Annotated in this window: 33 protein-coding genes and 1 pseudogene (1 of these 34 running past the window's edge); 21 read left to right on the plus strand and 13 right to left on the minus strand. The window is 73.6% G+C overall.

Annotated elements, in window-relative coordinates:
* A pseudogene (locus AB0J08_RS22000) lies at window positions 1–1174 on the minus strand (transposase) (it extends 67 nt beyond the left edge of the window).
* A 104-nt stretch (window positions 1175–1278) separates the two neighbouring features.
* Here AB0J08_RS22000 and tnpA point away from each other — a divergent pair.
* A complete protein-coding gene (tnpA, locus tag AB0J08_RS22005; RefSeq protein ID WP_360636687.1) occupies window positions 1279–1707 on the plus strand; it encodes an IS200/IS605 family transposase in 429 nt (142 codons plus the stop codon).
* A gap of 96 nt (window positions 1708–1803) precedes the next feature.
* On the opposite strand, the gene AB0J08_RS22010 is transcribed toward tnpA, so the two are convergent.
* Window positions 1804–3030 (minus strand): glycosyltransferase family 4 protein, encoded by a 1227-nt coding sequence (locus tag AB0J08_RS22010; protein ID WP_360636690.1) that lies wholly within the window; start codon window positions 3028–3030, stop codon window positions 1804–1806.
* A complete protein-coding gene (locus AB0J08_RS22015; RefSeq protein ID WP_360636693.1) occupies window positions 3015–4373 on the minus strand; it encodes a hypothetical protein in 1359 nt (452 codons plus the stop codon). Before AB0J08_RS22015 ends, AB0J08_RS22010 begins: the two co-directional genes overlap by 16 nt.
* Window positions 4374–4686: 313 nt before the next feature.
* On the opposite strand from AB0J08_RS22015, the gene AB0J08_RS22020 reads away from it, so the two are divergent.
* From AB0J08_RS22020 to AB0J08_RS22045, 6 genes are all read left to right on the plus strand, one after another.
* Window positions 4687–5481 (plus strand): ABC transporter ATP-binding protein, encoded by a 795-nt coding sequence (locus tag AB0J08_RS22020; RefSeq protein WP_360636696.1) that lies wholly within the window; start codon window positions 4687–4689, stop codon window positions 5479–5481.
* A complete protein-coding gene (locus tag AB0J08_RS22025; RefSeq protein ID WP_360636699.1) occupies window positions 5478–8036 on the plus strand; it encodes an FtsX-like permease family protein in 2559 nt (852 codons plus the stop codon). The genes AB0J08_RS22020 and AB0J08_RS22025 overlap by 4 nt, the downstream gene beginning before the upstream one ends.
* Before the next feature lie 317 nt (window positions 8037–8353).
* Entirely contained in the window at window positions 8354–8836 is a 483-nt protein-coding gene (locus tag AB0J08_RS22030; RefSeq protein WP_360636702.1) for a hypothetical protein, read from the plus strand.
* Window positions 8833–10467 (plus strand): multicopper oxidase domain-containing protein, encoded by a 1635-nt coding sequence (locus AB0J08_RS22035; RefSeq protein WP_360636705.1) that lies wholly within the window; start codon window positions 8833–8835, stop codon window positions 10465–10467. Before AB0J08_RS22030 ends, AB0J08_RS22035 begins: the two co-directional genes overlap by 4 nt.
* 249 nt (window positions 10468–10716) lie before the next feature.
* Window positions 10717–12078 carry a DUF2252 domain-containing protein gene (locus AB0J08_RS22040; protein ID WP_360636708.1) on the plus strand — a complete coding sequence of 454 codons (1362 nt, stop codon included), beginning with the start codon at window positions 10717–10719 and terminating at the stop codon, window positions 12076–12078.
* 127 nt (window positions 12079–12205) lie between these two features.
* Window positions 12206–13003 carry a helix-turn-helix transcriptional regulator gene (locus tag AB0J08_RS22045; protein ID WP_360636783.1) on the plus strand — a complete coding sequence of 266 codons (798 nt, stop codon included), beginning with the start codon at window positions 12206–12208 and terminating at the stop codon, window positions 13001–13003.
* Here the strand turns inward: AB0J08_RS22045 and AB0J08_RS22050 are convergent.
* Entirely contained in the window at window positions 12982–13488 is a 507-nt protein-coding gene (locus AB0J08_RS22050; RefSeq protein ID WP_360636711.1) for a hypothetical protein, read from the minus strand. The genes AB0J08_RS22045 and AB0J08_RS22050 overlap by 22 nt on opposite strands.
* 354 nt (window positions 13489–13842) lie before the next feature.
* Here AB0J08_RS22050 and AB0J08_RS22055 point away from each other — a divergent pair, with 354 nt between their 5' ends.
* Window positions 13843–15408 (plus strand): hypothetical protein, encoded by a 1566-nt coding sequence (locus tag AB0J08_RS22055; protein ID WP_360636714.1) that lies wholly within the window; start codon window positions 13843–13845, stop codon window positions 15406–15408.
* Between the two features lie 261 nt (window positions 15409–15669).
* Here AB0J08_RS22055 and AB0J08_RS22060 read toward each other — a convergent pair whose 3' ends face one another.
* Entirely contained in the window at window positions 15670–17160 is a 1491-nt protein-coding gene (locus tag AB0J08_RS22060) for a hypothetical protein (RefSeq protein WP_360636717.1), read from the minus strand.
* A gap of 324 nt (window positions 17161–17484) precedes the next feature.
* Between AB0J08_RS22060 and AB0J08_RS22065 the strand changes: the two genes are divergently transcribed.
* From AB0J08_RS22065 to AB0J08_RS22080, 4 genes are all read left to right on the plus strand, one after another.
* Complete coding sequence (locus tag AB0J08_RS22065; RefSeq protein ID WP_360636720.1) at window positions 17485–18792, plus strand: sensor histidine kinase; 1308 nt, start codon at window positions 17485–17487, stop codon at window positions 18790–18792.
* Entirely contained in the window at window positions 18789–19457 is a 669-nt protein-coding gene (locus tag AB0J08_RS22070) for a response regulator transcription factor (RefSeq protein WP_360636723.1), read from the plus strand. Before AB0J08_RS22065 ends, AB0J08_RS22070 begins: the two co-directional genes overlap by 4 nt.
* Window positions 19458–19574: 117 nt before the next feature.
* Window positions 19575–20489 carry a hypothetical protein gene (locus tag AB0J08_RS22075; protein ID WP_360636726.1) on the plus strand — a complete coding sequence of 305 codons (915 nt, stop codon included), beginning with the start codon at window positions 19575–19577 and terminating at the stop codon, window positions 20487–20489.
* A gap of 87 nt (window positions 20490–20576) precedes the next feature.
* On the plus strand, window positions 20577–20900 hold the full coding sequence (locus AB0J08_RS22080; RefSeq protein ID WP_360636729.1) for a hypothetical protein: 324 nt from the start codon (window positions 20577–20579) through the stop codon (window positions 20898–20900).
* 33 nt (window positions 20901–20933) lie between these two features.
* On the opposite strand, the gene AB0J08_RS22085 is transcribed toward AB0J08_RS22080, so the two are convergent.
* The 5 genes from AB0J08_RS22085 to AB0J08_RS22105 form a co-directional block, all read right to left on the minus strand.
* Window positions 20934–22445, minus strand: a complete 1512-nt coding sequence (locus AB0J08_RS22085) for a Clp protease N-terminal domain-containing protein (protein ID WP_360636786.1) — start codon at window positions 22443–22445, stop codon at window positions 20934–20936.
* On the minus strand, window positions 22363–23820 hold the full coding sequence (locus tag AB0J08_RS22090; protein WP_360636732.1) for a caspase family protein: 1458 nt from the start codon (window positions 23818–23820) through the stop codon (window positions 22363–22365). Before AB0J08_RS22090 ends, AB0J08_RS22085 begins: the two co-directional genes overlap by 83 nt.
* Before the next feature lies 1 nt (window position 23821).
* Window positions 23822–24205, minus strand: a complete 384-nt coding sequence (locus tag AB0J08_RS22095) for a hypothetical protein (RefSeq protein ID WP_360636735.1) — start codon at window positions 24203–24205, stop codon at window positions 23822–23824.
* Between the two features lie 203 nt (window positions 24206–24408).
* On the minus strand, window positions 24409–25323 hold the full coding sequence (locus AB0J08_RS22100; protein WP_360636738.1) for a diacylglycerol kinase: 915 nt from the start codon (window positions 25321–25323) through the stop codon (window positions 24409–24411).
* Between the two features lie 73 nt (window positions 25324–25396).
* A complete protein-coding gene (locus AB0J08_RS22105) occupies window positions 25397–27019 on the minus strand; it encodes an FAD-binding oxidoreductase (protein WP_360636741.1) in 1623 nt (540 codons plus the stop codon).
* 20 nt (window positions 27020–27039) lie between these two features.
* On the opposite strand from AB0J08_RS22105, the gene AB0J08_RS22110 reads away from it, so the two are divergent.
* Window positions 27040–27648 carry a helix-turn-helix domain-containing protein gene (locus AB0J08_RS22110; RefSeq protein ID WP_360636744.1) on the plus strand — a complete coding sequence of 203 codons (609 nt, stop codon included), beginning with the start codon at window positions 27040–27042 and terminating at the stop codon, window positions 27646–27648.
* 117 nt (window positions 27649–27765) lie between these two features.
* Window positions 27766–29322: a glycerol-3-phosphate dehydrogenase/oxidase gene (locus AB0J08_RS22115; RefSeq protein ID WP_360636747.1), complete on the plus strand. Its 1557-nt coding sequence runs from the start codon at window positions 27766–27768 to the stop codon at window positions 29320–29322.
* Window positions 29323–29357: 35 nt separating this feature from the next.
* Here AB0J08_RS22115 and AB0J08_RS22120 read toward each other — a convergent pair whose 3' ends face one another.
* Both AB0J08_RS22120 and AB0J08_RS22125 read right to left on the minus strand, forming a co-directional pair.
* Window positions 29358–29651, minus strand: a complete 294-nt coding sequence (locus AB0J08_RS22120; protein ID WP_360636750.1) for a hypothetical protein — start codon at window positions 29649–29651, stop codon at window positions 29358–29360.
* A 178-nt stretch (window positions 29652–29829) separates the two neighbouring features.
* The gene (locus tag AB0J08_RS22125) at window positions 29830–30609 is read right to left on the minus strand and encodes an SDR family oxidoreductase (protein WP_360636753.1); all 780 of its coding nucleotides are present in this window, start codon (window positions 30607–30609) and stop codon (window positions 29830–29832) included.
* A 122-nt stretch (window positions 30610–30731) separates the two neighbouring features.
* Here AB0J08_RS22125 and AB0J08_RS22130 point away from each other — a divergent pair, with 122 nt between their 5' ends.
* Together AB0J08_RS22130 and AB0J08_RS22135 are read left to right on the plus strand one after the other, a co-directional pair.
* A complete protein-coding gene (locus tag AB0J08_RS22130; RefSeq protein WP_360636756.1) occupies window positions 30732–31643 on the plus strand; it encodes a LysR family transcriptional regulator in 912 nt (303 codons plus the stop codon).
* A gap of 147 nt (window positions 31644–31790) precedes the next feature.
* Entirely contained in the window at window positions 31791–32366 is a 576-nt protein-coding gene (locus AB0J08_RS22135; protein ID WP_329490340.1) for a TerD family protein, read from the plus strand.
* A 77-nt stretch (window positions 32367–32443) separates the two neighbouring features.
* On the opposite strand, the gene AB0J08_RS22140 is transcribed toward AB0J08_RS22135, so the two are convergent.
* Window positions 32444–33724: an FAD-dependent monooxygenase gene (locus tag AB0J08_RS22140; RefSeq protein WP_360636759.1), complete on the minus strand. Its 1281-nt coding sequence runs from the start codon at window positions 33722–33724 to the stop codon at window positions 32444–32446.
* Window positions 33725–34050: 326 nt separating this feature from the next.
* On the opposite strand from AB0J08_RS22140, the gene AB0J08_RS22145 reads away from it, so the two are divergent.
* The 5 genes from AB0J08_RS22145 to AB0J08_RS22165 all read left to right on the plus strand — a co-directional run bounded on the left by AB0J08_RS22145 (window position 34051) and on the right by AB0J08_RS22165 (window position 42240).
* Window positions 34051–36099: an NADPH-dependent 2,4-dienoyl-CoA reductase gene (locus tag AB0J08_RS22145; RefSeq protein ID WP_360636762.1), complete on the plus strand. Its 2049-nt coding sequence runs from the start codon at window positions 34051–34053 to the stop codon at window positions 36097–36099.
* Between the two features lie 38 nt (window positions 36100–36137).
* Entirely contained in the window at window positions 36138–36749 is a 612-nt protein-coding gene (locus tag AB0J08_RS22150) for a PadR family transcriptional regulator (protein WP_360636765.1), read from the plus strand.
* Window positions 36750–36859: 110 nt separating this feature from the next.
* Window positions 36860–37609, plus strand: coding sequence for a hypothetical protein (locus tag AB0J08_RS22155; protein ID WP_360636768.1), 750 nt, complete (start codon window positions 36860–36862; stop codon window positions 37607–37609).
* A 646-nt stretch (window positions 37610–38255) separates the two neighbouring features.
* A complete protein-coding gene (locus tag AB0J08_RS22160; protein ID WP_360636771.1) occupies window positions 38256–39956 on the plus strand; it encodes a ricin-type beta-trefoil lectin domain protein in 1701 nt (566 codons plus the stop codon).
* A gap of 760 nt (window positions 39957–40716) precedes the next feature.
* Complete coding sequence (locus AB0J08_RS22165) at window positions 40717–42240, plus strand: hypothetical protein (RefSeq protein WP_360636774.1); 1524 nt, start codon at window positions 40717–40719, stop codon at window positions 42238–42240.
* The last annotated feature ends 1587 nt before the right edge of the window (window positions 42241–43827 follow it).

The raw sequence follows: 43827 nt of genomic DNA on the forward strand, positions 1-43827 counted from the left end.
AGCGCGTGGCCCATCCGGTACAGGTGCAGGATGTTCCGGGCGGCGTTCAGGTCGGCGTTGCCCGACCATCCGCATCCGGTGTTCTTGCAGACGAACGTGGCCTGGTTCTCCCGGCTGCCGGGGGTGATGAAGCCGCACGCGGAGCAGCGCAGGGAGGTGTTCGGGGCCGGGACCTTGTGGAGGGTGCCGCCGTTTCGGGCGGTTTTGTACGTCAGCATCGTGATGGTTCGGCCCCATGCCTCTTGGAGGTTGGCGCGGTTCAGGCCGGACTTCTGTGCGACGTTGGTTCCCGGTTCTTCGGTGGTGCCCTTGGCGGATTTGACCATGTTCGTGATGTGCAGGTCCTCCACCACGATCGTCCCGTACTGGCGGGCGAGGGCGGTGGTGGTCTGGTGCTGCCAGTCGTTGGCCCGGCGCGTGGCTCTTGCGCGGAGCTGTTTGATCTGGTCGTAGGTGTGGTGCAGGCGGCGGGAGGTCTTCTCGCCGGGCTTTCGGTGGGTCTTGCGGTGGGCGGCGCGCTGCTCCAGACGGAGCAGTTTGGCTTTCTCGTCGGGGTTCAGCCACTTGTCGCGGTCCGAGATCCCGTCGGGGAGCTTGTTGGGGCGGCCGTGGTCCTGGTGGTTGCCGTCGGACAGGGCCATGGGCAGGACCACGCCCACGTCGATGCCGGCTTCCGGTCCGTGGTGGGGCTCGGGGGTCGCTTCGAGGGTCTGGACACGGAAGGCGATGTGCCAGCCGAGGGCGTCCTTGGTCAGGCGCGCGCCGGTGATCCGGTTGTCGGTGTTCGCGTGCTTGCTGACGGGGAGGTCCTTGGTCCACCGGAACCGGACGCGGCCGATCTTGGGGATGTTGGCCATGCCCCAGCGGCGGTGCACGCGGACGATGTTCAGGTCACGGCCCTGTGGGATGTCCACGGACATGACGGATCGGATGCGGGCCTTGAGTTCGGCTCGTCGGCCCGAGCGTCCCAGCAGTTCCTCCACGCCTGGATGTACGTTTTGAGGACCGCCTGCGCGGCCTGTGCCGGGAGAACGCCCAGCCAGTCGATCTCCTTGCGGGCCTGCCGGATCGCCGCATCGGCGGCGGCCAGTGACCGGCGCTCCTTCGAGAGCATCGTCCACCAGTCGTGCAGCAGGTTCCACACGGTGCGAGCCGCGTGGGCCTGATCGTCGATGAGCCGGATCTGTGCGGGCGCCAGCGCCAGTCGGGCACGATGCCCGAACTGCCGCTTCTCGTAGGCGGATTGCTCGCTCACGTGATCACTCCATCATTCGGCTTATGTCACCACGATGGAACCCTAATCCCGACGTACGCACGGGACGCCACGTCGTCCACAACCTGCACGTCCACTTGGTTTTCGTCACCAAGTACCGGCGAAACGCGTTCACCAACCCGATGCTGACTCGCTGCGAGGAGATCATGCGGGAGGTCTGCCAGGACTTTGAGGCCGAGCTGAAGCAGTTCAACGGCGAGGAGGACCACGTCCACCTGTTGGTGCACTATCCGCCGAAGGTGCAGCTCTCCAAGCTGGTCAACAGCCTCAAGGGCGTCAGCTCCCGCTACCTGCGCCAGGAGTACAGCACCCACGTTCGCCGATACCTGTGGGGCGGACACTTCTGGTCCGGCTCCTACTTCGCCGGAAGCTGCGCAGGCGCACCCCTGACCGCCGTCCGCCAGTACATCGAGAACCAGCAACGCCCCGCCTGACCGTCACCACGGAGGCGCAGAGTACTCCGGCGCTCTGCGCCTCCGGGCCAAGGATGGCCTTCACCCCCGGCGTAAACGCCGGAGCACTGGCCAAGATCAGAGGTAGACCTCCGGGGCGCCCGCGGCCTCGGTGTCCGCTCCCACGGCCTCGGCGCGCACCCGCTCGGGGTCGAGCAGCTCCGCGAGGCGGCGGGCGGAGGCCTCCCAGGACCACTCCTCCCGGACCCAGCGGCGCCCCGCCGCCCCCATCCGGGCGCGGTCGGCCGCCGGGGCGCCGAGGACGCGCACGACCGCCGCCGCGACGGCGGCCGGGCTGCGGCCGTCGACGACCGCGCCGGTGACCCCGTCGAGGACGGCGTCGGGCGCGCCGCCGGAGCGGCCCGCGACCACCGGCAGCCCGGCGGCCGCGGCCTCCAGGAAGACGATGCCCAGGCCCTCCGCCTCCAGACCGGCCCGCCGGGTGCGGCACGGCATGGCGAAGACGTCCGCCGCCGCGTAGTACGCGGGGGTCGCCGCGTGCTCCCGGCCGCCGGTGAAGACCACCGAGCCGGGCTCGGTGTGCCGCCGGGCGAGCGCGCGCAGCCGCCGTTCGTCCGGGCCCCGGCCGACCAGCACCAGGACGGCCCCGGGCGTGGTCCGGCGGATCAGCGGGAGGGCCCGGATCAGGGCGTCCTGGCCCTTGCGGGGGACGAGCCGGGCCACGCAGAGGATCACCGGGCCGGTGGTCGCCCCCGCCTCGTCCGTCGCGGTCGTCCCGTGCGTCGCGTGCGTCGCGGTCGTTCCGTCCGCCGTGGCCGGGCGGAACCGGTCCGTGTCCACGCCCGGGACGAGCCGCTCCAGCCGGGCCCGGGGCCCGAGCACGGGGGCTATCCGCGACCGGGTGTACTCGCCGAGGTAGGTGACCACGTCGACGCTGTCACCGATCCGCCGCAGCAGCCGGCGGGCCCCCGGCGTCCGGGCCCACCAGATCTCGTGGCCGTGCGTGGTGGCGACCGTCCGGGCGATCCCGGGCGCCTGCCGCCGCAGCCCGGGCGCCATCGCGGCGAGCGGGGCGGCGGCGCCGAACCAGACCCGGTCGCAGCCGTGCGCACGGGCGATCTCGGCGGCCCGCCGGGTGACCCGGCCGGTGGGCAGCAGCAGCCGGGCGCGGGCGCGGACCACCGGGAAGGGGAGGGTCGCGTCGTGAGCGGCCGCGCCGGGCTCGTCCGAGGTGAGGACGACCACCTCGTCGGCGGGCAGGCGGGTGGCCATGGCGTGGACGAAGGTTTCGATGCCGCCCTGCCGGGGCGGGAAGTCGTTGGTGACGATCAGTGTGCTGGCCATGGGGTCGGTGCAACCTCGGTTCGGGGATCGGTACGTGGGGTGGTGCTGCGGGTGGCGGTACGTGGATCGGTGCGTGGATCGGGGCGTGGATCGGTGCGGGCGTCGGCGCGCGGGCTGGCGCCGGGGCCGGGGTGGGGCCGCAGCCGGGCCCAGAGGGCGAGCACCAGCGGCAGCGCGAGGTAGCCGAACCGGCCGGCCGGTGCGAGCAGGAAGGCCAGGCAGAGGCCGAGCGCCAGCCGGTCGGCGGCACCCACGACATCCCGGGGCGGGCGCAGCGCCAGCGAGGCGGTGACGGCCAGCCCGCCGAGCAGCAGCAGCGCCACGGCGGCGTACCAGCCGGCCGGGCCGAGGTCCGCGAGCAGCCGGCCGGGCAGCGGGCTGCCGGCCGGAGTGGGCAGTGTGCCGCGCCCGGTGGGGAACGCGAACACCTGGTGGAACATCGGGCCGGGCGAGCGCAGTGCCCCCGGCAGGACGAGGACGGCGGTGCCCGCCACCGCGACCGCGGTACCGCGCAGCGCCGCCCGTCGGCCCGCGGTGGCGGCCAGCAGGGCCGCGACGACCGCGACCGCGGGCCAGGCCGTCCACTTGAGCGCGCAGGCCGCGGCGAGCGCCGCCCCGGCGGCGCCGGGGCGGCCCCGGGCGGCCAGGGCGAGGGCCAGGCAGCAGAGGCCGGTCATCGGCAGGTCCACCCCGCTCACACAGAGCGGCAGCGCGACCAGCGGCGAGGCGGTGAGCGCCGCGAGTCCCGTCCGGTGCGGGCGGCGGGCGGCGAGCAGACAGCCCAGGAACACGGCGGCGCACCAGAGCCGGGCGTCGCCGAGCAGCCGGGCCGGCCACTCCCGCGCCCCCAGGACCGCGCGGGGCAGCCCGAACAGCGCCATGCCCGGCAGGTACGGCGTGTACTCGGGCACGGTGCGCGGCTCCGCGAGGTAGGGCGTGCCGTGCCGGAGCAGCAACTCGCCGGACCGCTCGATCACGGCGACCTCGCTCTGCCCCTGACCGGTCAGCACCAGCCAGAGCAGCGGCGCCGCGAGGGCCCCGACGAGCGCCACCGCCACGGACCAGGAGCACGCCCGTCGCCACGGCAGCGTGAGCACGGCGACGGCCGCCGCCAGATAGCCCGTTGCGGCGATCGTGCCCCAACTGCGGTGCGGCCCGAGCCCGGAGACGAGCGGGAACGCCGCCGCCCACCCGGCGGCGAACAGCCAGCCGGCGCACCACGGCGCCCGGCGGTCGAACCACCTTCTTCTGCACGGGAGTTGGCGGTCGCGCGGTCCTTTGCCGCCCTGCCGGTCCTGCCGGTCCTGGTCGCGGTGGCCGCGACGGCCTCGGTGATTCAGCACCCCTTCATTCCAGCCGTGGAGCTGGGCGGGGTCATGACGGCCAGGTCGACACCTGGGGTCGGGTTTCCCCTACCATCGCCGCCCGCGCCCCTCGACCTCCGCTCCCGTCCCCGCGCCGGGTACCCGGGGGACGGCCGGTACGCGCGGGGGCGGCCGGGACCGGGAGCGACGGCGCGCCTGGGGCGGGTCGCAGGAGCGGGGTGGGGATAACCCCCCGGTCCGTCCGCCAGCGGCCTCCATGGTTCGCGGCACTCGCCGTTCCTAGGCTGGAACACGTCGACGACCAGCGACGATCCCCTAAGGAAGGCCCACCATGGCACGCCGTCAGCACGCCCGGACCGAGCCGTACGGGCGCCCCGCCGCCCACGCCGCGATCGAACTGCGGGCGGTCCGGCGCACCTACGGCCGTGGCGGCGAGACCGTACACGCCCTGCGGGGCATCGACCTGTCGCTCGACCGGGGCAGTTTCACCGCGGTCATGGGCCCGTCCGGCTCCGGCAAGAGCACCTTCCTGCAGTGCGCGGCGGGCCTGGACCGCCCGGACTCCGGCGAGGTCCACCTGGGCGGCGAGGAGATCACCCGGCTGAGCGAGAACCGGCTCACCAAGCTGCGCCGCAGCCGGATCGGCTTCATCTTCCAGTCCTTCAACCTGCTGCCCTCACTCACGGTGCAGCAGAACGTGCTGCTCCCGCAGCGCCTCGCCGGTGAGCGCCAGGACCGGTCCCGGGCCAGGGAGTTGCTGGCCCAGGTCGGCCTCGGCGAGCACGGCGGCCGGCGGCCCGGCCAGCTCTCCGGCGGGCAGCAGCAGCGCGTGGCGATCGCCCGCGCACTGATCACCAACCCGGACGTGGTCTTCGCCGACGAGCCGACCGGCGCGCTGGACACCCGCACCGCCCACGAGGTGCTCGGCCTGCTGCGCCGCGCCGTGGACACCATGGGCGCGACCGTGGTCATGGTCACCCACGACCCGGTGGCGGCCTCGTTCTCGGACCGCGCCGTCTTCCTGGCCGACGGCGCGCTCGCCGGCGAGCTGTACCACCCGGACCCGAAGGCCGTCGCCGACCGCATGGTCACGCTGGCGGCGCGCCCGGTCGGAGCGGCGGCATGAGCAACGGACTCGCGCGCGCCTCGGTGCGCTTCAGGCCGGCCTCCTTCGTCGGCACCTTCCTCGCCCTGCTGCTCGGCGCGGCCGTGGTCATGGCCTGCGGCACACTGCTGCAGACCGGCATCACGGCGAGCGTGCCGCCGACCCGGTACGCCGGCACCCCGGTGGTGGTCGCGGCCGACGCGACCGTCAAGATCACCGTCAAGACCGGCGAGGAGGTCGACACCCAGTCGCTGCCCGTCCCCGAGCGGGCCCGGGTCGACGCGGCGCTGGCCGGGCGGATCGCCGCCCAGCCCGGTGTCGCGGCCGCCCGTGCGGACACTGCCTTCCCGATCCCGGCCGGCGGCGCCGCCGGACTGCCCGGGCTGACCGGCCGGGGCATCGCCGCGCTGGGCATCGCCGGGGCGGGCGAGAAGCTGGTCGAGGGCCGCGCGCCCGGCACCGGCGAGGTCGTCCTGGACGTGGACACCGCGCACGCCGCCCACCTCGCGCCCGGCGCCACCGTCGCGCTGACCGCGCCCGGCGGCGCCGGAAGCTACCGGATCTCCGGCCTCGCGGCCACGCCGGGGGCGGCTCCGCGGCAGCCGGCCGCCACCGCCTGGTTCGCCGACCCCGTCGCCGACCGGATCTCCGGTCACCCGGGCCGGGTCGACGCGATCGCCGTGGTCCCCCGAGACGGCGTCGACGCCAAGGCCCTCGCCGCACAGGTCCGGCAGGCCGTCGGCGGCGAGGCCCAGGTGCTCACCGGCAGCGCCCGCGGCGGCGTCGAGCAGCCCGTGCTCGCCGAGAGCCGGACCATGCTCACAGCGCTCGGCGGTTCCTTCGGCGGCATCGCCACGATGACCGCGGTCTTCGTGGTGATGAGCACCGTCGCCCTGGCCACCGGCCAGCGCGCCCGGGAGTTCGCCCTGCTGCGCGCCATCGGCGCCACCCCGCGCCAGATCCGCCGCACCATCGCCACCGAGGCGATGCTGGTGGCGCCCCTGGCCGGTGCCCTCGGGATCCTTCCCGGACTTGCCCTGGCCCGCTGGTGGTTCGGCGAGCTGACGGACCGCGGCGCCGTCCCCGAGGCCCTGTCGCTGGACGTCGGGCCGATCCCGATGCTCGCCGCCGTCGGTACCTGCACGCTGGCCGCGCTGACCGCCGGCTTCTTCGCCTCCCGCCGCCCGTCCCGGTTGCGGCCCAGCCAGGCCCTCGGCGAGTCCGCGGTCGAGGCCGGCCGGCCCGGCGTGGTGCGGACCGCCTTCGGGCTGCTCTTCGCGGCCGGCGGCGTCTCGCTGGCCGCCGTCGCCGCCGGCCTCGACGGCTCGAACGCCGCCAACACCGCGCTCGGCGTGGTGATGTGCTTCCTGATGGCCGTCGCCCTGCTCGGCCCCTGGGTCGCCGGGATCGCCGCCCGGGTGCTCGGTGCCCCGCTGCGGGCCGGCGCCGGCGCCCCCGGCTCGCTGGCCGCCGACAACACCCGGGCCAACGCCCGCCGGCTGGCCTCCGCGATCACGCCGATCGTCATGGTCACCGCCTTCTGCGGCACCCTGCTCTTCATGCAGAGCACCATCACCCACGTCACCGGCGAACAGGTGCGGACCGGCATCACCGCCGACCACGTGGTCGGTTCGGCCGGCCCCGGCCTGCCCGCCGGCAGCGTCCAGCGCGCCGCCGAGGTGCCGGGGGTGGACGCCGCCGTCGGCGTGCTGCGCACCGGCACGCTCTACCGCGACGGCAGCATGCTCGCCACCGCCAACACGTTGGGCGTCAGCGGCGACCCGGCGAAGCTGCCCGCGGTGCTCGACCTCGGGGTGAAGAGCGGTTCGCTCGCCGACCTCGCCCGCTCCGCCGACACCGTCGCCCTGGACGCCGGCCTCGCCGAGGCCCTCGGCGTCGAGGTCGGCGACCGCGCCCCGCTCTGGCTCGGCGACGGCACCCCGGTCAAGCCGACGGTGGTCGCCACCTACGAGCGCGGCCTCGGCCTCGGTCAGGTGCTGCTGCCCCGGGCGGCCGTCGCGGAGCACGTCTCCGTCGGCTACGACAGCCAGGTGCTGGTCGCGGACGCCCCCGGCGCCGACCGGACCGCCGTCGCCGCCGGGCTGACCGGCCTGGCCGGCCCCGGCGCGGCCACCGTCACCGACCGGGCCGGCTTCGTGGCCCAGACCGACAAGGCCCGGGAGATCGGCGCCTGGGCGAATACCGTGATGGCCGGCGTGCTGGGCGGTTTCGCCGCGGTCACCGCCGCCAACACCCTGGCGATGACGGTGCTGGACCGCCGTCGCGAGGTGGCGCTGCTGCGCCTGGCCGGGACGACCCGCCGGCAGGTGCGCGGCATGATGCGCTGGGAGGCGCTGCTGGTCGCCGCGACCGGACTGGCGGTCGGCGCGGTGATCGCCTGGATCACCCTGATGCCGATCACCCGCGGCATCACCGGTTCCGCGCCCTACGTCCCGGCCGGCCTCGCCCTGCCGCTGGCCGCCGGGGCCGTGCTGCTCTGCCTCGGCTCGACCGGCCTGCCGGCCCGCCTGCTGCTCCGGGCCCACCCGGTGGCGGCCGGCGGCGGGCGGCAGTAGCGGGCGGAGGGGGCAGGCCGCCGGGCTGCGGAGGTCCCCTGTCCCCGGTGGGACGGAGGGGAGGTTCGCCGGCTGAACGGGCGGTGCGCGAAGGTGGCGCACCGCCCGTTCGGGTGATCGTCCCCGCTCCGGCGGGCGCAACGGAGTGGTGATCGACTCCAACCCGGTTCGGTGCCGCTGATCGTGATGTCCGATCAGTTACGCTCTCGGCCCCGCCGTCCGGGGCCGAGCCGCCTCCGGAGGCGTTTCCCGTTCCCCCGCCCTCAGGCGCCCTGCACCCGTTCCCGCCTCACGGCCGAGCAGAGAGAAGCCCTCCCATGAGCAGTCCTCCCGTGGCCCCCGCGCCCCGTCGGCCGCTGATCCTGCTGCGGGCGAGCGCCACCGCGCTGGCCGCCCTGGCCCTCCTGCAGACCCTGCTGGCCGGCAGCTACCTCAACGGCCACTACGACTCGCTCGCGCTGCACGGGACCACCGCGACGGCCATGGCCGCCGCGGCGCTCTGCCAGCTCGCGGCCGGGGCGCTGGTCCGCCTAGCCGCCCCGGCCCGGCGCGGACCGCGCCGGCCGCTCGGGCTCTCCGCGCTGCTGACGGCCGGGGTGATCCTGCAGATCGCCGCCGGCTACCAGCGCGCGCTCGGTCTGCACGTGCTGCTCGGCGTGTTGCTGGTCAGCGGCATCCTGTTCGGCCTGGTCGGTGCCTGGCGGCTGCCGCTGCAGGCCCGCGCGGGCACCCCTGCGGTCGGCCCCGACGGCGCCGGCCGACTTCCCCGGTCGGGTGGGGCCGTGGAGGTCGTCCAGTGAACCGCCGCCGGTTCCTCGGGATCGGCGCGGCCGTGGTCGGCACCGGCGCGATGGGGGCCTTCGCCGTCCCCTCGGCCGCGCGGCTGCTGGCCGAGGGCCGTCCCGGCCGGGTGCTGGGCAGCGCCGTGGAGCTGCCCGCGCCGTTCCAGGTGCCGCTCCCACTGCCGCCCGTCCTGCAACCGGTCCGCAGCGACGGCACCACCGACCACTACGAGATCACCCAGCAGATCGCACGGCTGGAGATCCTGCCCGGCCTGCGGACCGAGGCCTGGACGTACGGGGGCAGCTACCCGGGTCCGACCCTGGCCGTGCGCGCCGGCCGGCAGATCGTGGTGCGCCACCGCAACGAGCTGCCGGTGCCCTCGGTGGTCCACCTGCACGGCGGCCACACCCCGGCCGACAGCGACGGCTACCCGATCGACCTGCTCCTGCCGGTCGGGGCCGGCGCGGGGGGCGCGCAGGGGACGGCCGGGACGGCTGGGATGGTCGGGATGGCTGGGATGGTCGGGATGGCTGGGATGGCTGGGATGCCCGGGATGGCTCACCACGCGGACCTGCCCGCCGGCCGGACCACCGACGGCGAGCGCACCTACACCTATCCAGGCCGGCAGCGCGCTGCCACCCTCTGGTACCACGACCACCGGATGGGCTTCACCGGCCCCGCCCTCTGGCGCGGTCTGGCCGGATTCCACCTGGTCCACGACGACGAGGAGGACGCGCTGCCGCTGCCGCGCGGCGAACGCGAGATCCCGCTGATGCTCGCCGACCGCTCCTTCGCCGAGGACGGCTCCTTCGCCTACCCGGCCGTCGACCCCACGCTGGCCGTCCCGGGCGTCACCGACGACTACATGAACGGCGTCCTCGGCGATGTCGTCCTGGTCAACGGCGCCCCCTGGCCCCGGCTCACGGTGGACCGCGCCCGCTACCGGCTGCGCCTGCTGAACAGCTCCAACGCCCGCCTCTACCGCCTCGAACTCGACCCGCAGCCCGCGGGTGGCGACGCGCTGGTACAGATCGGCGGCGACGGCGGCCTGCTGGAGGCCCCGGTGGCGCACGACTCGCTGGAGATCGCCCCGGCCGAGCGCTTCGACCTGGTGGTCGACTTCTCCCGCTTCCCGCCGGGGACGTCCGTCCGCCTGATGAACCGGTTCGGCAGCGACCGGACCACCGAGGTGATGCTGTTCGACGTCTCGTCCCGTACCGTCACCGACGACTCGGCCGTCCCCGAGCGGCTCTGCACCCTCGAACGGCTCGACCCGGCCGCCGCCGTCACCACCCGGACCTTCGGCTTCCGCCGCAGCCGCGACGACGGCTGGACGATCAACAACCAGCCCTACGAGCCGGGCCGTTCGCTGGCCCGCACCGCCCTCGGCAGCACCGAGATCTGGCGTTTCTTCACCGACGTCCACCACCCCGTCCACCTTCACCTGGACCCCTTCCAGGTGCTCTCGCGCAGCGGTGCCGAGCCCGGCCGCTACGACGCCGGCTGGAAGGACACCGTCGACCTGCGGCCGGCGGAGTCGGTGGAGCTCCTGGTCCGCTTCACGGACTACCCGGGGGCGTACATGCTGCACTGCCACAACCTGGAGCACGAGGACATGGCGATGATGGCGGACTTCGTCGTCGAGTAGGGCGCGCGTTCGCGGGCGTCGCCGCGGGGCTCCGGCCGGTGTCGCCTCTTCCGCCCCTTCGCCACCTCCACCCCACTCCTCCCCGAGTTCCGCGCGGTCACCCGAACGGCCGGGCGGTGACCCGAACGGCCGGGCGCCGGCCGGGCGTGCCCACGCCCGGCCGGCGCCTCGACATGCCGGGCCGTCGAGGTTGACCTAGCGTCGCGAGGGGGTGTTCCGGCCCCGTCGTCCGACCCGAGGAGCGAGCGCATGACCAGTCCCGCCGAACGCCGCCGGCGCGGCCGGGCCGCTCGCGACCGGGTCTCGCGCTCCGCCCACGGCCGCTGGATCCCCGCCGCCGACCGACCCGACCCGGTCGCGGTGCTGGAACGGCAGGGGAGGGACCGGGTCGCCGAGCTGCTGCCGATCCGCTACGGCCGGATGGCCGAGTCCGCCTTCGCCTTCCTGCGCGGCGCGGCCGCCGTGATGGCCGCCGACCTCGCGGCCGTCCCCGACACCGGCATCGTCGTCCAACTCTGCGGCGACGCACACCTGGTGAACTTCGGCATGTACGCCTCGCCGGAGCGCGCGCTGCTCTTCGGCCTCAACGACTTCGACGAGACCTACCCCGGCCCGTTCGAGTGGGATGTCAAACGGCTCGCCGCGAGCGTCGCCGTCGCGGCCCGCGACAAGGGCAACGACGACGCGCACGCCCGCCGGGCCGCACTCGCGGCGGGGCAGGGCTACGCCACCGCGATGCGGCGCCTGGCGACGATGAGCGAACTCGACGTCTGGTACGCCCGGATCGACACGGAGGACCTGCTGCCGCTGATCGGCAAGGTCAAGCGCCGCAAGCGGGTCGAAGCCGGGATGGCACACGCCCGGCGCCGCACCAGCATGCAGGCCTTCGACAAGCTCACCGAGGAGCAGGACGGCCGGCGCCGCATCATCAGCGAGCCGCCGCTGATCCAGCCGTTGTCGAAGAACGAACTCGGCAGCGTCGGACAGATCTTCAGCGACTACCGGGCCACTCTCAGCGAGGACCGCCGCGTCCTCCTCGACCGCTTCCACTTCGTCGACGCGGCGCGGAAGGTGGTCGGCGTCGGCAGCGTCGGGACCCGCTGCTACATCCTCCTGCTGGAGGGGCGCGACGCCCGCGACCCGCTCTTCCTGCAGATCAAGGAGGCTACCCGGTCCGTCCTGGAGGACCACCTGCCCGCGGGGACCCGTACCGACGCCGAGGTGTCCGCCACCCACGGCGGCCGCCGGGTCGTCGTCGGCCAGCACCTGATGCAGGCCGCCAGCGACATCTTCCTCGGCTGGACCACCGGCCCGGCCGGCCGCCACTACTACGGTCGCCAACTGCGCGACATGAAGGGCTCCGTGGAGGTCGCCGACATGACCACCTCCGGCCTGCGCGCCTACGCGGACCTCTGCGGCCGGGCCCTGGCCCGCGCTCACGCCCGCTCCGGAGACCGGCTCGCCATCGCGGGCTACCTGGGCTCGAACGACACCTTTCCGGAGGCGATCGCGGACTTCGCCCTCCGCTACGCCGACCGGACGGAGATCGACCACGCGGCCCTGCTGACCGCCATCGACGACCGGGTGATCACGGCGAAGCGGGGCATCTGAGCCCGGTCTGCCCGGTCTGCCCGGGCCGGAGCGACATCCGGGCCCGGAGCCCTCGCCGGTCCGGGAACCGGCGATGATTCCCACGAGGGAATGGCGGATTGTCCGCCGCACCGGCTACAACTGCCGGGTGGACTTTCCCCGGACGCTCCGTGAGCGTCGCACCCGGAGCCGGATCAGCCAACTCGACCTCGCCACCCGCGCGGGGACCACCCAGCGCCACCTCAGCTTCATCGAGTCGGGCCGCTCCGCGCCCGGCCGGGGCATGGTCGTGCGGCTGGCCGAGTCCCTCGACCTCCCCCTGAGGGAACGCAACGAGCTGCTGCTGGCCGCCGGTTACGCCCCCGCCTACCCCGAGAGCCCGCTCGACGGCCCCGACCTGGCCCCGGTGCGCGCCGCCATCGACCACATTCTGGCCGGCCATCTGCCCTACCCCGCCGTGGTGGTGGACCGGCAGGGTGACGTGGTCGCCGCCAACGACGCGCTCGGCCTGATCACCGAGGGCGCCGCTCCCGAACTGGTCGGCCCCGGAACGAACGCCTACCGCCTCGCCCTGCACCCCGACGGCATGGCCCCGCGCATCCTCAACTTCCCCGTCTGGGCCCGCCACATCGTCGAGCGGACCGGCCACCTGCGCGAGCTGCACGCCGAACTGCTCGGCTACGTGCCCGCGTCGGACACCCCCGGCGCCGACCACCTGGGCTTCGCCGTCCCGCTCCACCTGCGCAGTTCGCGCGGCGACCTGCACCTGATGACCACGGTGACCACCTTCGCCACCGCGGTCGACATCACGCTCGCCGAGCTGAAGCTGGAGGCCTTCCTTCCGGCCGACGAGCCGACGGCCCAGGCCCTGCGGGCGGCGCACCGGGAACGGACCCAGGGTTCGGACGTCGGAGACCCGGGCGCTCAGGGGCCGGGGAACATGTAGTCGGCCGTCACCCGGTCCTCGGCGTCCAGGACGAGGAACTCGACGCCGCTCCCGAGCGCCTCCCCGCCGCCGGTGGGGACCATCTCCCAGGTGAACCTGAGGACGTCGCCGAGCCGGACGGCCGTGTCCCGGGCCCGGAAGGTGTGCTCTCCGGCGGCGACGAACTCCTGGTAGCTCCGCGCCACCCGGGCCTCCACGGCGTTGTGGCCGCGCGCCTCCAGGGTGGGGGAGTGGAAGCCCAACTCCGCCGCCCTGTCCCGGATCTCCTCCGGCGGCTGGAGGACGTGCAGGCCGTCCGGTGCCCACACCGCCTCGATGAGCCGGCGGCGCAGCGCCGGGTCCGGCTCGATCCAGACGGCGATGTAGCGGTCGGCGATCTGCTGTGCGGTGGTGGTGCCGGTCATGGCGCTCTCCTGCGGGGTGGTGGTGGTGGTGGTGGTGCCGGCGGCGCTCCGGCCGTCGGCGGTCCGTCGTCCGGGGCCCATCCTGTGCGGCCCACCGGAGCCGGACAATTCCCGCCGGGGAATGGCCGGGTGTCCGCGCGCGGTGGGCCGTCTCCCGGTCGGCGGGGGTGCGGCCCCCGTCGGTCGACGGGTTACCGGAGGTCGAGGCCCCGTCGAAGGTCGGGGGTCGGCGGCGGTCGTTCGCTTCAACTGGACCTGATGGCAGGTCAATTGGCGTCCTTTTGGCGCCCTTGGCGCTGACTCGCGGGGCATGTTCATGACTTCGACAAGATGATTCCTCGTCAGTAACATGGCGGCGCGGCCGTGCGAGCCGCCTCCCCGCGTCCACTGATCACGGGCGGTCGTGTCCTCGTCCGCCGCTCCGAAAGAGTCCCGTTGAAGAGTTCCCTCAGCATGGCGGTCCGCCCTGCCCTCGTTTCGCTGGTGCTGCTCGGTGTCGCTGCGTGCGGGCCGACCTCGGGCGCCCAGCAGGCCTCCCCGGTGGCCGACGCGACCGGCGGTGCCCCGGTCGCCGCCTCCACCTCTACCCCCGTCGCCGGCCACGTCCCGGTGGCCGCGACCTCGCCCGGCTCCCCGCAGGCCCGGGCGGCCACCGCGGCGGCTGCCCCGACCCCCTCCGGGCCTCCGCCAGGCACCGCCCTGCCGGTCACGGCCGCCCAGCCGGGCGCGCAGCAGGCGGCCGTCGGCGCGCCCGGGAAGGACGGCACGGCCGTCTCCCCGGCCGCCAAGAACCTCCAGCTCACCGCGTACGACCCGGCCGCCGGCACGGCGGTGCTGGCGGCTGCGGCCGCCCCGTCTGCCGCCCCGTCTGCCGCTCCGACGGCAGCCCCGACGACGGCCCCGCCGGTGGCTCCGTCGACGGCGCCGTCGGTCGAGCCGTCGGCCGTCGCCGAGGCCGTCCGGCCCGGCCAGCTCATCGCCAGCCCGCCGACGGCCGCCGCGCCGCAGGGCGCGCTGGTGGCGGTCACGGCCGTCCGCTCGGCGAGCGGTGGTTCGGTCACCCTCGCGACCCGGCCGGCCACGCTGACCGAGCTGCTCGGTGGCGCCGAGGCGGACGGCAAGGTCGCCGTCGACCCGCAGGCGATCAAGGTGACGCCGCTGGTCAAGGACCTCAAGGCGACCGTCGCCCGGGAGAACGGCACCACCACGGCCGACGCCTCCGGCACGCTGGAGGTCGACGTCAACGCGCCGATCCCGCTCCCCGACGGCCTCAGCGCCGCCGCCTCCGGCTCCCTCCAGCTGCACCCCGCCGTGCACTTCGCGTACCACGGTGCCGGCGTGACCGGCCCGCGCACCGCCTCGATCGGCTTCGACCTCGGCGCCCACGCGCGGTGGAAGGTCACCGGCGACCTCGCCCGCAGCACCGGCGCCGCGCCGATCCGAGTGCCCTTCGCCAAGCTCCAGGCCAGCCCGGTCATCACGGTGGCCGGCCTGCCGGTCGTGGTGAACCTCGGGCTCACCTGCTACCTGGAGATCAGCGCCGACGGCCAGGTCCACCTGGAGGCCGAACAGGAGGCCACCGGCACCTGGGCGGTGCACGCCGACTACACCGGCGGCCGCGGCTGGACCTCGTCCACCGACGCCGCCGACACCAAGGTCTCCCCGGTCCACGTCCGGCTCAGCGGCAAGGCCGGCGCCCGCGCCGCCCTGGGCGCCGAGGTGAGCGTCGGCCTCTACGACACCGTCGGCGTCGAGGCCACCGTGGCCCCCTACCTGCGCGCCCAGGTCGACGGCTCCCTCACCGTCGACGTCCCGGGCGGCGCCCCCCAGGTACAGGGCGGCTGGGCCCTGTTGGGCGGCGTCGACCTGAACGGCGCACTCACCGCCCACCTGAAGATCTTCGGTACCCCGGTCCTGGAGGGCAAGCTCCCCCTCCCGTCCTTCCACCGCGAGTGGCCCCTGCTGACGGGCACGTTGCCCTCGCCCACCCCGAAGGCCTGATCACCCCATATCCGAGAACGCCCTGCCCCGGTCCGGTGACCGGGGCAGGGCGTTCTCGCGTCGGCGTCAGGTGCGGGTGGCAACGGCGGTCGAACACGCGCCGGTGGTGGGCGGCCGGCCTGGTCCGGGGTCGCCGCGTGGTCAGGAGCCGCCGCGTGGTCGGGAGTCCCCCGCTCCCGACCGCTCGCGCAGGCGTCGGCGAACTCCCGGGGCGGGATGTCGATCGCACCGCGTGCGTCGGTGGCGCCCCGGAACGGCTGATCAGGGGGGGCCGTCCGGGTGGTGGACGCTGAGGTCGCCGAAGGCCGGCAGGACGCCGGCCAGGTCGCCGGGTGCGTCTCGCAGAACGGCGTCCAGGAAGGCGAGGGAGGCCGCGGCGACGACGCGCGGGCTCACAGTGCGGCCCAGGGAGCCGACTATCGAGGGCACCGGCGGCAGGTACAGGGGGCCGTCCATGAACGTGAGGTGTGCGGCGCCGGGGATGGTGAGCCGGTAGCTCGTCGCGGTGCCGGCCGCGAGCGCCTCGGTGAGGCGGGGTAGGTAACGCGGATCGGTTGCCGGGGTGACGGCCTGGGTGAGCGCGAGCGTCGGCTGGTCGAGGGCGGGCGAGGTGGGGCCGTGGGGGTAGCCGTCCAGATCGATGACGGCGTCGAACCGGTGATCCTGCCGGGCTGCCTGCAGGGCGGCCGCACCCCCCATGGAGTGGCCGGTCACCGCGACCCGGCCGGTGTCCAGGCGTCCGCCCAGCGGGTCGGCGCTCCCACCCCGGTCCAGACCGTCCAGCTGGGTGAGGACGAAGCCCAGGTCGGCGGCTCGAACCGCCGTCCAGCCGGCCGCCAGCTCGTCGTCCTCGACCGGGTCGCCGGTGGAGGCGGTCTCGGTGGTGATCGTTCGGCCGTCGGTGAGGACGACGGCGGCGGAGTCGTACGGGTGGTCGAGGGCGGCGACCACGTAGCCGTGGCTGGCCACTTCTTCCGCCCAGGCGGTGTTCTGGGTCCGCACTCCGCCCGATCCGGGCGAGAACAGCACGACGGGGAACCGCCCCCCTTCGCCGGCCACCGGGGCGTTGAAGACCGAACGGGTGCGGGCGCGCGGAACGGCGTCGACCAGGAAACCCGGCAGGCCGACTCCGCGGGCGAGGGCTTCGGCGACGGTGCGCGCCTCCTGCTCCGTGCGTCCGAGGTACTGGGCCCGCTGCGCGCCCGCGGGGCTCCTCGGCGCGGGGTACCAGAGCTGGACCACGACGGTGCGCCGGTCGTCCGGGTCGGCGGTGAAGGTCTCGGGACGGCGCGGGTCGGTCCACTGCACCACGCGGGTGCCGACCGCGAACTCGCCCGTCGGTTCGGGGAACACGGGTACGGGAAAGGCCCAGGCGGCCACCGGGCCCGTGGCGATCAAGCCGACGCAGGCCACTGATCCCGGCAACGCCAGCCACCAGCGGGCCCGCCACGCCGGCCGGCCGGTACGGCGTCGCAGCACGGGAGCGAAGGCGAACGGCGATGCGAAGGCAGCGCCTGCCAGGACCGGCAGCATCTGCCAGCGGAGCCCCGCCACGCCCAGCGCGATCGCGGACAGCAGGAGGACCGCTCCCGCCGCGATCGTGACGCGCGGGCGGGCGGCGGGGGGAAGCCAGCGCGCCACCACCAGTGCGACGGCAGCCGGCACGGCAAGGATTTCCGGTGGGGACATCTGCAGTCCCGCGATGATCTCGGTCACCCGGCCATACTCGGCGCCGGGTGCGCGCTGCCACATCGACCCCGGGGCGCCGTCGCTTACGACCGGGGTCGCAATCCGTGGCAGGTCCCCGTGCAACCGGAGCAGCACCGAGCACGCCGGATCAGCGGCCGCCCTGCGACCACGGGAGGTAGTGGGACTCCTCCTGCGGTCGTATCCCGGCACGGTGCCGTCAGACGGTGGACTGATGTGCTGCGCCGGGCCCGCGGCCTACCGTGACAGGGCTGCGGTACGTGCCGGGCAGCGCGAGGCGTACGTCCTCCGTAATCGACGCGGATCCGGCGGTACGCGGTGGCAGCCCCGGTCGGGGCCGCCATGACGTCGAACCGACAGGGAGGTGCGATGGCCGAGTCGGCCGCGGAACCCGGCCGGGCCCACCGGGTGCGCGACCGGGACCAGGCGCGCGACCGGCCCGAGGCGCGGTGGGCGAGGACAGCCCCACGGCTGACGAGGTACGCCGACCTGGCTTCCGGCGGAGCGGCGCGACTGGTGACAGCCGTCGCGCGCCTGGGCTCCCGACTGCCGCCCATGGTGGGGGACTCGCTGCTGCCGACGCTTCTCCTCATCAACGTCGTGACCACACGCGCGCCGCAGGAGCTGCCGGTGGCCGTGGCCCTCACCGCCGCCCTCGCGCTGCCCCTGGTGTGGCGGCGCCGGGCCCCGCTCACGGTGTTCGGCGCCGTGGCGGCCGCGGCCTTCGTCCAGTGGCTGACGGACGTCCAACTACCGGCGGACATCGCCCTGCTGGTGGCTCTCTACACGGTGGCCGCGAACTCGGGGCGGCGCGGCACGTTCGTCGCCGGTGCCGTCGTGGAGGCAGGGGTCCTGCTGGCCTGCCTGCGCTGGGCTCCGGAAGGCGCGTTCCCGACGCCCTTCGTCGCCGTCACCGCGATGGCCGTCGCCGCCGCCGTCCTCGGTGTGAACGTGCGGACCACGCGCGCCTACCTCGCGGCCCTGGAGGAACGGGCCGCACGCCTGGCGGAGGAACAGGAGCAGCAGGCGCGACTGGCCGCTGCCGAGGAGAGGACGCGCATCACCCGGGAGATGCACGACATCGTCACGCACAACCTGTCCGTCATGGTCGCGCTCACCGACGCCGCCGTCTACGCGCAGCACCGGTCGCCCGACAAGGCCACCACCGCGATGCTCCAGGTCTCCGAGACAGGCCGACAGGCCCTGACCGACATGCGGCGCTCGCTCGGCATCCTACGGACCGACGAACCGGACGCGGAGCGCCACCCGTTGCCCGGCATCGCACAACTGGAGACCCTCGCCGACCAGATGTCCGCCGCCGGGCTGCCGACCCGCCTGGAGGTCCACGGCGACCGCACCCACATCCCCGCCAGCGCACAACTCACCGTCTACCGCCTGGTACAGGAAGCCTTGACCAACGCCCTCAAGCACACTCCCACCGGCACTCACGCGAAGGTCCGGATACGGTGCTCGGCCGACACCGTCACCGTGGACGTCACCGACAGCGGTCCCTGCCCGCCGCCGCCCGCCGCCACCTCCTCCGGCCACGGCATCCCCGGCATGCGCGAACGCTCGGCCGCCTACGGGGGGACGTTGCGGGCCGGACCGCTTCCGGGGGGCGGCTGGGGAGTCCGTACCCGCCTCCTCCTCGACAGCAGCGGAGCGGCGTCCGCATGACGATCCGCATCCTGATCGCCGACGACGAAGCGCTGCTCCGGATGGCCTTCGGCACGGTCCTGGAGGCCCAGCCGGACATGGCACCGGTCGGCGAAGCCGCCGACGGCGCACAGGCCGTACGCCTCGCCCGGGAGCTGCGCCCCGATGTCGTCCTCATGGACGTCCGGATGCCCGGGACGGACGGGATCGAGGCGACCCGACAGATCGTCGCGCTCTGCCCGCAGAGCAGAGTGCTCATCCTCACCACCTTCGACCTGGACGACTACGCCTTCGCCGGGCTCAACGCCGGAGCCTCGGGCTTCCTGCTGAAGAACACCAGACCCGAGGAGCTCCTCACCGCGATACGCAGCGTCGCCGCGGGCGACGCGGTGGTCTCCCCGCGGATCACCCGACGTCTGCTGGAGCACTTCCGCCCGCACATCCCCGGCGGCAGCGGCGCCGGCACCGAGCACGGCGAGCGGCTGAGCCGGCTCAGCGCCCGTGAACGCGAGGTCCTCGTCCAGGTGGGCCACGGTCTGTCCAACACCGAGATCGCGGCCGCCCTGTACCTCGCGGAGGCGACCGTGAAGTCCCATCTGGGGCGAATCCTGCACAAGCTCGAACTCCGTGACCGGATCCAGGCCGTGGTCTTCGCCTACGAAAGCCGCCTCGTCCACCCGGCCTGACCCCGCCGATCCGGCTGGTCCGGTTGTTCTGCTCTCCGCACACGCAAGGTGTTCGGAGGCCCCCGGCAGTGCGCCGCGGGCGGCCGGGGTGTCAGTGGTCCGTGTCAGAGTGACGGCATGTTGGCGATCACGGCACACACGGAGTCCGGCGCGCGGCACCCTCGGGTGACCGCCGAGGCGCTGGCCGAGCTGATCCACGGCATCGGCGGGCCGGACAACCACTTCCTCATCGTCGAGCGGATGCCGGAGGTCCCGGACTTCTACATCCAGGTGTGGCACGAGACCGGGGGCGAGTACACGTTGGAGCACCGCGTCGGCTCCGCCGACCGGCACTTCCAGGTGCTGCTCGACAGACCCGAGCCGGTGATCGCGGCGATGACCGGCTGGGCCCGCCTCCAGGACGGCTGGGACGACGGGCTGGACTGGACGCGGCTTGCCCTGGCCGGGGAGCCCGTCCCACCGCTGGTTCTGGACGAGGACGACCGCGTGCAACTGGAGGGGCGACTCCGGCAGACCCTCGTCGGCGGCTACCCGTCGCGGGCGGAACTCGCCGAACTCGCGGAGGACTACCTCGTCTCCGGTGATCGCCGGCCGGTCTCACCCGCGCAGGCACGGGAGCTGGCCGACCGGATGTGGCGCGAGCGGGTCGAGGAGCAGGCCGCCTGGGAGGGCGAGACGGACCCGGACCGGCTCACCCGTGCGTTCGCCACACTGGAGGCGGCCGGGATAACGGCCCGTGAGAACTTCACCTGCTGCCGCTCCTGCGGTGAGTCCGAGATCGGCGGTGCGGGCTCGTCGGAGGCCCGCGGCTTCGTCTACTTCCACACGCAGTCCACCGATGCGGCCGCCGCCGGCCACGGGCTGACGCTGCTCTACGGTGGGTTCGACGGCTCGGCGGACACGACGGCCGCCATCGGCCGGGAGGTGGTGGCGGCGCTGGCGGAAGTCGGTCTGCCGGCAGCCTGGGACGGAGATCCGGCCCAGGCCGTCGAGGTGCGGCCGCTGGACTGGCGCCGGCGGCTCGTCGGGTGACGCCAACCGCTGCCCGGCCCGGCCGGATGACGGCGGCGGCGGGCCGGCTGCGTGGACATCCGGGCGCGGTACCGGGAGGATCGGCCCATGACTGCTGACGGACCGTTGACCGAGGAAGACCTCAGCGCGATGGAACGACGGGCCGCCGCGGCGGCACCGGGCCCGTGGGCCGCCTGGCTGGAGGGGCGGCACGGCCTCGGCGGCGACAGCTTCATCCGGATCCGTCCCGAGGCGGACCAGGACGAGGAGATCTACGTCAGTCGGTTCGTCGAAGGCGCGCAGCTGGCCGGGCGGGACCCGAGGCTCGACGCGGACATCGACTTCATCGCGGCCGCACGCCAGGACGTGCCCCGCCTGATCGCCGAGGTCAGGCGCCTGCGGGCGGCGGCGGACCGGTCACGCGGCTGGTGAACTCCCGGGGCGGTGAGTGCACGGCAGGTCCCGTCAGCTCATCGCCCAGACCGAGGGGTCGTGGGGCACGGTCGGGCGCGGCACGGTGGTGCCGGTCCCGGGGCGGGACGGCCGGTCGTGGGCCTCGTCCGGCGGGGTGGGCGGAAGGCCGGAGTGGACCGCGAGGGCGTTCACCACGTCGGCTTCGTCGACCCGGCGGCCCGGGGCTCCAGCCCCGCCCGTCTGTAGACGGCGTTCGGCGAGCGCCGCGATCAACTGCGCCACCTCCCCATCGTGGCGGGCCGCCAGTTCGACGTCCTGGCCGGCAAGCGCGGAAGCCCGGTCCTCCTGCCGTTCGGCGATCCGCTTCTCGTACTCGTCGACGACGGGATCGGGCTGCCGGTCCGCATCACGGGCGCCGGCCTGGGCACTCGCCTCGTCGAGCAGGTCGATGGCGGCGCCCGGCATCGCCTGGCCGGGTAGGTTGTCCCGCGCGAGTGCGGCGGCGGTGGAGAGCGCCGCGTCGACGATGGTCACGCCGTGGTGCTTCTCCAGCCGGGGCCGGACGACGCGCAGGATCTCCAGGACGTCCTCCACCGGGGGTTCGCCGATCTCCAGCGGCTGGAGCAGCTTGTCGAGGCCCGGATCCGGTGTCCGGCGGCGGTACTCGGCGGTGGTGCAGGCGGCGATGACGTGGACGCCCGGCTGGCCGAGGACGGACCGGAGGAAGGCGAGTGCTTCGCCTCGGCCCTCCTGGGTGTGCAGGACGGTGAGTGCGTTGTCGAGGAAGAGAACGAGGTCGTCGCTGTGCTTGATCTCGGTGAGCAGGCCGGTCATGAGTTCCGCGAAGCGTCCGTGGTTCTGCGGGTTGGTGAAGACGGAGCCGAGGTCGAGAGAGTGGACGGCCCGGCGGGCGAACGCCGCCGGGACGGTTTCGGCGGCGATGGCGTGGACCAGGCCCGTGACGATGCTGGTCTTGCCGACGCCCGGCTCGCCGACGAGCAGGGGGACGTTCCGCTGCCGCCGGGCGAGGATGTGGGTGAGTCGCTCGATCTCCCGTGTCCGTCCGACTACGGGGTCGAGTGCACCGGTGGCCGCCGCCTGGCTGAGGTTCCGGGCGAACCGGTTCAGTCGCGGGGTGGGGGGAGGAGCCGGCTTCGGGGCGGGTGCGAGGCCGACCAGGATACTGATGACCTCCTGACGTACCCGGTCGAGGGGGGTTCCGAGCCTCGTCGCCACGATCTGGGCGGCGACGCCTTCGCCCTCGCGGATCACGCCGAGCAGGATGTGCTCGGGGCCGATGTCGTCGTGACCGAGTCGCAGGGATTCCTGGAATGACAGGTCCAGGACTTTCCTCACCCGGGGGGTCAGGGGAATGTGACCGGACGGGGCGACCTGACCCAGGCCGATGACCTCCACGACCTGCTGGTGAACGGCTTCGAGAGAGATCCCGAGGTTCCTCAGGGCCTGGGCGGCGGCACTCTCACGCTCGTGGATCAGACCCAGGAGGAGGTGCTCGGTGCCGACGTAGTTGTGGTTGAGCCTCCGGGCATTTTCCTGAGCCAGGACGACGACCCGCCGCGCGCGGTCGGTGAACTTTTCGAACACGCTGGTCAATCCCTTTCCTGGTCCCTGCCGAACGCCGCGAGGTCCGTCCGTGCCCGTTCCGTGTGGGGGTGCTCGTCCCCCAGGACTCGCTCCCGCTCCGCCACCAGTTGCCGCAGCAGCGCCGCCGCCTCGTCGCCGCCTCGTCGCCGCCCCCGCTGAGCGCGAGGTTGCGGGCGAGCAGGTGGCGGGTGCGCAGGGTGTGCGCGTCCTCGGTGCCCAGGAGGCGGCTGCGGTCGGCGAGCAGGATGCGCAGCATGCCGACAGCCTCCTCCCGGTGGCCGGCTTCGCCGAGGTTGACGGCGAGGAACTGCCGGGTGCGCAGGGTGTCCTGGTGGTCGGGGCCGAGCAAGCGGGCGTGGTCGGCGAGGAGCTGCCGCAGGAGGCGCGCGGCTTCGGCCGGGTCCCCGGCGGCGCCGAGACTGTGTGCCTGGGACTGTCGGCCGAGCAGGGTGTCGGCGTCCTCGGGGCCGAGGATCCGGGTCGACTCCTCGACGATGCCGTGCAGCGTCTCCGCGGCCTCCTTCCAGTGGCCGTCCTTGCCCCGCTCCACCGCTGCGACGCGCCGTTCGCGCAGTTCGGGGCCGGCGGTCGCGGCGAAGGCCCGGTTGATGCCGAGGGCGATCAGGCTGGCGGTCCGGGTACCCCGGTTGAGCGGGGTCGGCAGGCCCTCGGCCGCCATGGTGGTGGCGAGCCGCTGGTAGAGGTCGTCGACGGTGAGGAGTTCGGGGCCGCCGACGACGCCTTCGCGGAGCAGGCGGATCAGCCGTCCCGAGAAGGCGGTGTGGTCCTCCCCGGGCAGCGAGAGCGCGACCTGGTCGCGATGGGCGGAGGTGAGGACGTAGGTGCCTGCCACTTCGAGCCGGCTGAGTTCGGTGACGTCGGCGGCCATCGAGTCGGTGACGACGCGGCCGGAGAAGCAGCAGTCCAGGACGATGAGCTTGGCGGTGGCGGGGCTGTCGAGCACGGCGCCGCGCAGCTTGTCGTACTCCAGGGCGCTGAACTCGGGTGCCACGAACTCGCTGTCCGGGAGGCCGAGATAGAGGTCGTGGCGGCGTCCGGCGACCAGGCCGTGCCCGGTGTAGTAGACCAGCAGGAGGTCCTCCGCCTCCTGGACGGCGGTGCGCAGCCGTTGGCCGACCGTCCGCAGGTCGCCGTCGTCCAGCAGGACGGTGCAGTGGTCCTCGGGGACGAGTCCGTGCGTCGGGTCGGTGAGGACCGCCGCGAGGTCGGTGATCGTCCGGGGGACGGCGGGGAGGTCGAGCAGGTGGGGATCGCGGTAGGTGCCGGCACCGATGAGGACGATCCGGGAGCGCTGCGGGTCCGGAAGGCGCACGTCACTCCTGCTCGGGGGCGGCGCTGTCCGGTACCGGGCCGTGCTCCAGCACCTGGCGCAGGACGGCCTCCAGCTCGGCGGCGCTCACCCGTTTCGCGTCGAGTTCCACGGACTCGCCGTCCGGGCGCCGGATCTTGAGCCGGACGTCGCTGCGCCGGGGGTGGGCGAACCAGGTGCGCAGCGAGGCGGCCAGCACCGAGAGGGCGCCGCCGGCTCCGACCGCGACCGTCAGGACGTCCAGGGCCGTGCCGAGTTCACCGGGCTTTGGCGCCGCGCCGGTGAGGCCCACGGTGCCGGAGAGCTCGGGCTCGCCCCGGAGCCAGTCGGTCAGCGATTCCGCGTCCGCGGCGGGCTGCCCGCCGGCCACCGAGAAGTGCAGGTCCACCGCTTGTCCCCCGAAATTCACCTGGAAACGACAGGAGTTGAGGTCAGGAGTCTACTGAAGGCGGTGCGTACGACGCCCGGCGAATGCGGGAGACGGGTGCGGCGCCTACGCTGAGAACTTTGCAAAGTCCGGGGTGGTGACGGCGGCCGACCCGGTCGCACAGGAAGTCGGGCCGGCCGACCTCCTGTGCAGGGGCGCGTGCCTCAGGCCGGGGTGAGCAGGTGCAGGGCGCCCGGGACGGCCGCGACCTCGATCGGCAGGGCGGCCATGAACTCGCCGTCGGCGTAGGCGGTGATGCCGGGGGAGTCGATCCGCAGCGAGGGCGTGCGGTGGGTGGTGACCTCCGGGCGGTCGACGTGGGTGCCCTTGAAGAGGGTGGGGAAGAACCGGGCGATGCGGTGGCGGGGCATGGCGTCGACGAGGGTCACGTCGAGCAGGCCGTCGGCGGGGTCGGCGCCGGGGCAGATGAGCATGCCGCCGCCGTAGCTGGTGGTGTTGCCGACGGCCGCGAGGGTGAGGTCGCGGGCGATGACGGTGCCGTCGGCGAGGGTGATCCGGAACGGGAGCGGGCGGAGGTTGGCGAACTCGACCAGGATGGCGAGGTTGTAGCGCATCCGGCCGCGTGGCCAGCGGAGCCGGTTGGTGCGGTCGCTGACGAGGGAGTCGAAGCCGCTGGCGAGAACGGAGCCGAACCAGCGCTGCGTCCCGTCGGCCGCGGTGACCCGGCCCAGGTCCACCGTCCGGGTGTGGCCGGCGGCGACGACCTCGGCGGCGGCCTCCGGTTCGCCGCGCGGCAGCCCGTACGCGCGGGCGTGGTCGTTGCCGGTGCCCGCCGGGACGACGCCGAGCGGGACACCCGTTCCGGCGGCCGCCTGGAGGCCGAGGTTGATCATGCCGTCCCCGCCGACCACCACCAGTGCGTCGCAGGACCCGGAGGCGACGGCCGCGCCGGCCAGGGCGAGCGACTCCGCCGCCGACGAGCCGCCCCGTTCGTCGACCTCGACTCCCAGGGCGCGCAGGCGGGCGGTCGCGCGGCGGGCCGCCGGCTCGGCGTGACCGGCGGCCGCGGCCGGGTTGGTGAGGACGACGACCCGGGCGATGGTTCTCCGCTCACTCACGCGCCCACCTCGCTCCGCTCGGCGGTGGTACTCGCCCACGCGCGGCACTCGCCGGTTCGCCCACTCCGCTCGCTCAAGGGATCAGCTTGCCGGGGTTGAGGATGCCTGCCGGGTCCAGTTCGGCCTTGACCGCGCGCAGGATGCGGACGCCCAGCTCGCCGATCTCCTCGGCCATCCAGGGCCGGTGGTCGGCGCCGACGGCGTGGTGGTGGGTGATGGTGCCGCCGTTGGCCACGATGGCGGCACCCGCGGCGCGCTTGGCGACGGCCCACCGGGCGAGCGGCTCCTCGCCGAGGGCGGCGACGACGGTGAAGTACAGCGAGGCGCCGGTCGGGTAGACGTGCGAGATGTGGCAGAGCACGAGGGCGCCGGGCAGGGCGGTGGTCAGCGCGGAGGTGACCGCGAAGCGGAGGTCGGCGAGCCGGCGCCAGTCGGTCGCCGTCTCCAGGGTCTCGCAGAGCGCCCCCGCGCTCAGCAGGGAGTCCCGCAGGTAGGGTGCGTTGAACCGGCCGTGCTCCCAGGCCCGAGCCGGCGCCTCGCCCAGGGACGTGCCGCCGGCCGCCAGCAGGACGGCCCGGGTCAGCTGGTGGCGGGTGGCGACCTGCTCGGCGGAGCCCTCGAAGACGGTGACCGCCAGGCAGCCGGTGACGGCGGGTTCGCCGCCGATCTTCTCCGTCGTCGCGAGGTTGACCATGGTCTCGGCCTCGTCGGAGAGCCGGATCACCGTCGGTCCGGTGTCCTGCTGCTCCACCGCGCGCAGGGCGGCCGCACCGGTGGGGAAGTCGGGGAAGGACCACGCCTCGTAGGCCTTCACGGCGGGCACCGGGTGGATGCGGACCCGGACGGCGGTGATCACGCCCAGCGTGCCCTCCGAGCCGAGGAAGAGTTCGCGCAGGTCGGGACCGGCGGCGGAGGCGGGCGCACGGCCGAGGTCCAGGGCACCCACCGGGGTGACGACGCGCAGGCCGCGCACCATCTCGTCGAAGCGCCCGTACCCGGCGGAGTCCTGGCCGGAGGAGCGGGTGGCCGCGAAACCGCCGATGGTGGCGAAGCGGAAGCTCTGCGGGTAGTGGCCGAGTTCGAAGCCGTGCCCGGCCAACAGGGCCTCGGCCGCCGGGCCGGTGAGGCCCGCTCCCAGGACGGCCTCGCCGGAGGTGGCGTCCAGGTCGAGCAGCCGGTCGAAGCGGCGCAGGTCGAGCGAGACGACGGCGGTGAAGCCGCCGCGCTCCGGGTCCAGCCCGCCGACCACGCTGGTGCCGCCGCCGAACGGGACCACGGCGATGCGGCGTTCGGCGCAGAGGGTGAGCAGCGCGGCGATCTCGTCCTCGCTGCCCGGCAGCACGACGGCGTCCGGCGCGTCCTGCGGTTCGCGGCTGCGGCGGCGCAGCAGGTCCGGGGTGGACTTGCCGCCGGCCCGGGGGAGGCGGTCCGCGGGGGCGGCGCTGACGTACGCCTCGCCGACCACGGCGGCCAGCGCCTTCAGGTCCGCCCCGGTCAGCTGCGAGGGTCGCAGGGCGACCTCCTCGGCGGCGGGCCCGGGGGCCGCGTCGCCGGTGACGCCGAGGGCGGCGGCCAGCAGGGCCTTGATGTCGGCGGACAGCTCCTTGGCGAGGGCCGGGTCGCCCCAGGCGTCCCACTTCATCGGGGGGAGCGGCAGCGCGGCGTGGGCCGGTCCCGCTTGCGTCTCAGGTGCCATGCGTTACAGTTTCACACATCATGTCAAGTAGTAACGCTGGCCCGGTCGACCCCGAGACGACCCCCGAGCCTCGCAGCACCGATGACGCCATCCTCGACGCCGCCGCCGAGCTGATCGTGCAACTCGGCGTGCGCCGAACGCAGTTGTCCGAGATCGCCCGGCGCGCGGGGGTCAGTCGGCCCACCGTCTACCGGCGCTGGCCGGACGTCCGGGCGGTGATCGGGGCGCTGCTCACCCGCGAGATCCTCGCGACCCAGGCCACCGTCCGGCTCACGGGCGAGGACCGCGCCGCCTTCGTCGAGGGCGTCGTCGAGGTCGCCGTCCGGCTGCGCGATCACCCGGTGCTCGGTGCACTGCTGCGCTCGGCCGACTCGGACGCGCTCTTCGAGTACGTGGTCGAGCGGCTCGGCACCAGCCAGCTCGGCCTGCTGGAGGCGCTGCGCGCGGGCATCGAGCAGGGCCAGGCGCACGGCTCGGTCCGGGCCGGCGAGCCCCTCGAACTGGCCGCCATGGTGCTGCTGATCGCCCAGTCCACCGTCCAGTCGCACCGCATGGTGGCGCACCTGCTGCCCGAGGCGGCCTGGCGGCGCGAACTGGCCAGGGCACTGGACGGGTACCTCGCGCCGTGAGTGCTCGTGTCGTGAGCGCTCACGGCGTGACAGCAGACGCCGTGACGGCAGACGCCGTGACCGACGGACACCTCGCGCCCTGACCATGCACGCCGTGACGAACGGATACCTCGCGCCATGACGATCAACGCCGGGCCTTTCGCCGGAACCACCCGACTCACCTCCCGGCGGCGGGAGGTGGAGCTGGACGCGCTCGCCGCCGCCCCGGCCGTCGATCTGCTGGTCGTCGGCGGCGGGGTGACCGGCGCCGGGGTCGCGCTGGACGCGGCCGCGCGCGGGCTCCGCGTGGTCCTCGTCGAGGCCCGCGACCTGGCCTTCGGCACCAGCCGGTGGAGTTCGAAGCTGGTCCACGGCGGTCTGCGTTACCTCGCCTCCGGGCGGATCGGCGTGGCCCGGGAGAGCGCCGTCGAGCGCGGCGTGCTGATGACCCGCACTGCCCCGCACCTGGTCCGCCCGCTGCCCCAACTCGTCCCGTTGCTGCCGGGGTTGCTGCGCCCCGGGCAGGCGTCGCTGGTCCGGGCCGGCTTCGTCGCGGGGGACGCGCTGCGACTGAGCGCCCGCACGCCGAGCGCGGTGCTGCCCCGGATGCGCCGCGTCGACGCCGCCCGGGCTCGCCAACTGGTGCCCGGTGTACGGGCGGCAGGGCTGGCGGGCGCGCTGGTCGCGCACGACGGCCAACTGGTGGACGACGCACGGCTGGTGGTGGCCCTGGCCCGGACGGCCGCGCAGTACGGCGCCACCGTGCTCACCCGTGTCCGGGCGGAGGAGGTCACCGGCACCTCGGCCCGGCTGGTCGACGGCCTCACCGGGCAGTCCCTGCACCTCACCGCCGGCGCGGTGGTGAACGCCACCGGTGTCTGGGCGGGCGAGGTGGACCCGTCCATCCGGCTGCGGCCCAGCCGGGGCACCCACCTGCTGGTCGACGCGGCCGCGCTCGGCCACCCGGTCGCCGCACTCACCGTGCCGGTACCGGGCTCCACCAGCCGGTTCGTCTTCGCGCTGCCGCAGCAGCTCGGCCGGGTGGCGATCGGCCTGACCGACGAGGACGCGCCCGGGCCGGTCCCGGACGAACCGCAGCCGACCGAGGCCGAGCTCGACTTCCTCCTCGACACCGTCAACGCCGCCCTGACCACCGCGCTGACCAGGGCGGACGTGCGCGGCGCGTACGCCGGGCTGCGGCCGCTGATCGACACCGGCGGCGGCAGTACGGCCGACCTCTCCCGGCAGCACGCGGTGCTGGAGTCCCCGTCCGGGGTGATCACGGTCGTCGGCGGCAAGCTCACCACCTACCGGCGGATGGCCGAGGACGCGGTGGACACCGCCGTCCGGCTGCGCGGTCTGCCGGCCCGCGCCTGCTGGACGGCCCGCCTGCCGCTGGTCGGCGCGCCGGGGCACCGGGACAGCCGGCCGGCACCGGAGGGCGGCGTGCCCGCCTCGCTGCTCGCCCGGCACGGCGGCGCGGCACGCGAGGTCCTGGCGGCGGGCGGCGCCGAGCCGATCGCCGAGGGCATCGACGTGACCCGCGCCGAGATCGCCTACGCCGTGACGCACGAGGGCGCCCTGGACGCCTCCGACGTGCTCGACCGCCGGACCCGGATCGGCCTGGTGGCGGCGGACGCCGCCCGCGCCCGAGCCGCGGTCGAGGAGATCGTCGCGCAGAGCCGGGCGCGGTAGCGGGAGGCGCGGGGCGTGTGTCGTCGCCCCGGACGTCAGCGGTCGACGCGCTCCGGCACCGGGCGGACCGTGCCGCCCAGGTCCACCGTGCAGGCGAGCGGGTGTTCCGCCGAGCCGGTCCGTTCCAGTCGGACCGAAAGCGGCAGCGCAGGCTCCTCGGGGATCCGGGCGGCCAGGACGAGCGGGTAGACGCCGTGGCCGTGCACGCGGTGGAAGGCGCACTCCCGGCCGTCCACCAGCAGCTCGGTCTCGGTGATCCAGCCCGAGCGGACGTTCACCGTGACGGACCGGTCGGCCCGGTCGAGGTGGAAGCTGTACCGGCGTCGCATGACACCTCCCGCGCGCGGGCCTTCGCCCGCACGGCCAGTCTAGGTCCGGTCCCGCAGTGCCCGCCGGGACGGACCCCGGGCGGGCCGGCGGCTTCCGGCCCGGCACGCTTCCGGCCCGGCACGCTTCCGGGCCGGCCCGGGCCGGGCCGAGCCGCCCCGGAGCGGCGGGACGGCCCGGTCACACCAGGCGGCCGCCGCCGTCCACGTGCAGGACCGTCCCCGTGACGAACGGGCTGGCCATCGAGAAGAGGACGGCGCGAACCAGATCGTCCGTGCTGCCGACCCGGCGGGCGGGGTTGCGCTCGGCGACCGCGCGCAGGAACGGCTCCTTGTCGGTGCCCATCCGGTCCCAGGAGCCGCTGTCCACGATGCCGGGGGAGACGGCGTTGACCCGGACCGGGGCGATCTCGACGGCGAGGGCCTGGACGAGGAAGGCGAGCGCGCCGTTGGTGGCGGCCATCACCGTGCGGGCGGGGGCCGGGCGCCAGGCGGCGACTCCGGAGAAGAAGGTGAACGAGGCGCCGTCGGGTCCTTCGGTCGCGGCCTGACCGGCCAGATGCTTCGCGAGCAGCAACGGCCCCACCACCTTGGCCGCGAACGCGCGCTGGACATCGGCGAGTTCGAGTTCGGCGAGCGGACCGTTGGCGGGCATCGCGGCGGTGGAGACCAGATGGTCGAAGCGACCGGTGGCGGTGGCGAGGGCGGCGATCGACGCCTCGTCCGCGAGATCCACCGGGACGACCCGGGCCGGGCCGGACAGTTCGCCGGCCGTCCACTCCAGCTTGCGCGGGTCGGGGCCGGCCAGGATCAGCTCGGCGCCGGCGGCGGAGGCGGCGAGGGCGAGCGCGCGGCCGGTGTTCGAGCCGGCGCCGACGACCACGATGCGGCGGCCTTCGAGGGCGGTGGAGGTGAGTGCGGAGGTGGAGGCGGGCATCGGCATGGGCATCTGGGCGGTCATTCTGGGGCTCCTCGGGGGGCGGGTGGGTGGTGGGGGAGACGGGTGTCTACGCCGATCACCCTGCCCCGAGCAGCGGTGATGCGTCCAAGGCTTGTCTTTTGGGTCAGCCATAAACTCTGTGCATGGCCACTCTCCGACAGCTCGAATACCTGGTGACCGTCGTCGACACCGGGTCGTTCACCCGGGCCGCCGAGCTGCTGCACGTCACCCAGCCCGCGCTCTCGCACCAGGTGCGGGCGCTGGAGCGGGCCGTCGGCGGCCCGTTGCTGGAGCGGCTCCCGCGCGCGGTCCGACTGACGCCGATGGGCCGGGCGGTGCTTCCGCACGCCCGTGCCGCGCTCGCCGATGCCGAGCGCCTGCGCACCGCGGCCCGTCTCACGGCCGGTCTGGACTTCGGCGAGCTCGAACTCGCCACGGTCCACTCGATCAGCCTCGGCATCCTGCCGCCGGTGCTGCGGGCCTGGCGCCGGCTCCACCCGCAGGTACGGATCCGGCTGCGCGAGTACCCACACAACGACGAGTTGCGCGCGGCGATGGCGGCCGGACAGGCGGACGTCGCGGTCGGCACGCCGCCGCCGGACTGGGAGGGGCCGACCCGGGAGCTGGGTGTCGAGGAGTTCGTGCTGGCACTGCCCGCCGAGTCGGACGAGGTGAGTGACCGCCACATCGTGCGGCTGGCCGACCTGTCCGGGCGGGACTGGGTGCACTACGCGCCCGGTAACGGCCTTGCCGACCTGCTCGACGGGGCCTGTGCGGAGGCCGGGTTCCGGCCGCGGGTCGCGGTGCGGACGGAGCAGACGGCGGCCGCGCCGCTGCTGGCCGCGGCCGGGCTGGGGCCGGCCCTGGTGCCCGCCAACATCGTCCCGCCGGGCTTCGACGGCCTCGTCCGCCGCCCCGAGCCGCCCGTGCGGCGCCCGCTCGTGGCGTACACCCGGACCAGGCCGGATCCGCTGACGGCGGCCTTCGTCGACCTGCTGGCGCGGCAGGCCTGCCTGCTACCGCCGCACGTCGCCGAGCTGCTGGCGGGGCGGTGAGGGTCGGCGGGCAGCGGTCACCGACACCGCAGCCCGGTGGCGCGCAATGGCCTGGCGCACGCCGGGGGCGCATCGGGACGGATGGATTCTCGTGATCTCTACAGTGTTGTAGATTCTTCGGGAGGGAGAGCAACCGAGGAGGGCATCGTGGGAGTTTCGCTGGCCAAGGGTGGCAATGTCTCGCTGACCAAGGAGGCGCCGGGCCTGACCGCCGTCATCGTCGGTCTCGGCTGGGACGTGCGGACCACCACCGGGGCCGACTACGACCTGGACGCGAGCGCGCTGCTCTGCAACGCGCTCGGCAAGGTGGTCTCGGACCAGCACTTCGTCTTCTTCAACAACCTGCGCAGCCCCGAGGGGTCGGTCGAGCACAGTGGCGACAACCTGACCGGTGGCGGCGACGGTGACGACGAGCAGATCAGGGTCGACCTGGACGCCGTGCCGGCCGGGGTGGCCAAGGTGGTGTTCCCGGTGTCGATCTACGACGCCGACGCCCGCCTGCAGAGCTTCGGCCAGGTCCGCAACGCGTTCATCCGGATCGTCAACCAGGCCAACGGCCAGGAGATCGCCCGGTACGACCTCTCCGAGGACGCCTCGACCGAGACCGCGATGGTCTTCGGCGAGCTGTACCGCAACGGCGCCGAGTGGAAGTTCCGCGCCATCGGCCAGGGGTACGCCTCCGGCCTGCGCGGCATCGCGACCGACTACGGCGTCAACGTCTGAGGCCGGCTACGGGGTCGTGAAGACGTGCGGCCGTGCGGCCGTTCTGGCCGCACGGTCTGGGTGAACACCCCGCCCGGTCAGTCGGCCTGACGGTGGGTCGGCGGGCGTCCGAGCGCGTGTCCGCCGAACCCGCCCGTCCCGGCGACCTGTTGGCGCCACCAGGCGGTCATCGCGGCCTCGTCCATGGCCGACCAGTCCGGCGCATCGGTCACCTGGGCACGCCCGAGCCGCCGGCCGACCTCGACCATATCCCGCCCTACCGTGCCGCGTTCGCGGTCGTACGCGGGCAGCAGCTCGGCCCAGGAGTCGGCCGTCCGCCAGGCGTCCTCGAACGCGCAGGCGTCCTGTACGGCCTTGACCGCGCCGCTGGTGTTGTGCGGACGGACCACGGTGGCCGCGTCCCCGGCGAGCAGCAGGCGCCCGGCGGTGCGGCGCGGAGCCGCCAGGTCGTAGATCGGCTGGATGAACGTCCGGTCGCGGGGGCTGAGGGCGATGACCCCGGCCCAGTAGGGCGGCAGGTGTCGCTCGGCGAGCTCGGCCAGTTCCTCGAACTGCCCGGTGGTGAGCGCGCCGGCCGGCACGCTGGTGGGGTCGCCCGGTCGCAGCCAGGCCGGCGTGGGCGCGTAGAAGACGAAGTTGACCTGGGTGGAGCCCGGGGTCAGACCGGGGATGCGGTACAGCACCACCTGGCCGCCGGGGTAACAGACCGTGATCACCTCGTGCTCCGGCCAGAGCGCCGCGCCGCCGGGCACCTCCGCCAGCAGCCGGGCGTCGAAGCTGCCCCGCCAGCAGACGTAGCCGGCGTACTCGGGCCGGGCCTCGGGGCAGACGGCCTCGCGCACCACCGAGCGGTAGCCGTCGGCGCCGATCACCAGGTCGTACCGGTCCGGTCCGGCGTCCGGTGCGCCGCCCGGTGCGCCGCCCGGGCCGCCGTCCGGGCCCGTCAGCCAGGCGTGCTCGCCGTCGCCGGCCACGGTGGTGACCGCCCCGCCCAGCCGGAACTCCACGGTGTCGGGGGTGCGTTCGCGCAGGGCCTGCCAGAGTACGCCCCAGTGGTAGGAGCGGAACGGCATCTCCTGCGCCCAGAGCAGTCGTCCGCGCGGGCCGCCGTCGGGGTCGTTCGCCAGCCAGTGCCGCTGGGTGAGCCGGTGCCAGCGGATGCCGTCGTCGAGGTGGCCGGCGCGGGCCAGTTCGGTGTAGCGGTCGGCGAGCACGCAGAGGCCGACGCCGCGGTCCTCCAGCCGGCCGGGGCTGCGCTCCAGTACCACCACCCGGTCCGCCCCGCCGCGGGCGGCCGCCCGCGCGAACGCGCACCCCGCGATGCTGCCGCCGACCACGGCTATCTCTCCGCCTCGCACTGCCGTCCCCTCCCCGGGGATTCCTCCGAACCCCCTTCGGGGAACGACCATACGCACATTCCCCGTCGATCTGACGGCTGGTCAGGCAAATTGCCGGCGACCGTCGGCCGCCAGTGCGGTGCGGTGCGGCCTCAGGTGCGGTGCGGCCGCCGGGGGAGCGGCGATGCGGAAGGGGTGGTGCGGCGGGTGCGGGGCGGGCGGGTCGTTGGCCGACCTTGGGCGGCGCCGCTCCCGGAGGCCAGGTTATGCAACTAGTTGCACATCCCGCACCGCGTCCCCTACCGTGTGGTAACAACGAGCCGCCGCACGCCGCACAGGAGAAGCCGATGAGCACCGACCCCCAGCGGGCCCGGAAGCCGTACCCGCACCTGCTGAGCCCGCTCGACCTCGGTTTCACCACCCTCCCGAACCGCGTGATCATGGGATCGATGCACGTCGGCCTGGAGGAGGCACCGAACGGCTTCGAGCGGATGGCGGCCTTCTACGGAGAGCGCGCCCGCGGCGGCGTCGGCCTGATCGTCACCGGCGGCATCGCCCCCAACGAGGCCGGCCGGTCCTGGGGCGGCGGCGCCATGCTCACCACCGAGGCGGAGGCCGACCGCCACCGCGTCGTCACCGACGCCGTGCACGCCGCCGGCGGCCGCATCGCGATGCAGATCCTGCACTTCGGCCGCTACGCCTACCACCCCGACCTGGTCGCCCCCAGCGCCCTCCAGGCCCCGATCAGCCCGTACGTGCCGAACGCCCTCACCGCGGAGCAGGTCGAGCAGACCATCGAGGACTTCGCCCGCTGCGCCGCCCTCGCCCGGCGGGCCGGCTACGACGGCGTCGAGATCATGGGCTCCGAGGGCTACCTGATCAACGAGTTCACCGCCGCCGCCACCAACCAGCGCGAGGACGAGTGGGGCGGCGCGTACGAGAACCGCTTGCGCTTCCCGGTCGAGATCGTCCGCCGGGTCCGCGAGCGGGTCGGCCCCGACTTCATCCTGATCTACCGCCTCTCCATGCTCGACCTCGTCCCCGGCGGCTCCACCCTCCCCGAGGTCGTCCGGCTCGCCCAGGCCGTCGAGGCGGCCGGCGCGACCATCATCAACTCCGGCATCGGCTGGCACGAGGCACGGATCCCCACCATCGCCACCTCCGTCCCGCGCGGCGCCTACGCCTGGGTGACGAAGAAGCTGATGGGCTCGGTCACCGTCCCCCTCGTCACCAGCAACCGGATCAACACCCCGGAGATCGCCGAGCAGTTGCTCGCCGACGGCCACGCCGACCTGGTGTCGCTGGCCCGCCCGCTGCTCGCCGACGCCGACTTCGTCGCCAAGGCGCAGGACGACCGCTCGGCGTCCATCAACACCTGCATCGGCTGCAACCAGGCCTGCCTGGACCACACCTTCAGCGGTCAGATCACCTCCTGCCTGGTCAACCCGCGCGCCTGTCACGAGACCGAACTCGTGCTCGCGCCCACCAAGCTGCGCAAGCGGATCGGCGTCGTCGGTGCGGGGCCGGCCGGCCTGGCGTTCACCGTCTCCGCCGCCGAACGCGGCCACGCCGTCACCCTGTTCGACGCGGCCGACACCGTCGGCGGGCAGCTGAACATCGCCCGGCGCATCCCCGGCAAGGAGGAGTTCGACGAGACCCTGCGCTACTACCGCACCCGGCTGGCCGAGCTGGCGGTCGAGCTGCGGCTCGGGGCACCCGTGGCGGCGGAGCAGCTCGCCGCCGAGGGCTTCGACGAGATCGTGCTCGCCACCGGCGTCACCCCGCGACGCCCGGCCGACCTCCCGGGCGTCGACCACCCCAGCGTCCTCGGCTACCTGGACGTACTGCGCGACGGCGCGCCCGTCGGCGAGCGGGTCGCCGTCCTCGGCGCGGGCGGCATCGGCTTCGACGTCGCCGAGTACCTCACCGACCAGGGCGACGCCGCCAGCCTCAACCCGCCGGTGTTCCACCGCAAGTGGGGCATCGACCCGGAGTACCGCGAGCGCGGCGGCCTCACCCGCCCCGAGCCGCCCCGGCCCCCGCGCAGCGTCCACCTGCTGCAGCGCAAGAGCACCAAGGTCGGCGCCGGCCTCGGCAAGACCACCGGCTGGATCCACCGCACCGAGCTCAAGCACCGCGGCGTCACCATGGTCGCCGGCGCGAGCTACGAACTGATCGACGACGCCGGCCTGCACTTCGTGGTGGACGGTGAGCGCCAGCTCCTGCCCGTCGACACCGTCGTCCTCTGCACCGGCCAGGAGCCCCGCCGCGAGCTGGACACCGCCCTGCGCGAGCTCGGCATCACCCCGCACCTGATCGGCGGCGCCGACGTGGCCGCCGAACTCGACGCCAAGCGGGCCGTCAAGCAGGGCACCGAGCTGGCGGCCACGATCTGAGCCGAGGCGTGCCGGGCGGCGGGATCTAGGATCGACCCATGTCCCTGCCGCACGCCATCCTCACCGCCCTGCTGGAGAAGCCGTCCTCGGGGCTGGAGCTGACCCGGCGGTTCGACAGGTCGATCGGCTTCTTCTGGCCCGCCACCCACCAGCAGATCTACCGCGAACTGGGCCGGCTGGAGACCGCCGGCCTGATCCGGGCGCTCCCGCAGGACGGCCCGGTGCGCGGGCAGAAGAAGGAGTACGAGGTCCTGCCCGCCGGTCGTGCCGAGCTCGAACGGTGGACGGCCGGCGGGGACGAACCGAAGGCCGTCCGCGAACCCCTGTTGCTGCGGCTGCGTGCGGCAGCGGTGGTCGGCACGGCCGGCCTGGACGCCGAGCTGTCCCGCCATCTCGCCCTTCACCGAGCGCAGTTGGCCGACTACCGGGAGATCGAGCGGCGGGACTTCCCGGCGGACGGCGCGACCACGGGTGCCCGGGCGGCCGAGGGTGACTCGGCAGGTCAGGGGGACTCGGCAGCCCAGCGCGACTCGGCAGCCCAGGGAGACCGGCTCCAGCATGCCGTGCTGCGGGCCGGCATCGGGCTGGAGTCCTTCTGGGTCGAGTGGCTCATCGAGACCCGTGCCGCCCTCTCGGCGGAGCCGTCCTGATCGGCACTCCACGGGGCCTGACCTGCGACGACATCGCTCGGACAGGCGGTGGCCGCAGGCCGGTGGGACACTGAGTGCCTGTCCCTGCCCGACTCCCGATCGGGGGCCGTATGTCGCACCCCAGGCCTCTCCTCGCCCTCACCGCCGCAGCCGTGGTCACCGTGGTCACCCTCGGGACGTCCGGCATCGCCACCGGCTCCGCCGCCGCCCCACCGGCCCTCTCCCTCCGCGCGGCCGCTCCGGCCGACCCGCTCCCGACGGCCGACCAGCTGAAGGCGGCCCTGCTGAGCAACACCGAACTGGGCCCGAACTTCACCGAAGTCCCGGTCGGCCAGAGCTCCGCATCGGCCGGCGGCGCCTCCCCGGTCGCGGGCTGCGACGCGCTCCGCGCCCTCCTGAACGGGACCGAATCCGGGCCCTCCTCCCAACTTCCGCACCAAGAAGTAGAATTCGACGGCCCGGACGGAAACCCCATGGTGACCGAATCCCTCACCGCCGAGGATGCCGCCCAGCTCACCAGCGACTTCACCGTCGTCACCGACGCGTTCACCGACTGCCACAGCCTGACCTTCAACGACGGCACCGACGCCTCCGTGACCTTCACCGTCACTCCCGTCACCCTCGGCGAGCGCCACGAAGCCCCCGCCGTCCGCCTCGACGGCACCATCGGCGGCGTCCCGCTCAACGGCTACATCGCCGTCGAGCGCTTCGGTACTGTCGCCATGTCCTACGGCTTCTTCCAACGCAACGACGCCTCCTCGCAGTTGGCCTCCCTCTACTACCGCGCCGCCGTCGCCAAGGCCGAACGCACCCTCGGCACCCCCGCCGGCACCGCCACCGCCCCACCCGCCTCCGTCTGATCCCACCCCCGAAGCCTGGGCTCAGCTGTCGGCCCCCGCCGAGCAACTGCTCGACGGGGGCCGACTGGGCGGGCCACAGGCGGTGCCGCGGCTCGCCGAGGGGGACGAACCGTGGCACCGCCGCCTTTCCGGCTCCGGGCCCCGCGAGGGACCGGCCCGCTCCACCCCGCGTCGCAGAACCCCGACCGGGCGTCGCCATCGCCGACGCCCGGCTCCCGCTCGCTCCGCGACGAGGCCATCCATGCCGCTCCGTCTCCGTCCCCGCCCCGCCTCCGGCGCCATCGGTGACCTGCGCCGTCGTGGCGACGGAGGTCACCGCCACGGTTGCGGAAAGCGGATTGCCAGCCCACATTCGGACGCACTAGCGTTCGAGCGCGCACCGGTCATCGAGGCGATGGAGAATCACCTGGTGATCAGTCGGAATGCGCGCATCCAATCGGACCAATCCCCTCCCCGTCGGCCGGATATGAGACGCCAGGCCGTCAGCCACGGATCTAGGGGCACTGCTGCGAAGGCGAACTGACACATCATGCGAAAATCCCGCGCCCCCAGATGGCTGAGGGGCCCGCTGACGAGAAGCCTTGCGCTCCTGTGCGCCGGCGGTCTCGTGCTGGCCGCACCCGGAGCCGCTTTCGCGGACGCCTCCGTGACGGCGAAGCAGGCCTGGCCGACCCTGACGGCCGCCGCACCGGTGCCCGGTGACGTCGACCTCGACGGCCTGCCCGACTTCCTGGCCCCGGCCGCCGACGGCTCTCTGACGCTGTTCCGGGGCGGTGACGCCGGTGCTGCCGGGCCCGAGACGGCGTCCCCGGCGAGCAGGAGCCCCCGTCAGGACGACTGGAACAACTACCTGCTGGCCCACCGCGGCGCCGTCCTCGGCGTCGGCGACTCCCTGTTCGCGTACCACAGGGTTGAGAAGCAGCTCTACCTCTACGTCAACGACGCGAACGCGTACCCGGACGCCGCTCCCGGCCACTTCGCCCGCACCTCGACCCAGCTGGGCACCAGCAGCGTTTGCGCGCGGGGGATCGACCACACCTGGGACCACATCGCCCAGATGACGGCCGTCCAGCGGGGCACCGGGGCGACCAACCTCGTCACCGTCGAGAACGGCCACCTGCGGTACTACCCCGCCAGCGACCTCGGCGGCTGCCTCCTCGACGCCGGTGTCGAACTCGGTGCCGACGGTGCCGACTGGAGCGGCTTCACCCTGATGTATCCCGGCGAGCTCAACGGCACGCCGACACTCTGGGTACGGGACACCGTGACCGGCGCCGTCACCGGCCTGCCGCTGCCGCTGGACGCCACGGGCAAGCCCGTGAGCGGCTTCGCGCGCCTGACGATGCCTGCCCACCGGTCCCTGGGGTCCGCGCTCAAGGACGCCGACGGCAAGGACATGTGCGCCGACATCGACCACGCGTGGACAGGCAACGGCACCGCTGCCCTGCTGTGGAACTGCGCCGACCAGGGCGCGGCTCCCAACCAGCAGTTCACGCTCGGCACCGACGGCTCGCTGCACGTCCTCGGCAAGTGTCTCGACGTCACCGGTGGTGCGACCGCCGACGGCTCGCCCGTCAACCTGTGGGACTGCAACGGCAGTCCGGCCCAGAAGTGGGTCACCGGCCCCTACCCGGGCACGCTGAAGAACCCGAACTCGGACAAGTGTCTCGGCGCGCCGGGTGCCGCAACTGCGGGCACCCACCTGACGATCGGGGAATGCGACAACGGAGCGGGCCGGCAGTGGACGGCTCCCGCCGCTCACGCCGTGCTTCCGATCGGCCTCGCCGTCGGCGCCTTCCCCGCCGTGGACTCGCCCGGTGACGCCGACGCGGACGGCCGACCCGAACTGGTCGTCACCGCCGCAGGCGGCCGGATCACCCAGTACCCGGGCGCCGACCCGGACGGGGACCAGCCGCGCTTCGGCCAGCCGGAGGTGATCTCGGGGGCGCAGCCCGTCGGGCAGAGCATCAGGTCCATCCTCAACCCGGACCGCTGCCTCGACAACTACGGCGCCTCCGACAACGGCGCTCTGCGCCTCTACGACTGCTGGAGCGGCGCGAGCCAGAGGTTCACCTTCGCCCTCGACGGCACTCTGCGGACCGGAGAGCGCTGCGTCGCCGTCCAGGACAACCGGACCGACCCGGGTGCGCCAGCCGTCACCGTGGACTGCCAGGGCACCGGCGGCCAGATCTGGAAGTATCGCGCCGACGGTGCGCTCTACAACCCCGCCTCGAACGCCTGCCTGGATCTGCCCGGTTCGAACGACGTCAACGGCACGGTCCTGACCATCTGGCCGTGCAACGGCGGCGCCAACCAGCGCTGGGCCCTTACTCCCAACACGGCCTGATCGGCCCCCCCGGCCGGCCGTTGTTGCAGCATCCCAGTTCAGGGGATGCGATGACCTTCAAGATCCGCGAGGACCGGAGCGCTCAGGGGCGGCGGAACCTCTCCACGGAGCGAGCCGCATACTTCCGGCTCCTGAAGCAAGGCGCGAGCAACGACCAGGGCGAAAGACACCCTGACGAGGATCGGCCCGGGCGGTGCGGGGCCGGCATCTGCACACCCGCTCGGATCTGGGTTCGGCGCCACCTGCGCACGGCAGCCCCACGGCCCCACGGCCCACGAAACGAAGCGACCCGGCACGTCCGGACCCGGCTGTACCGCTGGATCTGCGAACTGCGCCGGACGACGGCCGGCCCCTCCTTACATCCCATGGGTGGCACCGGCAGCGCCGACCGGGTGACGGTGCGGTGTCGCTGGAGCGCCCGGCTCATAAGTGTGCCCACCTTGTGGGGCAGCCGCCCCGGCGCCCGCGAGAGGAGCCCACCCCCATGCCCACCCCCGCACCCCCGTCCGCGTCCCCGCCCTGACGACGACGTCTGCTCGCCGTCACGGCCCTGCTGGCCGCGCTGCTGCTATCCGGCGGCTGGCAGAACGCCCAAGCGGGCGCCGGGGAGGGCCGGGACATCAGGCCCGGCGTCCCCGGCACCGCGCTCTCCTGGGGCAGCAACGTCAGCGCCGAGCTCGGCGACGGCACCACCAACGGCCAGAGCACCGTACCCGGCCGCGTCTGCGGAGCCGCCCCGTGCACTGGGCCGCTCCAGGACGTGATCGCCCTGTCCACGGGCGACGGCCACAGCGTGGCCCTGCGCGCCGACGGCACCGTCGTCAGCTGGGGATACAACGCCTACGGCCAGCTCGGCAACGGCACCTCCACGTCGAGCACCACCCCCGTTCGGGTCTGCGCGCCCGGCGCCGTCGCACCCTGCGGCTCGTTCCTGGACAACGTGGTCGCCGTGGCCGCCGGCACGTTCCACAGCGCGGCCCTGCGCGCCGACGGCACCGTCGTCAGCTGGGGATACAACGGCAACGGCCAGCTCGGTAACGGCACCACCGACGACAGCAGCACCCCCGTACGGGTCTGCCAGGGCGGCACCACCGCACCCTGTCCCTCGTTCCTGGAGAACGTGACCTCGATCTCCGCCGGGTCGCTCCACACGTTGGCGCTGACCACCGACACCCTGGTGTTCGGCTGGGGATACAACGGCAACGGCCAGCTCGGCAACGGCACCACCACGTCCAGCACCACCCCCGTGGCGGCCTGCACCGCGAACTGCACCAGCATCCTGACCGGCGCGTCCGCCGTGGCCGCCGGCCGGTTCCACAGCGTGGCACTGCGCGCCGACGGAACCGTCCGGACCTGGGGATACAACGGCCGCGGCCAGCTCGGCGACGGCACCACCGACAGCAGGACCAGCGCCGTGCAGGTATGCGCGATCGGTGCGATCGGCCCCTGCCGCAGCGTCCTCACCGGCATCGCCGGCATCGCCGCCGGTGACGGCCACACGGTGGCACTGACCACCGGCGGCTTCGTGCGCGGCTGGGGAGAGAACGCCTCCGGCCAGCTCGGCGACGGGACCACCACCATCCGGACCGTGCCGGTCCGGGTCTGCAACGTCGGTGAGACCGCCCCCTGCGCCACCAGTCTCGGCGGCATCACGGGCATCGGCGCCGGCGGCTCCCACACCCTCGCGCTGCGCTCCGACGGCACCGTCCGCAGCTGGGGTCACAACGGCTACGGCCAGCTCGGAGACGGCACCACCACCAGCCGCAGCGTCCCGGTGCGGGTCTGCGCCCTCGGCGAGACCGCCCCGTGCGGGCGGTACCTCGACGGTGCCATCGCCGTCGACGGCGGCGCCGGCTTCTCCGCAGCCCTGGTCCGGCCGCTCTCCGCGACCCGCCCGCTGGCTGACCTGGCCGTCGCGATCAGCGCGGCCCCCGAGCCCGTCGCGAACGGGGGCAACCTCACCTACACCGTCTCCGTGCGCAACTACGGCCCCACCGCGGCCGACGGCGTCACGCTCGCCGACACCCTCCCCGCCAACGCCCGCTTCGTCAGCGCGTCCTCGTCCGCCGGCAGCTGCACCACCCCGCCCGTCGGCTCCACCGACAGCGTCAACTGCGCCCTCGGGACGGTCGGTTCGGGGACCACCGCCTCCGTCACCCTCGTGGTGAAGGCTCTGGCCACCAGCACCCACGACATCACCGACACCGCCGAGGCGACCAGCGCCACCACCCCCGACCCCAACCCGCGCAACAACTCCGCCACCATCACCACGCCGATCAGCTGACGCCGTCGCTCAGCGATTGCGCGACAGGGGGCAGGCCCTCCCCGGGCGTGCCCCCTGCTGCGTTCCGCTGCGATCACCGGTCGTCCAGCGGGGCGCCACCACGCAGTATCGTCCTACCGCTTCGCACAACCTACGTACCCCAGAACAGGAACGGCGTACAGGTGGGCGTGGGCTTCGGGGTGGTGGTATTCACGTCGACGGTGGGACATTTTGCAAGGCCTGGGGACTTTTATGACGATGACCCGTGAGGCTTTAGGCATACGCGCCTTCATGGAGGGGCGTCTTGAGCTCTCGACCGAAGTCGATGATCCTGATCTCTGTGGCCCTGGCACTGGTCGGTATCGCGTTGGTCGGATGGCGGGTGATGGGGTGGTCGGACAAGCTTGAGTTGGAGGGAACCTGGAGAAATAGGGACCTCTTTCTCCAGCTGAAGGATGGTGGGATCATTGGTGGTTCGGCACTTCCGGCCAGTGTCTGCGGCGGGCCTGGCGGCGCTTCGGAGGATGAGACGACCGAAATCGAAGGATCCTGGAAAGAGGAGTACTTCACGGATGCGGGAAACGGCATGCGCATAGATGCCGTTCGGAAGGATGGCCGTGGAAAGTGCAACTTCTGGATGGCTTACTTGTCCCATGATGGCGTCAATGATTCACGCAGGGCGTCCGCAGATCGGGCCGCCCGATCTGCGGACGCGTCACATGCGGCGCCTTCCCCGGCCGCCACCTCTTGGTGTGGTGACGGGGGCTACGTCGGCGGCCTCAAGAGTGACGCCACTGGCTTCACCAACCTGGGGGCCAGGCAGTACCAGCCCACCACCGGCCGCTTTCTCAGCCCGGACCCAATCCTCGACGCTGGCGCCCCTCAAGTGGAACGGCTACCCCTACAGCAACAACAAGTCGGTCAACCGCTCCGGCCCCAACGGTCTCAAGTCCGAGGAGTGCGGCACGCTGCACGACTGCGGATCAAGCGGCACCATCACTATGAACAATGCGGCCGAGGCTACGGCATCCTACGCCTCCGCGGTGAGAACTTTGAGTTCTCGCCGCAGACCTTGTCCGGGCAAGTCGGTCGGAGTGCGTTTCAGGGGCGCACATTCGGGCAGGCGATATCGCGCACGGCTTTCACGATGCGAGCTCCTTGTTCCTGGTTGATGAAGAAGCTTCCGTCCCCCGCGAAAACTGACATTGTGTACCGAAGAGTTCTCACGTCGTCCGATCCTTTGCTAATTTCGGTACATACCTCTTGAGCATTTATCCCGGGAGTCCCGTAGCTGCTCAGTTCGGGTTCGATTTCAGCCAGCGCTTTGGTGAGCCTTGAAAGGGTGTCAGCATCAAGCGGAGGCCAAGGCGTTGCAGATCGGGTGTTATTTGGAGTCCCTGTGGCGTTCGGCGAGTTGTCCGAGCTTTCCTGCCCTCGTTGGCTGTAGAACCATGCAGCCAAGGAGATGACCGCTACTGCTGCCAGCGAGGTGGTGAGGGCGACAGCAACCTGATACTGAACTTGATTGCGTGATGTCGGCTGTTGCTGAGCTCAGCCGTCCATGATCAGTCCGGTCTCGGTGAGGCAGGCGTCGATCAGATGGGCTCG

It is taken from the genome of Kitasatospora sp. NPDC050463, assembly GCF_040655255.1.
Lineage (GTDB): Bacteria > Actinomycetota > Actinomycetes > Streptomycetales > Streptomycetaceae > Kitasatospora.

Excerpts from the sequence above, each read along its gene's own strand:
- tnpA (WP_360636687.1), top strand. The coding sequence starts at position 1,279 with ATGTCACCACGATGGAACCCTAATCCCGACGTACGCACGGGACGCCAC.
- AB0J08_RS22010 (WP_360636690.1), bottom strand. The coding sequence starts at position 3,030 with ATGGCCAGCACACTGATCGTCACCAACGACTTCCCGCCCCGGCAGGGC.
- AB0J08_RS22020 (WP_360636696.1), top strand. The coding sequence starts at position 4,687 with ATGGCACGCCGTCAGCACGCCCGGACCGAGCCGTACGGGCGCCCCGCC.
- AB0J08_RS22025 (WP_360636699.1), top strand. The coding sequence starts at position 5,478 with ATGAGCAACGGACTCGCGCGCGCCTCGGTGCGCTTCAGGCCGGCCTCC.
- AB0J08_RS22030 (WP_360636702.1), top strand. The coding sequence starts at position 8,354 with ATGAGCAGTCCTCCCGTGGCCCCCGCGCCCCGTCGGCCGCTGATCCTG.
- AB0J08_RS22040 (WP_360636708.1), top strand. The coding sequence starts at position 10,717 with ATGACCAGTCCCGCCGAACGCCGCCGGCGCGGCCGGGCCGCTCGCGAC.
- AB0J08_RS22050 (WP_360636711.1), bottom strand. The coding sequence starts at position 13,488 with ATGGGCCCCGGACGACGGACCGCCGACGGCCGGAGCGCCGCCGGCACC.
- AB0J08_RS22060 (WP_360636717.1), bottom strand. The coding sequence starts at position 17,160 with ATGTGGCAGCGCGCACCCGGCGCCGAGTATGGCCGGGTGACCGAGATC.
- AB0J08_RS22065 (WP_360636720.1), top strand. The coding sequence starts at position 17,485 with ATGGCCGAGTCGGCCGCGGAACCCGGCCGGGCCCACCGGGTGCGCGAC.
- AB0J08_RS22070 (WP_360636723.1), top strand. The coding sequence starts at position 18,789 with ATGACGATCCGCATCCTGATCGCCGACGACGAAGCGCTGCTCCGGATG.
- AB0J08_RS22075 (WP_360636726.1), top strand. The coding sequence starts at position 19,575 with ATGTTGGCGATCACGGCACACACGGAGTCCGGCGCGCGGCACCCTCGG.
- AB0J08_RS22080 (WP_360636729.1), top strand. The coding sequence starts at position 20,577 with ATGACTGCTGACGGACCGTTGACCGAGGAAGACCTCAGCGCGATGGAA.
- AB0J08_RS22105 (WP_360636741.1), bottom strand. The coding sequence starts at position 27,019 with ATGGCACCTGAGACGCAAGCGGGACCGGCCCACGCCGCGCTGCCGCTC.
- AB0J08_RS22110 (WP_360636744.1), top strand. The coding sequence starts at position 27,040 with ATGTCAAGTAGTAACGCTGGCCCGGTCGACCCCGAGACGACCCCCGAG.
- AB0J08_RS22115 (WP_360636747.1), top strand. The coding sequence starts at position 27,766 with ATGACGATCAACGCCGGGCCTTTCGCCGGAACCACCCGACTCACCTCC.
- AB0J08_RS22120 (WP_360636750.1), bottom strand. The coding sequence starts at position 29,651 with ATGCGACGCCGGTACAGCTTCCACCTCGACCGGGCCGACCGGTCCGTC.
- AB0J08_RS22125 (WP_360636753.1), bottom strand. The coding sequence starts at position 30,609 with ATGACCGCCCAGATGCCCATGCCGATGCCCGCCTCCACCTCCGCACTC.
- AB0J08_RS22130 (WP_360636756.1), top strand. The coding sequence starts at position 30,732 with ATGGCCACTCTCCGACAGCTCGAATACCTGGTGACCGTCGTCGACACC.
- AB0J08_RS22145 (WP_360636762.1), top strand. The coding sequence starts at position 34,051 with ATGAGCACCGACCCCCAGCGGGCCCGGAAGCCGTACCCGCACCTGCTG.
- AB0J08_RS22150 (WP_360636765.1), top strand. The coding sequence starts at position 36,138 with ATGTCCCTGCCGCACGCCATCCTCACCGCCCTGCTGGAGAAGCCGTCC.
- AB0J08_RS22155 (WP_360636768.1), top strand. The coding sequence starts at position 36,860 with ATGTCGCACCCCAGGCCTCTCCTCGCCCTCACCGCCGCAGCCGTGGTC.